Source organism: Pseudobacteriovorax antillogorgiicola (assembly GCF_900177345.1).
In the GTDB taxonomy this organism is placed as follows: domain Bacteria; phylum Bdellovibrionota_B; class Oligoflexia; order Oligoflexales; family Oligoflexaceae; genus Pseudobacteriovorax; species Pseudobacteriovorax antillogorgiicola.
Map to the genome: position 1 here is coordinate 1 of NZ_FWZT01000013.1, position 57,671 is coordinate 57,671.

At 47.3% G+C, this 57,671-nt stretch carries 46 protein-coding genes (1 of these 46 running past the window's edge); 21 read left to right on the forward strand and 25 right to left on the reverse strand.

Annotated features, from left to right (window positions below; translation table 11 throughout):
• Nucleotides 1–250: 250 nt before the first annotated feature.
• The gene (locus tag B9N89_RS16820; RefSeq protein ID WP_132320972.1) at nt 251–1,324 is read right to left on the reverse strand and encodes an ankyrin repeat domain-containing protein; all 1,074 of its coding nucleotides are present in this window, start codon (nt 1,322–1,324) and stop codon (nt 251–253) included.
• A 289-nt stretch (nt 1,325–1,613) separates the two neighbouring features.
• On the opposite strand from B9N89_RS16820, the gene B9N89_RS16825 reads away from it, so the two are divergent.
• The 5 genes from B9N89_RS16825 to B9N89_RS16840 all read left to right on the forward strand — a co-directional run bounded on the left by B9N89_RS16825 (nt 1,614) and on the right by B9N89_RS16840 (nt 5,304).
• Nucleotides 1,614–1,811 carry a hypothetical protein gene (locus B9N89_RS16825; RefSeq protein ID WP_132320974.1) on the forward strand — a complete coding sequence of 66 codons (198 nt, stop codon included), beginning with the start codon at nt 1,614–1,616 and terminating at the stop codon, nt 1,809–1,811.
• A gap of 224 nt (nt 1,812–2,035) precedes the next feature.
• Nucleotides 2,036–2,965 (forward strand): YHYH protein, encoded by a 930-nt coding sequence (locus B9N89_RS16830; protein WP_132320976.1) that lies wholly within the window; start codon nt 2,036–2,038, stop codon nt 2,963–2,965.
• Between the two features lie 14 nt (nt 2,966–2,979).
• The gene (locus B9N89_RS31400; RefSeq protein WP_159455434.1) at nt 2,980–3,525 is read left to right on the forward strand and encodes a toxin-antitoxin system YwqK family antitoxin; all 546 of its coding nucleotides are present in this window, start codon (nt 2,980–2,982) and stop codon (nt 3,523–3,525) included.
• Complete coding sequence (locus tag B9N89_RS31405) at nt 3,509–4,228, forward strand: SCO family protein (RefSeq protein WP_159455435.1); 720 nt, start codon at nt 3,509–3,511, stop codon at nt 4,226–4,228. Before B9N89_RS31400 ends, B9N89_RS31405 begins: the two co-directional genes overlap by 17 nt.
• A 224-nt stretch (nt 4,229–4,452) precedes the next feature.
• The gene (locus B9N89_RS16840; RefSeq protein ID WP_268808797.1) at nt 4,453–5,304 is read left to right on the forward strand and encodes a chemotaxis protein CheW; all 852 of its coding nucleotides are present in this window, start codon (nt 4,453–4,455) and stop codon (nt 5,302–5,304) included.
• Between the two features lie 20 nt (nt 5,305–5,324).
• Here the strand turns inward: B9N89_RS16840 and B9N89_RS16845 are convergent, their stop codons facing one another.
• The 3 genes from B9N89_RS16845 to B9N89_RS16855 are packed head-to-tail and all read right to left on the reverse strand — an operon-like array spanning nt 5,325 to nt 10,102.
• Nucleotides 5,325–6,125: a hypothetical protein gene (locus B9N89_RS16845; protein ID WP_132320982.1), complete on the reverse strand. Its 801-nt coding sequence runs from the start codon at nt 6,123–6,125 to the stop codon at nt 5,325–5,327.
• Entirely contained in the window at nt 6,122–8,944 is a 2,823-nt protein-coding gene (locus B9N89_RS16850) for a zinc-dependent metalloprotease (protein WP_132320984.1), read from the reverse strand. Before B9N89_RS16850 ends, B9N89_RS16845 begins: the two co-directional genes overlap by 4 nt.
• Before the next feature lie 12 nt (nt 8,945–8,956).
• Entirely contained in the window at nt 8,957–10,102 is a 1,146-nt protein-coding gene (locus B9N89_RS16855; protein WP_132320986.1) for a hypothetical protein, read from the reverse strand.
• Nucleotides 10,103–10,466: 364 nt separating this feature from the next.
• On the opposite strand from B9N89_RS16855, the gene B9N89_RS16860 reads away from it, so the two are divergent.
• From B9N89_RS16860 to B9N89_RS16870, 3 genes are all read left to right on the forward strand, one after another.
• Entirely contained in the window at nt 10,467–11,843 is a 1,377-nt protein-coding gene (locus B9N89_RS16860; RefSeq protein WP_132320988.1) for a hypothetical protein, read from the forward strand.
• Nucleotides 11,844–11,933: 90 nt separating this feature from the next.
• Nucleotides 11,934–12,887 carry a class I SAM-dependent methyltransferase gene (locus tag B9N89_RS16865; RefSeq protein WP_132320990.1) on the forward strand — a complete coding sequence of 318 codons (954 nt, stop codon included), beginning with the start codon at nt 11,934–11,936 and terminating at the stop codon, nt 12,885–12,887.
• Entirely contained in the window at nt 12,884–14,368 is a 1,485-nt protein-coding gene (locus tag B9N89_RS16870; RefSeq protein ID WP_132320992.1) for a cryptochrome/photolyase family protein, read from the forward strand. Before B9N89_RS16865 ends, B9N89_RS16870 begins: the two co-directional genes overlap by 4 nt.
• Before the next feature lie 15 nt (nt 14,369–14,383).
• Here B9N89_RS16870 and B9N89_RS16875 read toward each other — a convergent pair whose 3' ends face one another.
• The 6 genes from B9N89_RS16875 to B9N89_RS16900 form a co-directional block, all read right to left on the reverse strand.
• A complete protein-coding gene (locus tag B9N89_RS16875; protein WP_132320994.1) occupies nt 14,384–15,052 on the reverse strand; it encodes a PAP/fibrillin family protein in 669 nt (222 codons plus the stop codon).
• Between the two features lie 119 nt (nt 15,053–15,171).
• On the reverse strand, nt 15,172–16,026 hold the full coding sequence (xdhC, locus tag B9N89_RS16880; RefSeq protein ID WP_132320996.1) for a xanthine dehydrogenase accessory protein XdhC: 855 nt from the start codon (nt 16,024–16,026) through the stop codon (nt 15,172–15,174).
• Nucleotides 16,026–18,389 (reverse strand): xanthine dehydrogenase molybdopterin binding subunit, encoded by a 2,364-nt coding sequence (gene xdhB / locus B9N89_RS16885; protein ID WP_132320998.1) that lies wholly within the window; start codon nt 18,387–18,389, stop codon nt 16,026–16,028. Before xdhB ends, xdhC begins: the two co-directional genes overlap by 1 nt.
• Nucleotides 18,382–19,818: a xanthine dehydrogenase small subunit gene (locus B9N89_RS16890; protein ID WP_159455436.1), complete on the reverse strand. Its 1,437-nt coding sequence runs from the start codon at nt 19,816–19,818 to the stop codon at nt 18,382–18,384. Before B9N89_RS16890 ends, xdhB begins: the two co-directional genes overlap by 8 nt.
• Nucleotides 19,819–20,020: 202 nt before the next feature.
• Nucleotides 20,021–21,793 carry an adenine deaminase gene (gene ade / locus B9N89_RS16895; protein ID WP_132321002.1) on the reverse strand — a complete coding sequence of 591 codons (1,773 nt, stop codon included), beginning with the start codon at nt 21,791–21,793 and terminating at the stop codon, nt 20,021–20,023.
• A 143-nt stretch (nt 21,794–21,936) separates the two neighbouring features.
• On the reverse strand, nt 21,937–24,594 hold the full coding sequence (locus tag B9N89_RS16900; RefSeq protein WP_132321004.1) for a 7TM diverse intracellular signaling domain-containing protein: 2,658 nt from the start codon (nt 24,592–24,594) through the stop codon (nt 21,937–21,939).
• Nucleotides 24,595–24,891: 297 nt separating this feature from the next.
• Between B9N89_RS16900 and B9N89_RS16905 the strand changes: the two genes are divergently transcribed.
• The 3 genes from B9N89_RS16905 (at nt 24,892) to B9N89_RS16915 (ending at nt 28,097) form a co-directional block, all read left to right on the forward strand.
• Nucleotides 24,892–25,629: a glycoside hydrolase family 16 protein gene (locus B9N89_RS16905; RefSeq protein WP_132321006.1), complete on the forward strand. Its 738-nt coding sequence runs from the start codon at nt 24,892–24,894 to the stop codon at nt 25,627–25,629.
• Nucleotides 25,630–26,010: 381 nt separating this feature from the next.
• A complete protein-coding gene (locus B9N89_RS16910) occupies nt 26,011–26,988 on the forward strand; it encodes a hypothetical protein (RefSeq protein WP_132321008.1) in 978 nt (325 codons plus the stop codon).
• Nucleotides 26,988–28,097 carry a CotH kinase family protein gene (locus tag B9N89_RS16915; protein WP_132321010.1) on the forward strand — a complete coding sequence of 370 codons (1,110 nt, stop codon included), beginning with the start codon at nt 26,988–26,990 and terminating at the stop codon, nt 28,095–28,097. Before B9N89_RS16910 ends, B9N89_RS16915 begins: the two co-directional genes overlap by 1 nt.
• 78 nt (nt 28,098–28,175) lie before the next feature.
• On the opposite strand, the gene B9N89_RS16920 is transcribed toward B9N89_RS16915, so the two are convergent.
• Both B9N89_RS16920 and B9N89_RS16925 read right to left on the reverse strand, forming a co-directional pair.
• Nucleotides 28,176–29,690, reverse strand: a complete 1,515-nt coding sequence (locus tag B9N89_RS16920; RefSeq protein WP_132321012.1) for a glycoside hydrolase family protein — start codon at nt 29,688–29,690, stop codon at nt 28,176–28,178.
• Between the two features lie 106 nt (nt 29,691–29,796).
• Entirely contained in the window at nt 29,797–30,732 is a 936-nt protein-coding gene (locus B9N89_RS16925) for a glycosyl hydrolase family 17 protein (RefSeq protein WP_132321014.1), read from the reverse strand.
• Between the two features lie 341 nt (nt 30,733–31,073).
• On the opposite strand from B9N89_RS16925, the gene B9N89_RS16930 reads away from it, so the two are divergent.
• Nucleotides 31,074–32,078 carry a PA14 domain-containing protein gene (locus B9N89_RS16930; RefSeq protein WP_132321016.1) on the forward strand — a complete coding sequence of 335 codons (1,005 nt, stop codon included), beginning with the start codon at nt 31,074–31,076 and terminating at the stop codon, nt 32,076–32,078.
• Between the two features lie 51 nt (nt 32,079–32,129).
• Here B9N89_RS16930 and B9N89_RS16935 read toward each other — a convergent pair whose 3' ends face one another.
• Both B9N89_RS16935 and B9N89_RS16940 read right to left on the reverse strand, forming a co-directional pair.
• On the reverse strand, nt 32,130–34,319 hold the full coding sequence (locus B9N89_RS16935) for a xanthine dehydrogenase family protein molybdopterin-binding subunit (protein ID WP_132321018.1): 2,190 nt from the start codon (nt 34,317–34,319) through the stop codon (nt 32,130–32,132).
• A complete protein-coding gene (locus B9N89_RS16940) occupies nt 34,316–34,792 on the reverse strand; it encodes a (2Fe-2S)-binding protein (protein WP_132321020.1) in 477 nt (158 codons plus the stop codon). The genes B9N89_RS16935 and B9N89_RS16940 overlap by 4 nt, the downstream gene beginning before the upstream one ends.
• A gap of 293 nt (nt 34,793–35,085) precedes the next feature.
• On the opposite strand from B9N89_RS16940, the gene B9N89_RS16945 reads away from it, so the two are divergent.
• A complete protein-coding gene (locus tag B9N89_RS16945; RefSeq protein ID WP_132321022.1) occupies nt 35,086–36,714 on the forward strand; it encodes an XdhC family protein in 1,629 nt (542 codons plus the stop codon).
• Between the two features lie 68 nt (nt 36,715–36,782).
• Here the strand turns inward: B9N89_RS16945 and B9N89_RS16950 are convergent, their stop codons facing one another.
• Nucleotides 36,783–37,127: a hypothetical protein gene (locus B9N89_RS16950; RefSeq protein WP_200820736.1), complete on the reverse strand. Its 345-nt coding sequence runs from the start codon at nt 37,125–37,127 to the stop codon at nt 36,783–36,785.
• A 423-nt stretch (nt 37,128–37,550) separates the two neighbouring features.
• Between B9N89_RS16950 and B9N89_RS16955 the strand changes: the two genes are divergently transcribed.
• Genes B9N89_RS16955 through B9N89_RS16970 form a run of 4 tightly spaced genes read left to right on the forward strand, consistent with a single transcriptional unit; the run spans nt 37,551 to nt 40,214 of the window.
• Entirely contained in the window at nt 37,551–37,775 is a 225-nt protein-coding gene (locus B9N89_RS16955) for a hypothetical protein (protein WP_132321024.1), read from the forward strand.
• Nucleotides 37,776–37,785: 10 nt separating this feature from the next.
• Nucleotides 37,786–39,078 (forward strand): GTP-binding protein, encoded by a 1,293-nt coding sequence (locus B9N89_RS16960; protein ID WP_132321026.1) that lies wholly within the window; start codon nt 37,786–37,788, stop codon nt 39,076–39,078.
• Nucleotides 39,079–39,103: 25 nt separating this feature from the next.
• On the forward strand, nt 39,104–39,349 hold the full coding sequence (locus B9N89_RS16965; protein WP_200820737.1) for a hypothetical protein: 246 nt from the start codon (nt 39,104–39,106) through the stop codon (nt 39,347–39,349).
• 31 nt (nt 39,350–39,380) lie between these two features.
• The gene (locus tag B9N89_RS16970) at nt 39,381–40,214 is read left to right on the forward strand and encodes a metallophosphoesterase family protein (RefSeq protein WP_132321028.1); all 834 of its coding nucleotides are present in this window, start codon (nt 39,381–39,383) and stop codon (nt 40,212–40,214) included.
• Nucleotides 40,215–40,262: 48 nt separating this feature from the next.
• Here the strand turns inward: B9N89_RS16970 and B9N89_RS16975 are convergent, their stop codons facing one another.
• The gene (locus B9N89_RS16975; RefSeq protein ID WP_132321030.1) at nt 40,263–40,778 is read right to left on the reverse strand and encodes a (2Fe-2S)-binding protein; all 516 of its coding nucleotides are present in this window, start codon (nt 40,776–40,778) and stop codon (nt 40,263–40,265) included.
• On the reverse strand, nt 40,775–43,525 hold the full coding sequence (locus tag B9N89_RS16980) for a xanthine dehydrogenase family protein molybdopterin-binding subunit (RefSeq protein WP_132321032.1): 2,751 nt from the start codon (nt 43,523–43,525) through the stop codon (nt 40,775–40,777). Before B9N89_RS16980 ends, B9N89_RS16975 begins: the two co-directional genes overlap by 4 nt.
• Before the next feature lie 295 nt (nt 43,526–43,820).
• Here B9N89_RS16980 and B9N89_RS16985 point away from each other — a divergent pair, with 295 nt between their 5' ends.
• Entirely contained in the window at nt 43,821–45,389 is a 1,569-nt protein-coding gene (locus B9N89_RS16985; protein ID WP_132321034.1) for a hypothetical protein, read from the forward strand.
• Nucleotides 45,390–45,466: 77 nt separating this feature from the next.
• On the opposite strand, the gene B9N89_RS16990 is transcribed toward B9N89_RS16985, so the two are convergent.
• From B9N89_RS16990 to B9N89_RS17000, 3 genes are read right to left on the reverse strand one after another with little or no spacing between them, the layout of a single operon-like run.
• Entirely contained in the window at nt 45,467–47,560 is a 2,094-nt protein-coding gene (locus B9N89_RS16990; protein WP_132321036.1) for a chemotaxis protein CheA, read from the reverse strand.
• A complete protein-coding gene (locus tag B9N89_RS16995) occupies nt 47,547–48,047 on the reverse strand; it encodes a hypothetical protein (RefSeq protein ID WP_132321038.1) in 501 nt (166 codons plus the stop codon). Before B9N89_RS16995 ends, B9N89_RS16990 begins: the two co-directional genes overlap by 14 nt.
• Nucleotides 48,048–48,055: 8 nt before the next feature.
• On the reverse strand, nt 48,056–48,238 hold the full coding sequence (locus B9N89_RS17000; RefSeq protein WP_132321040.1) for a hypothetical protein: 183 nt from the start codon (nt 48,236–48,238) through the stop codon (nt 48,056–48,058).
• Between the two features lie 456 nt (nt 48,239–48,694).
• Here B9N89_RS17000 and B9N89_RS17005 point away from each other — a divergent pair, with 456 nt between their 5' ends.
• Both B9N89_RS17005 and B9N89_RS17010 read left to right on the forward strand, forming a co-directional pair.
• A complete protein-coding gene (locus B9N89_RS17005) occupies nt 48,695–49,747 on the forward strand; it encodes a hypothetical protein (protein WP_132321042.1) in 1,053 nt (350 codons plus the stop codon).
• 110 nt (nt 49,748–49,857) lie between these two features.
• Nucleotides 49,858–51,894, forward strand: a complete 2,037-nt coding sequence (locus tag B9N89_RS17010) for a 7TM diverse intracellular signaling domain-containing protein (protein WP_132321044.1) — start codon at nt 49,858–49,860, stop codon at nt 51,892–51,894.
• A 21-nt stretch (nt 51,895–51,915) separates the two neighbouring features.
• Here the strand turns inward: B9N89_RS17010 and B9N89_RS17015 are convergent, their stop codons facing one another.
• Together B9N89_RS17015 and B9N89_RS17020 are read right to left on the reverse strand one after the other, a co-directional pair.
• On the reverse strand, nt 51,916–53,718 hold the full coding sequence (locus B9N89_RS17015) for a permease (RefSeq protein WP_132321046.1): 1,803 nt from the start codon (nt 53,716–53,718) through the stop codon (nt 51,916–51,918).
• Nucleotides 53,719–53,805: 87 nt separating this feature from the next.
• The gene (locus tag B9N89_RS17020; protein ID WP_132321048.1) at nt 53,806–54,489 is read right to left on the reverse strand and encodes a hypothetical protein; all 684 of its coding nucleotides are present in this window, start codon (nt 54,487–54,489) and stop codon (nt 53,806–53,808) included.
• A gap of 130 nt (nt 54,490–54,619) precedes the next feature.
• Between B9N89_RS17020 and B9N89_RS17025 the strand changes: the two genes are divergently transcribed.
• Nucleotides 54,620–55,138: a GNAT family N-acetyltransferase gene (locus tag B9N89_RS17025; RefSeq protein ID WP_132321050.1), complete on the forward strand. Its 519-nt coding sequence runs from the start codon at nt 54,620–54,622 to the stop codon at nt 55,136–55,138.
• Here the strand turns inward: B9N89_RS17025 and B9N89_RS17030 are convergent.
• From B9N89_RS17030 to B9N89_RS17040, 3 genes are all read right to left on the reverse strand, one after another.
• Nucleotides 55,135–55,494 carry a hypothetical protein gene (locus B9N89_RS17030; protein ID WP_132321052.1) on the reverse strand — a complete coding sequence of 120 codons (360 nt, stop codon included), beginning with the start codon at nt 55,492–55,494 and terminating at the stop codon, nt 55,135–55,137. The genes B9N89_RS17025 and B9N89_RS17030 overlap by 4 nt on opposite strands.
• Nucleotides 55,495–55,572: 78 nt before the next feature.
• Entirely contained in the window at nt 55,573–56,292 is a 720-nt protein-coding gene (pdeM, locus tag B9N89_RS17035; protein ID WP_132321054.1) for a ligase-associated DNA damage response endonuclease PdeM, read from the reverse strand.
• Nucleotides 56,293–56,301: 9 nt separating this feature from the next.
• Nucleotides 56,302–57,671: the 3' portion of a ligase-associated DNA damage response DEXH box helicase gene (locus B9N89_RS17040; protein WP_159455437.1), read on the reverse strand. Its footprint extends 1,054 nt past the window's final position; the window shows 1,370 of its 2,424 coding nt (coding positions 1,055–2,424); its start codon lies off the right edge, out of view; it ends in the stop codon at nt 56,302–56,304.

Here is a 57,671-nt window from a genome sequence, read left to right on the forward strand (position 1 = left end):
GAGCCTATTGCTTGTTATCAGCGGGGGGAGCACCTATAGATGTCATCAAGCAATATATAGAAAATCAGGAAAAGCCTACAGAATGATTGCTCACCCTCGGATCACAATTCGCCTATCCATCCCCCACTAAATCTGGACACCCTTAGCAGGGTTTAGACTCTAGTGGGGGAATTCCGGCGGGAAATGCTAAAAGCTAACCTAGTCACAAGAACTCCAAAAACAAAGGTATAAGGTTGGGTCATCAAGGCAGTTAAGACTCTCGACCAGAGAGATAATTGATAACCTCAGTGTTCGCACGAACTGCTTGCGCGAACTCAGCAGCCGTAAGCAGCTGGCCACCTCGACCTTCGATCATCATATCGGCCCCTGCATTGACCAAGGACTCGATGATCTGTAGCTGACTTTTTTGAATGGCGACAATCAGTGGCGTTCGTCGGCTGGAATCGACGGTATTCGGATTGGCTCCCACTGTCAGAAGGTATTGAACTTCCTCAGCTCGCAGGGTGTTGATCGAAAGGAATAGGACCTCGTTGAGAACCTCTTGATTCACGCGTCCCTCAAGAAGTGCTAGCATCGCTTCATCTCCCAACTCTACACCATAGTCAAGGGCGTTCATTCCCAAATCATCCTCTAGAGTGATGGATGCCCCGCGGTCGATAAGTAACTTTGCAAAGACCCATCGGTTGGCCTTTACTGCTTGAATGAGCAAGCTACCCCGACGATCAGCCTCACTGATAACATCGACGCGACTTGGGTTGAGATCGAGGTATTCTAGAAGCAGTTTGAACTTGCCAGTCGCAACTCCCTCGAAAACGATCACAGGTTTGCTAGGATCGAACGGAGTATCGAACGTCACGAGCCCTTGCTCTCGGGAACCGGTTCTAACTTTTGAAATATCAGATGCCAGAATAACACCCTCCTCAAGCTGGCAATAATACCCAAGATCAGCTCCTGTAACCTTGATAGAGCCATCGAGTTTCATCTGTGCCGATTCAGGTAGGACGAATAGCTGGGGATACTCAAACACATCGATCAAGCAATTGTTCTCTTCGCCTTTCGGGTCCATGACGAAAATAGTCTCGCTCACCTGAAGGAAGAATCCATCTTGGCAAACTTGGTTGTTGATAATTTCTCTTGCGCTACGAAACTCGGTGATGCCGTCCCGGCAAAGTACACGATAGGTATCGAAGCTAATTTTTTCGTAACTTTCAACATCGATGCCCGCTTTCAGCCGTGATTCTGGATTCTCCTCAAGGCAGGCCGTACCGGATAGTGCTACTAAAGATGACAGTGCAGATTTGAGTAGTAATTCTCTTGTAACCATGATCCTTCATCCTTTCAAATATTAGCGTTTATTAAGAGCTAACAGGTTCGCGTAAAGCCAATAATAATCTAGGAAGAAGACTGAACGACATAATTCGCGAATCTCCAACAAATCACCATAACCACCTATAATCAATAACTTTATAATGCATCTGGTGCCACAACGATGGTTTGCTATCACTCGCCGTGGCTACAAATTCAAGCAGTACAATCATGAACAAGTTCAAATATCATAATAGTATGCAATAAATAATTGTTACGCCGGTCTCTATTTGCCGGGAGTGAAAAAGATGATGATAAAGAAAATTAAGCTAAATGAACAAGATATCAGCAAACTAGTGGGGCTGGTGAAGAATATCGAAAGCGAACTGGACGAGCAAGATCTCGACCATATCGATCAGGAACTTTCAGATTCCTGGCAGGAAATCGCCCGAAATCTCCACAGTCAAAAGCTACCTATTCAAGCCAAAGCATCTGTCGAAGGCTAATAGCAACGGATCCAACTTGCCTAAAACCTTAGCAATCTGCTAGCTAGCCGCAGCTCGGCGCTTCGCCCAGCATCGGGACAAAAATTCAGTCGATACTATAAATTATGAACTCTATGCACCTATTATAATTAGCATATCTAGATTCTCTTCAGGACAAGCAAATACCGTCGAAAAGTGTCATATGACCTTCGGGCTTTCATCAACCAAAGTAGGAAGACGGAACAATGAACTTGTGTAAGAATATCTTTCTGTTTGAGGCTATCTTTTTTATCAGTTTGTTTAGCTTCGCTTGCGGAACGAGCCTCGATAGCCTCACTAGCGAAGAAAGCACAACCAGCGGCACAGATACTTCCAGTGAAACAGACACCACCACTAGTAGCAATGAAGCAGGTGACGATACCTCGGAAACAGATACTGAAACCTCCAATTCAGTTACCTGCTATGGTGACGAAGGTTCTATTGATAGCGACGTTCCTGACTGGATAAAGAATAACTTTGCCTGCGCTACCATCTACTTAAGCACAGAAGATGGAACCGATTATGTAGTTATTGAAACGGATAACCTCCCCAACCATGCCTCACCTTACTGGGGTGTCGACAGCCCCTATTATGAAGCAATTCCTGACGGTAACACCCAGCAAAACTTCGACTTTGTTGAGCAAGATATTGTCTTTAAGTTTCGCGTGACCCCCTCAGAACGTAGCAGCCCCGCTTCATCCTTTGCCGGTGTCGTTGGGATCGCCTTAAACGGGGTAGCAATGTACTCTGGGGAATCGAGTACCGGGAGTTTGGATGACGAACTATCCACCTTAGACGCTGGTATGGGCCACTCCACTGGTGGAGGCTATATCTATCACTACCATGGTGAACCAAGAAAGTTCGAAAGCTACGAAACTTCACTTCTGGGCGTTATGGTAGATGGCTACCCCATCTATGGACCCTTAGAAGAAGACGGCTCAAGCCCTGGCACCGGTGATTACCCGGCTCTCGAAGCTGATACCTACGGCCACACCCATGCGACTGAAGACTTTCCCGATGGTATATTTCACTATCATATAACAGCTTGGGATAGTTCGTCCGCCTTGGCTACAGGTGTACCTCTGATGCCAACCTACCTCCATGGCCGAGCCAGTCCAAGCCAGGTGAGTAACTAAAGGAGCTGCTTGCGATGAAGATATTACTGAGCTTCTGCATCGTCTTTCTCTTAGGGGCTTTCGAAGAGCGCCTTGTTAAAACGGACCCAGAATTTTCACAAAAACGAGGCAAGCTATATTATGAGAACCAAGAGTTTACAGGTATCCAATGGGAATATCGGGACGATGGCACACTTCAGGGCAGCACTTCCTATAAATCTGGACTACGTCACGGTAAAGCCTATCGTTGGCACCAAAATGGAATTCTTGCGTCTGATCGAACCTACCTCAATGGTAAGAAACATGGCGTCCACTTTGCATGGCATGCAAATGGTAAGAAGCGATTCTACTACCAATTTCTCAAGGGAGTCTATCAAGGTGATAATTGGGTCTGGCATAGCAATGGCTCGAAAGCCGAATACTTTAAATTCACCGATGGTAGACAGTCAGTTCATAAAAAGTGGCGTCCAGAAGGTAAGATCTTTTGGAATACTGTCATGGCATCAGGCAAGGACTGGGGCCTTAAGGGAGGCCGACTTTGCAATCCTATCCAAGGAGACTCCAATGAACAGGTTCGTTAATAGGTTTTTTCTGATCACATTTTTACTGTCTCTGGCAGCTTGCCATAATTCAAAGCCTCATCGGGAATTAGACTTTGATGAGAGTATTCGAAACCTTCATCAAGAAGAGCACCACCTACATACAAGCCCGAAGCAGGATCTCCCCTTTGTGGTCCACCGAAATCTCGATGTAGTTTGGGATGCAAGCCATGACGATATTATCAGACTGCCATCGTTTTCCTTTACCAATCAAGATAAGGAAACAATCTCTCAAGAGACTCTCAAAGGCCGATATGTGATCGCAAACTTTTTCTATATGCATTGTGCTGGCATGTGTCCTCTCATAATGGGCAACATGAAGAAGATCTACCAAAAAATACAAAACCCTAACGTGGTGCTGCTTTCCCACTCTCTAATGCCTGAAACAGACACCCCAGAAAAGCTCAAGGAGTTCAGCACCGCACTGGGGGCTGATGAGCGCTGGCAATTCGTCACGGGACCTAAGGCTGCAATGTATGAACTGGCTCGGGAAACCTACCACGCAGATACTAGTCGGGGCCAAGAAAGCCTTGGGGACAACTTCCGGCATGGAGAGCATATCTATCTGATCGATCCAGAGGGGCGTATCCGGGGTCTCTACAACGGCAAAAATCCGGCCGCGGTGAAAGCCTTGCTAGCTGACCTATCTAAATTAACATGCTGTACTCCTAACAATCCCATCTGAGGGCCAGTAGGCCAACATGGGGCCATGCGCTCCATGAAATTCTACCTTTTTTAATACCTTCGAAAAGCTCTCTCATTCTATACCTCCAAGTAATTTTATCCAGATATAGAAACTTGATAAAACACCGAAGAACACTTCGTAATCTTGGCTGATATAACTATCGATTTGGACCAATGAATCTCGCAAGCTTAGCAACTCTACCAAACCAGTCTTATCTCTTGACTATGATAGGGGGATCGTTATTTGCTATCGATATGGATTGGGTAGATTCCGTATGTGAATTGCATCGCAGTGACATGAAACCATTAGATAACTCTTACACTGAAGGGGTCATGTTCTATCACTTTAGGCGAATTCCGGTAGTAAAGACAGCCAACATCCTTGACCTTGATTCAGAAACAAGTCGCGATACCGTACCCTGTGTAACGCTCAAGGTACCACATGGATTAATTGGGCTTCCCGTGGATAAGATCGTGAAAATCGAAAAAGACTATTCAGGAGAGATCACTCCGATCTACCGATCGATTCTGTCAAAACCAGATATACCCTTCTTAGGGCTGATTCAAACCATACACGGCAATGCAATCGTCATCGACTTTCAAGCGGCGTTACCTGAAGACATTCTGGTTTCGGTTTTCAACAGTATGTTTTGCGTCAAAGATGTGTTTGCTTCGAACTTCGTCTTCAATCTTGGTGCTGCAGAATACTATGCCGATCAGAAATTGGTGTCTCTACCGCCATTCCATTTCGACCCTGCTCTGTCTGAGGACTGCGAAACCGTAGATATATATCAACAGCTCAAGGATAGTATGGATTTTGTCGCTGGAGTGGTGCCTCATATTAACGAAAAGAGAGGAATTCTATTAGCAGACCTATATGAAGCGACCAAGATTCTGGGTAGTGTTTTCGAGGAGCGAATCTGCATGCGCGACTTTAAAAAGGGTCTAGACTCAAGAAAAGAGCAGTTTGGAGCTATTCTAGACAATCTCGACCGCGACATGTCCATCGGGGATCTGCAACAAATTACCAAAAGAATAAAGTCAATATTAGCACTGGTCAAAATTAGTAGCTTCTAAAACTTCATCCTCAAATGGGTTCAAAACAAAGAGAAATCGAGGGACAAAAACCCGATGGACAATTGTTCGTCAAATAGAACGTAGTCACGTAAACCTGGTACGAGAAGCGCATTTGCCTGACTATAGCCTAGACTGACGCTTCCACGACTATAGCTAAAACCCAACAACATGCTAGCAGAGAAAATTTGATCACTAGTTTGATCCTGGTCAGGATCGCTTGGGTCTTCGATCTCATGATAAAAGACTTCTCGTTGCGCTAAGCTATAGGAGACGAATATTCCGCCACCTATTTGCAGTGTGTTGCTGTGATGAATTCCATAGCCATACCAGGGAAGTGCAGTGCCCTGCCCCTCATCTCCTGTCTTTTCACTATCGTATTGATTCAGTTGATACATCATGCTCAGAGCCCCTTTGAGCTTCATCGGAGACCAGGGTTGATATGCTAAACCTACTCTAACATTGGACTGGGTGTAAACTTGCTGTCGTTGGCTTCGTTCCGAAACGGGAAGGCTTAGGCTCGCTGATGATTCAAAACTCCAGCTTTTCAAGCGGCTTTTTGGGTTAAATGCTAGAGCTAGCTGAGTATCATCCAACACGAGCTCGTCGCCATCGCGATCGATGACGTAATTCTTGCTCAAAGACTGTGACAGAGACCAGCTAACACTTCGCGTTAATTTGCCAAAAACACCACTCGACAAACTCGTCACGGGGTCAGACTCGGGATTGTAGTACTGGCTCAAACCCAGGGACATGCTCACCGCTTCTAGCTGAGTACTAAAGCTGCAAGCGAACATCAGGGCAAAAAATCTAGCAGATTTCATGACCCAGACTCACAAGTCGCGGTGAGACGATCGTAAACAAGCCTCTCGTATAAACGATGAAGCTCACGAGCACCAATCTTGTCTCCTCCATTGACAACTTCAAAAGCCAAGTCATTACCGTTCGCTCCAGCGGTAAATACAGTATCGGCAATTCGAAGAGCCGCGACGTTAGCCTCACCTGCATACTCAGTAACAGCAGCTGGAACGGGAATCTGGTTGACCCCTTCACCAAGAGGATTCGCTGGGCTGAAGCGACTATTAAAGTTAGCCAGAGTATAGCATCGAACTTGCATGCGATCCATTTCTGCCGTCTCTCCAGTGAGTTCAAACCTGCCTGCGGCTGTTAAGGCAAACATCCGGCGAATCAGACCATCATAACCTGAGTACATATCTCCGCCATCCACAAATGCATCTTTCAGCGCCTGCCGAACAAATCCTTGCAGCTGCGTGTCGTTCTCTGCCAGAGAAGCAAGAGAGAAAACCGTAGTCCCACGGTTAGGATCTAAGGGGAACGCGTCCTCCCCCATCAAAAACAATGCTGCATAGATCTTGTCATCTGTAATGCCAATCTGGGTCAAGGCGCCGGTAGCCGGATCGTAGGAGTCGCTAAAAGGTCGATCGCTACTAGCCTGGGCAATGATACTGCCATAAAAACTAGCCACCATTTTCACAGCCTGCAATGCATCAGCTCTCATGCTATTACCAAGGGTGGTACGCTCTTCAGCCTCAAGCCCAAAATTACCTAGGACCTGATCAAGGGTATTAGGCTGCCAAGCTTGATCATAGAAGCGGACCATTTTTTTGAGGTCATACATCGTTGAAAAAATGCGTCGTCCATAAGAACCAGTTTGCCAATAGGCACGGCCATAGCGAAAATTTCTAAGCCAGTAGTTATCGTCATAACTTTCAATCATAGATTCCACAATCTGAGTTGGTGTTGCTCCCCGATCGAAACGATTGCAAAGTGGATTGAACAAGGTATGATGGTCTGTGCAGAACAAATATGGTGCCGGACGATCCTTAGCTGGATCAACTTGCCCACTGCTGTAAGAGTAAACTAATGCTGCACGATCGTAGGGCTCCCAGTCATAAGGCTGATTCAACTCATCCTGAAGGGTAAGATAGTCCATGACCGAGTTGGACGCTCTGGGTTGCGCCAGATTCTGAGCCTGATCGATCCCTGCTCCGACGCTACCGTAGAAATTATGCCTAAGGTTGAGGTTATGACCAAACTCATGGATCGCGACCCGGTAGAGGATGTCATCAATAACCTTCTTTTCGTCCTCAATGGGAGTTTGAATCAAACCTGCAAAGATTTTCTCATCTAAATCATATCGAGTGCTAAGTCGAGGGTTATCAAAATATTCTCTTGTTTTCTTAAATTCATCAAGATCAGTTAAAATCTCCCGAGAGGAATTGAGGCGAGCTTGGAAGCTCTGATCAAAGTTATCCATGCCCCCGAGCTGAATGGCCCGATCCAATGTATCAAAGGAAAACTCCACCTCACGACCCGCAAACCCGGTACCGGGCAATTCATAGGTGAATTCAGGGAGACTATATCGAAAGGCCTCCCCATTTGAGCCTAAAAATGCGGAGCTTTGACTCCAGCTCGCAGGCTCTTCCCCTAAAATTTCAGTCATCTTGCGATAAACCGGAGAGACAGTAGCTCGATTTTCTTGTCGCTCTTGATATTCCTTAACCCTTTGGACATAGAATTTTAGATCGTTTGTCCAGATTACTGAGTTAGCCGAAATAATCTCGCCACTATAGGGGTGAGCAGTGGATGGCCCATATCCCAGAGGTGCTGATAGATCTGGCTGATCGACAAAGTGAATGAAAGAGTAACGGACATCACCGAACTTCACATCCTCAGGGGCATCAGCGATTTCAAAACGAATCTTTAGTCCAGCATCTGCGAAGACTTTATTCGTCCGCGGGAATACACCCACCTCTGAATCCGTATAGATCCATTTATGCTCCTCAGGAAAGTCTTTGGTGAAGTAGAAGGTATGAGTCTTTTCTGGATGCCAACGATTCATGAAGAACTTATTTTGAGGGCGTCTCTGGGAATCATAGCCCAGGAAACTGGTATTAAAATAGCCATATTTGTCCATCAAAGGATCATTTTCACCTGTATATACGTAGGGATCATAACCTTCAGTTCCTGGATCAGGCATAAATGAATACTTATAGTGAATGGTGATTGTGAAATCCTGGTTATAGTATTCGCGATAGCCTATACAGTTTTCGTCAATTAGGTAGTCAACGGCGACAGTAAAGGCGATATGCTCAGGACTGACCTCCTGACTACCTTCCACTGGCTTACGATTCACGACTTGCCAACAGGACTCGTCGAGGGAAAAAGGAAAGCTTGCCCGCTCTCGAACAACTGCGCTCTCCCAGTTCACCTTAAACTGGCTCTTCTCAAACCATGGTATTTCATTGTTTTCGCTCTCTACATTGCTCTTGCGGCCATTGACCTCTTTTCGGTAAATCTCTGTGTGCTGGATCGACCATGAGTTGATCACCCCTTCCGTATTGGGTCCATCAGTGAAGTCAGTCTTGGGAGCTAGAAAGCGCAATTCGTCTTGGGTAAATTCAAAGAACCCCAGACGAGCCTCGCTTTGCATGCCCACGAATCCAAATGTCGAATTCAAGCCATTATTGACAAGGGTCACACGATAGAGCCACGGCTTTTTCGTTAGGAAGGTCGCCTTGTTCCAGCGATTGCCATCAAAATCCTGATACTCTTCAACAGGTCTTTTTTTAACACATGATAAGCATAGGAAGACCATGAAATATATAGTTAAAAGCTTCATTGCGAATACCCCTTACATACCAAAATAATCGAGATTCAAGTTGCCATCCTTACTCACTCCGAAGAAGCCATTAGGAAGTTGAATCTCCACAACATCCTCGCCATCAACGACAGAGCACTCATTATTGGCAATACAATCCGAACCAGCTGCATTGTGAAGGGTTCGATAGAGAGCTTTGGCAAGACCTGTGGGATTGACCTCGTCGTCAGGAGCAAGACCGCGCAGGCTATCTCCAATAGAATATTGGGAATCAGCCCTTAGTTGGAAAGCACCTCGAAAGCCGTCTTGAGCTATAATGATACCCGGCAAGTCAGTTTCCAACCACTGCACCACAAAGTTGAAGTTATCGTAGAAAAAGAAGCCGTTATTATCGAGTAGTGGTGGTCCAAGGAAGTCTTCGGCTTCAGCCCTAGTCGTAGTTTTGGAAACTCCTGCTACAGATTGGCCATAGATGAAGGGAGTTGTCAGAAACGGCCTAAGCTGTCTTGAGCTGGTGAAGTACATGATTTGAAGACTGCTGTCTCCATTGTCCCAAAGCATACCACCCTTCGCGAAATCGAAGGTCAGAAAATTTTCACCTTCTTCCAACCGACATGTAAAGACGGTGAGACAGTCATACGTAGCTGGATCTTCACCTTCAAGTAAGGCTCCGATGCGCTTCATAAACGCTTCCGGCTCTTGATCAGTTGGTAACGCTGACTCGCCCATGACAAAGTCAAGCTCGGCACTTAGGCTAAGACTGCCCTTATACTCAGAGTCAATAATGATCATAGAAGGAATTTTCGGATCGCTTTGCAGCCAGTTGACTCGAATGCCTTCAGGAAAGAACTCCGTCGTTCTTACTGAACCTACAGGTTCGGCAAGAATATCCCGAGCCTGATCGTAGGTCGTCGCCATCGAAATTCCTGCAACCGAGTCACCCCAGATAATCGGTTGCAACTCATTCTGCTGCTTGCGCCTTAGATTTTCTTCGGGCGTTAATCTCTCTAATCGACCCTCTACGATACCACCATCTGGATTAGTGGGATCAAGATCAAGAGGATTAAACGCCTCATGCTCAAAAGCTTTTCTCTCGCCACTCCTTTGCGATAACTCTTGCTGAGATTCACACGAGACCAGAGCTACCGCAAAGAACAAGAGTTTAACATGAACCTTCATAGTTCAACTCCTAGTCAGATATTCAATTGGCCCCGTGGCCAAATTATGCAGTTTCTGTACCTGGCGTAATAATTGAATTAATTGAGAAAGGTGTGGCTAGGATCTTGACGAAGTGTCAGGGTGCTATACAGTTTGGAAAATAACGCCTTAAATCGAGGCTATTGGCAAGGAAAAAGCGCCGAAGTTTTCCTAGGGTCTCCAGCATTTTGCCAAGGATATCAGACAGCATAGAAATCTAATCCATACGAACGAGAACAACTTGGGCTTTTACCCAGTTCTGCGATCAATTGGAATTCCAGAAGCTCCGAAAAGACTAGTATCTATGACGTAGGCAAAGCGTCGAGTCAAGCAATGGGAGGAAACTATGGGATGTGCGCGTCGATTTCGAGTTCTGAAAAACAACGGAACGATCTGTCTCTTTGGAATCCTAGACGAAACCGTCAACCTGAATATCATGGCTGAGCATTGTTCCGCCGAGGCCAACAATCGCATAGATCTCTCAAACCTGGAGTCCTGTTCCTGGAACGCCCTGCTTATTTTAGACCGCTTCTTAGAAAGTCACTGCCCCCAGGGCGTTACATTTGAGCACGTCCCTAGCAAGCTTTTCGATTCCATGAAGCTTCTACCAAACTTTCAGAAGCTCTATACCTTCGATAGTATCAACCTCGACTCTATCGACTCCACCTGTATGCTGACTCAAATTGAGGTAACTCGTCGGGAACTTGAAAGCCTGTCCCAGTCTTGTTCAGGGTATTTTTTGCAGCCAGATGACGACCACCAGTTTCTTGGTAACCAAAGATACTTTTTGGGGATCGAAGGCCCGGCAGATTGTGAAAAAAGCCCGTGGCTCAATTCTCACCGCAATGAATTTCGATTCTGGCACGATTATCTATCCTTCTGTCAATCGACCCTGACACTATCTTTGGATCTATTGGAATCCTTAAAATTCGTACTCGATAAGGATCTCGGGGAAAGCTTGATGCTTTCGCAGCAGTCCTGCATAGCCTTGTCACTTCTAAACTTCGATACCAACTGCACTGACAAGAGTGCCGAGTTCCAGAAAACATTAAAAGATATTAACGAGTATTTTGAGCAGGCATTTCATGCGATTAAAGAAATCAAACGGGAATGCTTCGAAACTATCTGCCAGATTGAAAGACTCGCGTTACGAGAAGATTTTTCACAAGCCAAGCCCTTGTACGAACTTATCGGTGAGTACTTAGAAAAAGTTGCTCGCTTACGCAATGGCTTGGATGACATCGAAAACCTCGGTGTAGAATCTGGTTCACTGGTTTTTCAAATGATGAATCACCTCAATAATATTAAATCTCAGTTTAGCACCATAGAAGATATGGAAAAAGATCAGATGAAAGCCGTGCGGGAAGCTTTGGATGTCATGGACATTCTTTCAGCTAAGTCATGGAAAAAGACCTGGCGTGTGATCAATCGCCAATTTCAGGGCAACAACACCGCCTTATTCAAACTCAATAGCTCCCTCCAGGGGTTCGACTTGCTGCGACAGATCATTGACCACCGATTGAATGAGGTGGACCTGGCAAAAAACCAGCTCCAGTCGGAATCCGATTGGGAAGGCTTCGCCCAGAACCTCTACAAAATGGTTAATAAGAGCGTCGTTACCGATCAGGAAAAGTACTCGCGCGACTTCTACTTAGCCGATGCAAAAGACTCATCAGGCAAGGGAGAGCTGCTTCACGCACCTGGCGATATTGTTCTCTTCTAGCAATCTGACATGCCTAAATTGGAATCGCACAAAGGCCTCCGAATACTGTAGTCTAAAGGGTCTGAAACCCTTTGCTGCTTTGGAGACCTCATGCACGATTCCACATGGACTCAAAAACTAGAATCAGCGATTAATGCTCGCCAGACATTGCTAGAAAGCCCTCATACAGACTGCTATCGCATATACCATGGCTATGATGAAGGCTTTCCCGGAGTGGTCATTGAAGCGTTCAATGGCGTCTTTGTGATCGACTATAAAAAAGACATCGAACCAGACTTATCAACCATAAGCCACTATATTGATGAACGATTTAATCCAAGGATAATCATTAGTAAAGGCCATCAGACTCTCGGAAAAAAACTTAAGGATCGCTTCCAGGTACATAAAGGCAGCCTCGAAGAATCACCTGGCTATTGTCATGAAGAGGGGGTGAAGTTTGATATTCGGGTAGAGACTCCTCACAACCTTGGGCTTTATCTCGATACTCGTGACGCCAGGCGCTGGCTCCGCAATCATAGTAAAAATCGCCGTATACTAAACCTCTTTGCTTTCACAGGCAGTCTAGGGGTATCGGCTGCCTTAGGTGGTGCTAAGGATGTGATTCACCTGGACCGATCCGCAGAGCTTTTGCCTCGCTTGCAGAAAAACTATGCTCTCAACAGCCTTACTTGGGACCAGAGAAGCTTCCTGCGGGGAGACATCTACAAGCACCTTCCCCGAGCCATCCAATCAGGACAGCGATTTGATGGCATCATCCTCGACCCTCCACCAAAAGTTTATGGCTCCCCCTACGCGAAGGAGAGGCCTCGTGGCCAGGACTTCTCTCAGCTGGTGCAGCTTTGCAGCCAACTCTTATCTCCTGACGCTTGGCTGATGTGCTTCTTTCATCGCTTCGATAAGTCTTGGAGTGAGTCTGAAGAGGAGGTCAATGTAGCTTCTGGAATCGATCTCCATGTCGAGGAACGACTCACCAGTGGCATCGACTTTCCCGAATCAAATCCCGAGCGCAAGTTGCGTGTTTCCATCTTGAGGAAGCCATCATGACGAACCCACTTGGCATCATATTGGGCAATCAATTATTTCCTTTGCAGCAGGTAAAAGCCTTGCCCTGCAAAAGGTTTTTTATGGCCGAAAGCGAGGAACTCTACAAATATTTTTCCCCCCATAAACAGAAGGTGGCCCACTGTTTTGCAGCCATGCGCAGTTATCGCAATGAACTGGAACAAGCTGGCTTTGAGGTTTTCTACATCGGTGCGGGTTCAGAACAAAGCCAGATTCCATTCACTTTGGCACTTGAGACTGTTGTTGACGATCTCGGTGCCGACCACGTTCATATGTTCGAGATCGAAGACAAGTTTTTCGAACGGCGCATCTTGGATTGGGCTAAGGACCAAGATATCGCTGTTCAATTTCAGCCGAGCCCGATGTTTATCGCAAACCGTGATGATTTCAAATCTTATCTCAAATCCTCAAAGCGGCCCTTTATGAAAACCTTCTATGAAAGCCAGCGTCGAAAAACTGGTCTGATGATGACTGGCGATGAACCGGAGGGAGGTCAATTTTCCTATGACACTGAGAACAGAAAAAAGCTGCCCTCGTCATATAGCCCGCCGAGGCACTGGCAACGCTCTGAAGGGCCCCATGACGAAGCTGTTATAGATTTTATTAGCAAGAGCCTAGACGCACACCCGGGCACCCTCCACACATTGCTTTGGCCTACCACACGTAAGGAATCTCTCAAGCTTTTAGATCATTTCATAAAGTTGAAACTGGAAGGTTTCGGGCCTTACCAAGATGCCATCGACCCTTCAGACCCTTATCACTATCACTCCTTGATCTCAGTTGCACTCAATACGGGTCTTTTACTTCCTCAAGAAGTATGTGATCGAGTCGCTAAAGCCAAAGCGCCTCTCGCCAGCCGTGAGGGCTTTATACGGCAGGTTCTGGGCTGGCGTGAATTTGTTCGTGGCATCTATCAAAACTATGAGTCAAAACTCTACGAAGGCAATCATTGGAATCACAAACGCAAGTTGGGACCCGCATGGTATTGTGGAGATTTGGGTATTCCACCGGTGGATGATGCTATAAAAAAAGCTCTCGATACCGGCTACTGCCACCACATCGAACGCCTCATGATTCTCGCTAATATCATGAATCTTTGTCAAATAGACCCGAAGGACGTGTACCGCTGGTTCATGGAGATGTTTATCGATTCGAGCGATTGGGTGATGGCGGCCAACGTTTTTGGAATGGGTCTTATGAGCGATGGCGGAATCTTTGCGACCAAGCCATACATCAGTGGCTCCAACTATATCTTAAAAATGAGCCACTACAAGAAGGGGCCTTGGTGCGATATCTGGGATGGTCTCTACTGGCAGTTTATTGATCGCCACCAGGACTATCTTTCAAAGAATGCCCGGATGGGATTTATGGTGAAACAGCTTGGAAGAATTAGCGATGATCGCAAAAAAACAATCTATAGCGCCGCAGACCACTTCTTGAAAGACTTGGATAAAGGGAGCTAAGAAAGCTCCCGATGCTTACTTTTCAATGGCCTGGGTGCGTTCGAGTACAAATAGCCTTGGCCTGGTATCAGAAACGCTATTCCCATAAACAAGCCTTAGTTCATCGTCCACGTAGATATTCATCAGAACACCAGTCACACCAATAGGGCCTGGAATTGAGAAGCTATTGATCAAGCCAGCTTCAAAATCTTCCGCCAAATTAACTAACTGAGTTTTTGCTGGGAAAAAGCCGGGGCTTAGCTCATTGGCGGTAAACTCAATTGCTAGGTAACTTCCTTGGCTCTCATAGGCTCCTCTTAGGAAATTCGTGAATACGCCCTCCGGACCTTGAACCTTTGAGATATTGTAGTAGTAGCCATCTTCACTAACGACTTGATAAACTTGCTGGTAGTCGACGCCAAAACCAAAGCTCTGGTCGCTCCATAGGCTTTTCCAGGCCCCGGCTACTAAAGATGCTCTTTCACCTTCTGTTTGGCTTGGACTTAGCTCCAAAAGCTCGTTGACCAGTGGATCTAGCTGATTGCGGACTTCCAAGCGATTTTCCATATTCGCCGTATTGTCCTTAGAAATAGCGACGATCATTCCCTTAAGAACATCGATTCGCGATGGCTTGTCACCTTTGGACAAGGCTGGTGCAGATACAAGTAGTAACGACAATGATGCAACGATTCCCATGAAGCGCATAAATAATCCTTTCGTATTTTGACAAGACAAAATTGTTGCTCACACGCTCTCACATTCGCCTCGTTAAGTGTTGGACAATATTGTTGCACCAAAGTTATTGGGTTTAGAAGAAGACCCAATCAGTCGGGAGGAGCTGTCCAAAGCTCGGCACCGTCACCGTTTCGCGACCTCCTGTTGTGCTCCGTAGCACGATCAGCCTGAAGGCGATCTTTGCGGTAAATTAACTGGGCAGCAATACTGATGGCAATCTCTGCTGGATCGCGACTACCGATATCTAAACCTAGAGGACAAACCAATTGCTGACATTGTTGCTCAGTTACACCTGCCCCGAGCAGCTCTCGCTTTAAAACAACGGCTTTAGAACGACTCCCAAGCACTCCAACGAAAGGAAATCTATCGTTTTGTGATAGGGCCAACTTGAGAACAGGAAAGTCAAATTTATGCCCCTTCGTCATCGCTAATACAAAGCACTGCTGAGGAAGGTCAGAAAATATTTGTTCATAAGACAGCGATAGGTTCCTGAGCAATAGATTCTCAGCGCGGGGCATCGCATCCAACCATTCTTGACGATCGTCAAAACAGGTGATTTGGCAATTGAGTGGCAGAAGACAGCGTACAACGGCCTGAGCGACATGGCCTGCTCCAAAAATAGCGATCGGCCAGCTTCGGGTTCGATGTGACTCAAAAAAAAGACTCACAATACCGCCGCAGGTCATGCCTAAGTCCTTTTTCAAATTCCAAGTCAGGGCCTGGCTTCCTATAAACTCATCAGCCAGCATGCTCTGAGCGTGGCGTAAGCCATGAGCTTCCAGCTGACCACCCCCAATGGTACCAGCCACCAAACCATTCCGCGTCACCAGCATCTTAGCTCCAACATTTTGCGGGGCGCTCACGCGGACATCGGTTACGGTAACCTCGATGCAATCGACTTGATCTTCAAGGAGCCGCAACAATTTTCTTTGGGTCTCAAGCATCACAATCGAGACTCGCTTTCTTCGAAGGCGGCCGGATAGATTTGACGTAAAACCTCTTCGGCTGTAGCGGGCAGTTTAAAACCTGATACACTGCTACCTGTTTTTTGTTGCAAAGCATTTTTTATAGCCGCCCATGGAGATGCGCATAGGAGAAAGGGTGGTTCACCGACCGCCTTGCTGCCTTTGACTGAACTATGCTTGGTCGGGTTTTCTACGAGTTTAATATGGAATTCACGAGGCGTATCTTGAATGTTAGGAATTTTATAGGTGGTAGGTGAATGACTCAGTAACCGTCCGTCCTGGTCATAAACCAACTCCTCAGAGATCGCCCAACCGCAGCCCTGAATAAAACCTCCCGCGATCTGACCATAATCAATACCTTCTTGAATCGATCTTCCAAGCTCCATCAAAATATCCACACGATCCATTTTCACATCACCAGTCAAGGTATCGACTCGCACTTCTGTGACGGCCATTCCTTGAGTATAGTATAGAAATGGCTGTCCCCGGCCTGCTTGACGATCGTAGTGAATATCTTTGGTTTTATAGTGTCCGTAGGCCCCCAAAGACACACGATTGTGATAGGCACAATCCACTAGGTGTGCAAAGGAAACCCCTTTATTGGATTCTCCTTTGAGGTACACCTGATCATTTTCGAAAATAACATCACTGGCTCTGGGGTGATCAGGTTCATCGTAGTCATGAAGCTCCAAAATGGGATTCGGCCTTTGATCAACGGGATGCGATAGATAATAGGCGGCATAGCCCGTAAGTGGTTTCAAAATATTTTCACAGGCGATAAGCGCAGCATAACCATTGATATCAGAGCCAGATGAAGCCGCCGTGGCCGAGGTATTATGGTTTTTTTCCGTGGACGTTGTCATCACTTTCACCCGATCGTAGCTGACTCCAAAGGCTTCAGCGACGATCACGGCGATTTTCGTGTTAACTCCCTGACCCATTTCAGTAGCACCGGTCGAAACTTGAATCGTTCCGTCGCGATGAACATTGACCAAGGCATTGCCCTGGTTCAAAAACTTCACGGTAAACGAAATCCCGAACTTTACGGGTGTCAAAGCGATACCACGCACCACATCAGGATTGGTTTGATTATGAGTTTCAATGGCAGCGCGACGCTGTTTATAGTCCGATGACTCCATGATCTGATCAAAAAGCTCAGGCAAGAGGTTGTTTTCCACCTTCTGCTCGTAGGGCGTTGTATTGCGAGACTCAATGCCATACAGATTCCTCCGCCGCACATCCGCTGCATCCATCTTAAGAGCAAAAGCGATATCCTCGATAATGCTCTCAATCTGCATCACTCCCTGAGGCCCACCGAAGCCACGAAATGCTGTGTTAGGAGGATAATTTGTTTTGCAAACCGTACCCTTGATCCGGGCGTGTTCAAGGTAGTAGGCATTATCAACGTGAAGCATAGCTCGCTGTAGGATAGGTGCTGAGAGATCAAGATAGGCACCACCATCATTATAAAGCTGGATATCCAGGGCGCGAATCACACCATCATCTTCAAAGGCAACCTTATAATCATTGTGAAAGGCATGGCGCTTACCGGTCCAAGCCATATCCTCATCTTTACTCAGATGAAGGCGGCACACTCGTCCGAGCTTCTTGGCAGCTAGGGCACAGAGCACCGCGAAGTGTGTGGACTGTGACTCCTTACCTCCAAAGGCGCCCCCCATCCGCTTCACCTCACAAACAACCTGGCTATACCCCAGCCCGAGAGCATGAGCCACCGTATGCTGAACTTCTGAAGGGTGCTGGGTGGAGGAATGCACCAAGATATCTCCTCCCTCTTGGGGATAGACTATCACGCTCTGGGATTCAAGATAGAAATGTTCCTGGCCGCCGGTATAGAAGCTGCCTTCAAGGACATTCTTTGCATCCTCGATTTGTTGATCCACATCTCCCCGCTCGATCAGCATCGGGCTGGGGTAGAAGTGTTTTTCAGCCTTTGCCGCGACAATGTCCAAGATCGCCTGGTCTGCTTTAACCTTTACCTCTACTAGGGCAGCAGCCTGCCTCGCTAGATGAGGAGTATCGGCAACCACTATGGCTAAGGGCTCTCCAAGATATTCAATGCGATCATCCACCAGTAAAGGCTGATCATGAAGGATGGGCCCCCATTGGTTGACTTTAAGATCCTTAGCCGTAAAGAATCCATAAACACCTTCAAGGTTCAAGGCAGCGCTGGGGTCTAAGGCCAAAAGCTGGCCCTTAGCGATGGGGCTCACAACCACACCCACAAAACACTCTCCATGAACCGGAGGGATATCTTCTACATATAGTGATTCGCCTGTCACGTGAGTGAGCGCTGAATCATGAAAGGCTTTCGATTTATCCATGAGTCCCAGCTCCTAACTCATTAAAGTATTTCTGTAGCAAATTTACCGATAGAACTCTGCGAAATACATGAGAGCCACGCAAATCGCTGATTGGTTGGATTTCCTTGAGCATACTGACCTTAGCCTCATCAATCGTGGTTTGATTCCAAGGCTTACTCTGCATGGTAGACTCTGTACTTCTGAGCCTCAAGGGGCGGTCGGCCACACCGCCTAGGGCAAGTTTCATGGATGTGATCATCGCACCGTCTCGCTCCATAAGGAAGGCTGCACTAACGGTGGATATATCCAAGTCCTTGCGTTTCGAGACTTTAAACACGCGGAAGCCATCGCCTTTAGGAATTGGTATTTTCACCTGGGTGATGATCTCATCTTCCTCTAGGTCGAAGTCCTTATAGCCCCGGTAGAAATCCTCAAGAGGCACATATCGAAATGCCCCCTGCCGTTCAATTTTAAGCTCCGCGCCGAGGACCATTAGAGGCGGCATGGTATCGCCGATCGGTGAGCCATTTGCAATGTTGCCAACTAAGGTCGCGACATTTTTGATCTGGGGCGACGCAAATATGTGCAGGTAGCGACTTAGCTCTGGAATTGATTTTAGGCTGGCTTGCTCTAACTTTGTGAGTGTAACCCGGGCCCCAACGTGTAAACAACCATCGGATTCCTTAACAGCAGTTAGCTCTTCGATCAGCTGCAAGTCTAGAGCCTTTGAAAAGGTCCAATCTTTCTTGTTGACCCAAACACCAGTATCAGTTCCCGCTCCAAGAATTCGGACCTGAGGCTCGCTAGCCTTAATTGCGAGCGCATCTGACAGTGTTTTCGGCTTATTGTACTCTTGGGCCTGCGTTTTGATTTGCACTGGCTCAGATAGCCTAGCTTTTAAATCATCAGTGATTTGCTGGCTCAGATAGCGATCTGCTAGAGGCTTAATCTTGCTCGCTTCCAATGCTAAACCTGATTCAATGATGCTCTTATAACCGGTGCAACGGCAAAGGTTACCGGTGCAAGCATTGCGAACATCCTGCTCAGACAGGCTTTTTTTAGCCTCGCACAGAGCACTTAAACTAGCTATAAAACCAGGAGTACAGAAGCCACACTGAGCCCCATGGTTTTTGGCAAATATATCCTGAATATGACTCGGTGCTCCACCTTCTATTAGCCCTTCTACTGTGACCAAACTATGACAGTCCAGGTGATAGACTGAGGCGATGCAGGAATTCAAGGTTTTAAAACGTCGTCCTTGGGCTTGGTCTGCTTCAGCACCCCGAGCAAATAGCACGCTGCATGAACCGCAGTCCCCTTCAGCGCAAACCACTTTGGTACCTGTTAGGTGCTTGTGTTGACGAATATAATCGACCAAGCTTAGCAACACAGCATCGCCACGAACTTCGTGGCGATGGCCATTGATATAGAGTAGGATGTAGTCTCTCAAGATCGACTCCCCGAGCAAATACTGAACAAAAAGCGATTCATTTATTGTAGGCGTTGATCGGCCCAAGAGCTAGAACCGATCTCAAACCTGCCTTATCGCCAAACAGGTAAGGCTGAACCGAGACCCAGCCTCGCTGGGTCGATCCATTAATCTATGACAAAACTTTGGTAAATTTAAGGGAAAAACAAGGCCTATCGAGGACTCAAGCCTTAACGACAGGGATCATTTCAAATTGATCGACATCCACGAGCCCCCGGTCAGTGATTTTCAGTGAAGGAATCACTGGCAAGGCTAGGAAAGACAGTTGTAAGAATGGCTCATCGAGCTGGCAACCCATGGCTCGGGCTTTGGCTTTCAGACGCTTCAATGTGTCAGCCACAAGATCTGGTGATTCGTGGGTCATCAAGCCACCGAGAGGTAAGGGCAAAGCTTCCCATTGGCCCTGACCATCCACGACGACAATTCCACCGTCGATAGACTTAATCGCCTCCAAACCCTTGAGCATGGCCTGATCTGAAGCAGCAACTGCGATAATATTGTGGGAGTCATGATTGATACTGGTGACAATGGCACCTTCTTTGAGACCAAAGCCTTGGACAAAGCCAATGGTTTGATTTCCAGTGCCATGGTGGCGTTCAAAAACGGCGATTTTCAGAATGTCTTGATCAAGATTGCTCTGCAGTTCCCCACCTTTGGCGACAACCTTATGCTCCAAGCGCTGAGTCAAGATCTGATTAGGTATGACACCTATGACATGGACTATGCTATCCTCAAGTGACTCGATGCGTAGATCGTCTTTGGTCACCTGTTTCATATTAATATTACGGCCGGTGATAGCAACCTGCTCCCCAGCAGCAACTTTTTCAAGAACAGCCTCATCCACAGGATGTCCGGCCTTAAAAACTTGATTGATTTGCAAGCCAGATGCCCAGCTTTGAGCATCGCGCGGCTGTACAAGGCAGAGGTCAGCGATCAGCCCTGGCGCGACCGCACCCCGATCATCAAGGCCGTAGAGTCGCGCAGCTCCGAAACTTGCAGCACGGAAGATATCTTCCGGCCTCATTCCCCCTCGGAGAGCCATATCAACAATACAATTGATATGCCCTGTTTCCGCGATATCCAAAGGGTTGCGATCATCGCTACATAGCCCTACTGTGGCTGAAGTATAGGCATCGATCAGAGGCAAGAGCGTTTGAGCATCCTTGGCACAAGAGCCTTCACGAATAAGAACCGCAATTCCTTTGCGTAACTTTTCCTGAGCCTCTTCCAATCGCGTTGATTCATGACAGCTGTGAATCCCTGCCACCCCATAGGCGTTGAGATCCTTGCCACTGAGGCTGGGGCAATGACCATCACGCTTTAGCTCCTTGTAGTCAAGGAGCTTCTGCAAGACTTCTTCGTCCCCATGAAGCAGCCCAGGAAAGTTCATCATTTCAGCCAGACCGAGCACCCGAGGGTGGTCGCGGAATTCTTTGATATCCTCGGCATGAAGGGCGAAGCCATTGCTTTCAAACCCAAGCTCCTCACTGGTCGAAGGTACACAGCTCGGCACCATCACGAAAATATCCATCTCTAGGGGCGCCGAAGAATCCAAGGCCCAACGAATCCCATCCTTGCCCTTGACGTTGGCAATCTCATGAGGGTCCCAGATAGCAGTTGTGGTTCCGCAGGGCATGGTCACCTGCTGGAATCGAGCTGGAGTCATAAGGCTTGACTCAATGTGAACGTGGGAATCGATAAACCCTGGGACCAAGTACTGGCCGGTACCGTCGATCACGTGCTGACCTTCGTAGGGCTCGTCAATCCCAACGATAGCTCCCTCAAACATGGCAACATCACCTAGCACGAACTTCCCTGAGTAAACATCCAGATAGTGAGCGTTTTTAATCACGATGTCGGCCTTGATCTCGCCGCGAGCAGCTTTTATTTTGGATCTTAGGGTTGCGATGGAAATGTAGCGAGCTTTACTAGTCATAGGCACCTCATGAAAACCGGGGCGGGAAACTCAAAAAACGATCGCCCTTTTTACGCTATTTTAGATGGCCCTGCAAGCAGAGAGCAAGGGCCGTCTGGCGGTCGTCTGGACTTTCACACTAAAATCAGCGGCCTAGGGCCGGTCTAAGCTTCCATAGCAAGGGCTCGATCGTAGGTTTCGAAGGGCAAAAATATTGTAAAAGTACTGCCTTCACCTAGAGTCGAATTGATTGTTATTGCCCCTCGAAGCTCTGCTACTGCTTCTGCGACTGCGGCCATCCCCACTCCACGACCAGAGATTTCTGTAACCATAGAAGAGGTGGAGAATCCAGGATGAAAGATAAGCTGTCTGATATCATCATCACCTAATTCGCTGGCTTCCTTCTCGCTGATGATGCCAAGACTAAAAGCCTTTTCGCGAATTCGTGTTACATCCATCCCGCGGCCGTCATCACGGAGCATGATACGAAGACCGTCGTCTAGAGACTCGAAGGATAAAGTGATAGAGCCTTGCTCGGCCTTGTGTCCCCGACCGGCTGGATCTTCGATGCCATGATCCACCGCGTTGCGAACCATATGAATCAGACTATGGAAAACCGGGGAGTATTCCATGCCGAATCGAAGGTGACCGCCCACAAGCTCAAACTGAATTTCCTTTTCCAATTGGGATGCAAGGTCTTGGACATTCTTTTGAATCGGGCCAAGAAAAGATCGTACCGGCTTAAACATCAAACGGTCTAATTTCTGCTGAAGATCGAGACTCTGTGGTTCTTTTATGTGACCGCGGACGTAGGCTTTTATGTCGTCAATATCATACTGAGAAATTAGGTTCGTATCGGTGAGGTGACTCATATCGATATCGAGCACCTGGTGGTTCTCTTCGAGGATTCCATATAGCGAGTTTCGGACTGATTGAACATCGACGGGACTGATGGTCGGCTGACTCTCAACATCGTGAACCAAACGGGCTGTAGCGCGAAGCCCAAAGGCCCCCAAGTTCCCTTTAACCGTGTGCAGCAAGGCGCGAGCTCGCCCCTCATCTCCTTGGCGTGCTGCTTCCTCCGCTCCATCCACCTCGTGGTTGAAATCTTCTAGAAACACTTTAAAGGAATCCATATCCCTAAGAATCTCAAGCAACATCTCGTTGTTTCTTACGGTTTCCTCGGCTTCGGTGAGACTTGTCACGTCTGTTATTGTAAAAAGAATCGCAGCAATTTCTTGGTTTTTTTCATCACGGATTTCCGAACCTGTTAAGTCGAGGGTACGATGCTTCACTTGAATGCGTCGCGGGATGAGCGATAAACTCACGTCAGTTGGCATAAATCCTTCCATCACTTGATCCAGGGCAAGATCAAATTGTTGCCGCATGTCACGATCAATAGATAGTAGATTGCTGAGCTTCTGACCTTCGTCGACCCTACAGTCCAAAAGTTGGCTACACGACCTGGTGAATCCTGGCATGATAAGCCCCTTTGGATCTACCAAAATGAATCCAGACTGAACGTGATTAAGAATTCGATTGATTTCCTTGGTCCGCGCATCGACTTTTCGCTCCAAGCCTTCGTTGAGACCACGAACTTCTTTTTCTGCTTGTTCAGCACGATCGTAGGCACGATCGAATCGGGTCGATAAGATGAGGGACTGGAAGAAAATGAATGCAAAGAGTCCAACATGCGACATAGGCACCGTATCGACAATTCTATTAGCATCCAGGATATCGTTTATAATGGCGAGAAAAAAGACCCCAAATCCAGCTAGGAAGAAGGCTGCTCCATCACGCTTATGGCGCCAGGCCCTGACAACAACCGCAACTACCGCTAAACCGAACACCAGTGTCACCACTTGAAAGCCTTTGAGAAGAGCTGGAAAGACATTGCCGTCCGTAACCATAATCAAGGCCATCCAAGCAAACCCTAAGCCAGCGGCTAGCTGAGCAAGCCACCCTTTCATTTCATCAGGATATAGAGATCGAGTCAGTAAGCTCATTGCAGCGATCCCGAGGGCAAAGCCAAGATACTCAATTCTTATCGCAGCTAAGTAGGTGACATCTGGCATCAGCAGCATCAGCAATTCCCCCTGCCCAGCGACCAAGGAGCGGAAGCCGATAGCGAAGCAGAAAATCCCGTAATACAGGGGTGATAGGCGTGTCTTTCGAATCCACCACAGATAAACATGATAGAAAACCATAATGATGATACAGCCAAGAATCAAACTATCTTTGATCACAGCATGAAGTTGATCTTCCAGCATCATCGCAGGAGTTCCTAACACCACAGGACCGCTCCCCCCGCCAAAGAAATAGCTGGCATTGGACATTTGAATCACAATATGATTGCGACCGAGCCTGGGAGTAAATTGGATGTAGCTATTTTTTTTATAAGGTACTTCATAGGAAGGATTACTGGCAACCATACCTTGGCTCGAACGCATCACTCCGTTGACCCAGATTTTTGAAGCAGAGCGAACCCCAGGAAGTTTTAAAGTCAGTGGAGCTGTGGACTTAATATCGAATCTAGCCCAAAATGTCGCTGAGCCGTGCGCATCGAGGGTCACCCCATTGACCGACCTACCATTCCATTCTGCTCTTGGGTTCAAGAAACCGGTGGGCTGAACATCATCACTCGCAATTAGCTCAGGATCGAGTAACTGCCCCCAATAGAAGGCCCACGGCCCATCGAGAGCCTGCGCCCCTTGCTCCCAATCATGGTTCATTAGATCACAGTAACCATACTGACAGTTTTCGGATTTGCCGAGTAAGGCAGACATATGCAACAAAATGAGGGAAAGTAAAAGTAAGCGCATTGCAAGACCTCATGACTAGAGTAACGCTATATTCGGCTTTAGCCTTCGTGACTAAAAACATATTTCAATTCCCTACAAATACTTTTAGTTACAGGTAGTTATACGCACATACTCCAAAGTAATTACAACCTTAGTCTGGCCCTTTCGGATAGTCACGGGCCTAGACTTTGATTTTCTGAAAGGTTCCTCCTGAGCACTGAGCGGCCATAATTTTTAGTGATCGAGAAGATCTCATCATGAATGTAAATTAGCTCCTGCCTAGACATCGTCTAACTATATTTATGAGTGGGAGTTACAATGAGATTTCGATATTTTTTAAGCTTGGCAGCATGCGTCGTATGCTCAAGCACCTTTGCAAAGCCCTATGTCAGTGGCGAAATTGTCAGCCAGGAGAGTTATAAATATGGCCGCTATGAAGCCCGTATGAAAGCTGGATGGGGGAGTGGAACAATTACCGCGTTTTTCCTTATGAAGGACGGCTCATGGTTACCAGGTACAGAATGGCAAGAGCTTGATTTTGAAATTTTTGGCAAAGGTGATGGCACACGGTTCCAAAGCCAGATCATGACCCCTGGTGACCCTAGGACCCAAAACAACGAATATCACAGAAGTGAGACCACCCTGGACGAAAATTATCACGTCTACACCATCGACTGGGCTCCTGATTATCTTGCCTTCTACCTTGATGGGCAACTGATGCGCTATGAAACAGATACAGAAACCTATAACAAGTTCTTCGATGCCAACCGGGTAGAACCGATGCAACTTCGCCTAACTTACTGGGCTGGTGATTCTGCCTGGTCAGGGCGACTAGATACGAGTAGCTTACCAAGTTATGTAGAGGTGGATTGGATTAAACGCTATCGCTGGGACAACGGCGAGTTCGTTCTGGATTGGGTGGATGAGTTTGATTCGTTTGACTACAGCCGCTGGACAAAAGCTGCATGGACCTTTGAATATGCAGTGAATGACTTTACCCCTGAAAGCACCTTTACTCTAGACAGCAAGCTCTTCCTTCGGCTGGCTCCCCGCTAGGACTATGATTGTGGAGCTTTCACCATACTCCACAGGCAATTTCCAAACATCGCAAGGCTACGGATCGCTACTTACTTGGTAGCGATCAAAATATTTTTGGTCTAATTGGATTTGCTTCAACAGATTCTCAGCTACAATGATAACCCTGCATGATACGTAGATATTCTTGAACGTCAATCAGAGTCGCAGCACCTTTGTGGCAGAAGACGTTTAATGCATTGCCTTCATGCGCTAGAGTGGTATACTGCTTCTCTTGCTGCAAAGCGGCAAACCTCACTTTACGGGCACTTAGTCCTAGAACCCCTGGACTGGTGCAATAAACAAGGCATTTAGGAGTCGCACCATGCCCAGTGTTTACTGGAGCATGTGAAGGAAGTTATTATGGAAAGTATCTGCAAATTTCTGATCGTATCGATAGCTCTAAGCTTCCAATATCTCCCACACCTTAAGGCAGCCGAGATTGACGTTGAAGCTGACCTCAGGCTGGGTGCTGACTATCGTCATATCAAGAAAAGTGGCCAGCTATTTTTCGATACTGAACTTAAATTCAAGTCCGAGCGAATCCACGGTGTAAGAGCGGTTATCGAGGCCCAGGCAGAATCTGACGAACGAGAGTTCGAGGCCACCGAAACCTATCTCAATTACAAGGTTAGTGAAACGGACCGAATCTACCTTGGCTACCGAAAATCGCGGCTAGGAATTGAATCCTATACCCCATCTAAAGACCGTTTTTTCTCTAAACGAAGCATACTCAGTGACAAAATTGAAGAGTTGGCCTACGTCTCGCTCCAGCCTCAAATAGCCTGGCGCAAGGAACAAAACGGACAACGACTACGGCTAGCCATTGGGCTACCATCCTCGTTGGATTACAACCTCCAGCTTGGCCTCGTCCAGCAATGGGGTTCATGGGCTCTTGGGGCTTGGTCGATCATTCAAAGAGATCGTCAAAACTACGAAGAAGAGGCAATCAACGGAGCGATGAGCATCAATCTCAATTACACCTCCGAAGCCCATAAGCTCGAATTAGAACTCATCGCAGGTATCGACCCTTTGGCGACGGAACTCAGATCCGTTAGCAGTGATGGTGAGGTTGTCTTCGGCGGGGCTCGCCTCGAATATCAGCGACTGATCAAGGGCACAGCCTGGGCATGGAGCAGTCGCTTGGCTGGTCTCGCAAATGATCGGTTTAATAGCGCTGATCGCACATACTCAATGGGTGCAGGGTTGTCTTGGACTCAAAGTAAGATGCTTTCCTACTATCTCACTGGAGACCTTATCGGGAGCGTTAACCCATTGGATCGTGACGACATATCTTATCTAAACAGTCGTGCGATTTTGGAAGCGAGGGTACGATTCTAATGAAGCATCTCGGATTCATTCTTACCTTATTTATATTTTCGGCTTGCGGCGACGACGACGAGCTGAAAAACTATGGTTTACCAGTCATCAATTTAGTGATCGAAGCTGATGAGCGCTCCAAGATGGAATCAGCTCTCACAGAAAAGATTCAAGCGTCAGCGGCCCTACAGATCGAAGGGCAATGGAAAGAGATAAAAGTATCGTACTCCGGTAAATCAAGCCTATTTCACCCTAAAAGAAGTTATAAGGTACAAATTGCAGATGGAACGGAGTATCAAGGCTTAGATCGATTCAGGCTGAGTGCTCAAGGTAGCGACAAAAGCGGTTTGCGCTCCTTAATTGGCTTCGAGGTTTTTCGCGAGCAGGGCTTGATAGCACCGCGCCAGTTCCCAATTGCGCTCTACTTAAACCAGCGTTTTCAAGGCCTCTATCATGTGATCGAAGAGGTCGATGAAGAGTTCTTTGGAACGCGAGGAGTGACAGCAGAGCAAGTTTATAAGGCGCGCTACGGACGTTTAGGCCATGCCAATTTCGAACTTAAAAACCTCAACGACCTCTCACTAGGGTTCAAAGTTGTGCTGGGGGAAAAGCGTTACGATCCATTAGAAGAGATGATTGCAGTTATTCAAGAACCAACCATTCAGCTCAATGCCATTGATGAAGTACTTGATCGAGTGAACTATTTGAACTATCTGGCTTCGGCCGCGTTTCTGAATCATTGGGATGGTTACAATAATAATTTTTTCGTCTACTGGGACCGCACTAAGCTTCGATTCGCGCCGTGGGACCTTGATCATATTGGAGAGCCATCAAGCTATTATGACCAAGCCTACCGCGGCAAAAATGATTTAAGCAAGGCTCTTCTTAGCTTTTCTGAAGCCGAAGAGCAGTTTCTTCAAATACTCTTGGAGATGACATCTGATCAGCGCAAACAGAAGATAAGAGACCGAATTTTATTCTATGGCGACCAAGTTCGGACTGCCTATGAACAAGATCCTTATCTTAGCAACTATGACTTTGATTCCGAGCTACAGATCTTGCTCGATTCTTTAGACCGGTGGCAAGCAGCGATTCGTCAGGACATCGAATCAAATTCCGCCACGCTTTAAAAGACAATGGACTCTCGGCAGAGCTACCACCTCCTACTTGAGAGCCGCTCCTTTCCCCCGAGTTGGACGTTCGGAAGATCACGCTACATGACTATTTCTATTCATCTGCGTTTCGAAGCTCTCTAGTTCGCCAGTTATATGGGGCGCCCCTATCATTGTGCCTTGCTGCATAATGTAGACATTTCGCTCACCTCGATTACGCACTTGGCGATACCAGCGGGAATTCTTCATCTCGGTAGCTGCTTTGGAGTAATTGTAATCATTAACCGCCTTAATCATGTTCTTGAATTTCAGCAGCCGTGTCTTGCCTAGATTAAACCTCATGTCGAGCAAGACAATTTTTCTTACATCGGTTAACAGATGAAATTTCGGGAATATTTCCCTAGCGTCCGCTAAGCAGGCATCACAGTGAACCCGAAAGATAGATGAGATCTGCTCCTCAGTTAGCTCAACTGTTCCCGCTAGGATAGCTTCTAGGGAAACTCCAAAGCCACGGATCAGTTCTTGGTTTTCTAGTACCTCAAGGTTACAGCCTATTCCGATAGTGGGAATACCTAGAGAATCCTTGTAGACTTTAGTTCGATAGCCCTCGCCAAGCTTGATAAAGCTTTCTAGCCACCCCTGAAACGGATCGGATTCATCCTCTTCGATTGGTGGGCAGGTAACCGTAACCGCAGGATTGGGTTGATGACTGACCGTCATATAAGGTTGAGGAGAACGATTTCTGACAGGGATTCGGTCCTGCATTTTGGACGTGACGGAATCGTTACCAGACTCATTTCTTTGTAGCGATTGAAAACGCGAGAAGTTCGAAGGGAAAACGGTATCGATGAGTGTATCAAGGAAGCTCACCACACGATCGAGAATCTTGTAGACCAAAGCCGCAGAGAATCCCCCAGCTATTGCTAATAAAGGCCGACCGATACCATTAAATGTTTTGTTTAAGTTTGGCGGGCCAATCATGGAAGCACCAAGATGCTCAAAATCTTCAACTGGTGCCAGCATACCAAGTAAGGTTCCTGATACGATTCCCAGAATGATACGTAGCCAGTAGGAATTGCCATAAATCGGATCGAATGTTCCCTTCTCTAAATACCGATTAGCTTTAAATAATGCAGCAAATGACGCTCCAATCCCGGCAGCGAAAATCAAAAATAATTCGTTAAGTAGTAAGTTGACACCACTATTTTCAAAAAGTGAGTAGTTGCTAGGACTACCATTTACGTCGGGGGAAAGACTTATAGCAATGAATCCGGCCAAGCAAATCATGGAGAAACACATGATTTTTCGAATGAGTGGAATCGAACCTAGAACAGAAAGCATGGAGAAGGATTGATGACCTTGAAGAATCTGGATAAATCTGGGTGTTGCAGGTGCTACTAATTCGGAAAGGTAGTTATGCATCTCCGTGAGGAATTTCACCTCCTCGGGGGTCATGACACCACGGCTAAGATGGGCCGCTCCAATCGCCTCCAACTGGGCAACTGAGCTAGCCTCCATCTGCTTTCCAGAAATCATTGCATAGCGTGCCATTAACTGGCAATCCTGTAACATCGCTTCCGCTAGGCAAGAAGATTTTGCTGGTTCGCTCATAAAGAACACCTATCTCTAGTTGGGCATACGATGCCTCAGATAGATCGGTCGATGCGAGGGAATCCATCGCAAAAAATGCGAATCTTACACCAAAATAAGCCTTGTTTTATGAGGCAAGATTCTCAATCACGTCGACAACCGGCTTTGGACTTCTATCTGAGCGAAATAAGCCCCAGTGTGCTCCCACATCACCCTCATCTCCCGCTTTCCATAATTCATCAAACGCACTGAAGAAAAATACTTTGATCTCATCCTTTTCGGGGTGATCGTAGATTAGCTGAAACAAATCTGCTGTGAACCGTGATTGATTTTCTTCAGAAGGGATTGAAAGCTTAATTGCACTACCCTGACTCGCCCATCCAGTTTCACCGATGAGTACAGCTTTGTCAGGAAATCGATTTCGTAAACCCGTCCAAGTGTCTAAAACTCGCTTGGCTGCCTGCTCAATGGGACGCCCCTCCCACATGGGATGAACGTGAAACGTGATTTGATCCACTGCAGCGGCGAGGGCTTCAGTCCAGTTAAAGTAGATGATTGCTGAACTAACCGGAACACCGGTACCCGCCAGCTGCTGCTTTGCATAGTTAATGAATTGTAGCAGCCGGTCTTCACTCAGATCCCCTCGATAAAGTACCTCGCTACCGATGATGGCACTCGCCAAGACTCCAGAGGATGCGTACGACTTGACGAATGTTATCAGGTTTCTCATTTCCTGATAATTTTGCCAGCTCCAAGGCTCATCGTCGTCTTCAGGGACGAGCCATGCACTGACATGAAGGCGCAGGCCAAGCTTCTGGCACAATTTCGCGATGACTTCCGTATTACGTCCCATGCCATAAACTCGAAGCTCAGTGGTTATATTTTTCAGAAGGAGCAGATCTTCTTCAATCTGATCTTCACTAGGACCAGGGCCACCCGGTCTTTGACCATCGCGATAGGGCGAGTAGTTGACAACTGGAACCTTGGCCAGTGAAAGCTCGCTGAGCACAAATACCAGTGAGATTAAAACAGCGATGCAACGACTAAAGGAAAACGATTTCATGGGAGACTCCCGGCTAGAATCTAAAAGATGGCAGCACTCTTAGCGAGTCTTCTTGATCAAGGCAAAGCCTTCGAACCAGATGTGACTTATTTGAAACCAAAGCGAAATCTTACCTAAAGAATAGCTTCGCAAATTCTTACTACAAAAACGTGATCTAGATGCGGCATAATTGATAATTATCCGCAATTATCACTTTAATTACCTATGTTTAAATATTCACTTAAATGTGAGCCCAAAACAACCGAAAGGTATATTAATAGTGAGCTTTTTTGCGTGTGAAAGGGGCCTCCGGGAGCCACTTCTGGGGCCTTGTTCTCGCAAGAAATGATTAGAGGCGGACCATGAAATTGCTCAAAGATCTCCGAAGCCCTGGTGGCTCGGCAGATGGCTATTCAACCTTCGCTATGTTTTTCTTCATCAGTAGCTTCACCGCGCTGAGCCAAGGTCTCATTTTCCACGACTCCCTCAACGGCTTTTTGAAATTTCATCTGGCAAAAATTCAGCGAACAGATCAGGAACAATCCCATCTATCTGGATTTAGCATCTTAAAGAGTTTGATGAAAACATCGTTAGTGATAGAAGGTCAAGCGTTCACAAGCTATGCTGGCAGCAATGGCTATATTGAAGACGGCAAGTTTTATCTCACTCAAGTAACCCCCGCTGTAAATGGCTCAAATTACTTTGATGATATCTTTCTTAGTGTGAAAGATGCGGAGGATGGTAAGAAAGTTATTACTGAGTTTGAGGTGCTCAAAACAGATGGTATCGAACACACTGTCAAAGCTCGCACGATTCTAAACAATCGAAAAACCAGCAGTGATATTGCCCTTGTCATTGCAGAAAAAGAAAGTGTCTTTGGTTCAGAGGACCCTAATCCGAACTCAGGGCTTGCAGGCTATGTTTACCGCTTACCGGAAGGCATCCAACAGCTTCCTAACCTCGACCTATTAACTCCAATAAGTACGATCTATACTGAAAAGATCGATGTGCCTGTGATGCGATATGAGACTGGTTTTCCTGGCGTCCCTGATCTCTTTGAATGGTTTGCAATCTCATATCGCGGCCGAATCATGCTCCCTAAAAGCGGAACCTACGAGTTTAGACTAGCCTCAGACGATGGTTCAAAACTTTTCATTGATAGCGATTTGGTAGTGAACAACGACAGTACTCAAGAAGTGACAGTTGCCGATGGTCAGGCTGATTTTACCAGTGGGATCAAAAATCTGCGACTCGACTATTTCCAAGGCCCACGGTGGGAGGTCGCCCTCCAGCTATACTGGAAAAAGCCTGGGGACGACCACTTTGAAATTGTGCCTGAAAATGCATTGCGACTTTACAAGAAATAATAAAGGGGCCACCTCCGGACCCCTTCTAACATAATTTTTTACAGTATTAGGCTAGGCATTCATGTGCTTTGAGACTGGTAGTTCGGTGATCAAGTCCCCAGTTAATTCACGAATCGCGGCGATGACTGCAGGGACAACCGGAGGAGTGCCTGGCTCGCCAACACCTTCTGGTGGGAAGTTGTTTTCAACGAGGTCGACATTGATCTTCGGCGAGCGATCGATGCGCATCACAGGATAATCATGGTAGTTGTTTTGCACAACAGCTCCATTTTTAACCTGAATATCCCCATACAGAGCTGCCGATAGACCAAATACAGCCGCTCCTTGAAACTGGGAAACCACCGCTTCTGGATGCACCACTTGTCCTACATCAGCCACCATATCAACCTGCTTCACCCGAACGCCAGAGCTGTCTTTTTCCACTTCTACAACGACAGCGACATAACTTTGAAAGCTATAATGGCTCGCGAACCCGAGCTTCGCACCCTTCTTCTTGCGACTCGCCCAGTTTGAAACGTCACGACAACGCTCAATCACCGCTCGGAGTCTGCCCGTGTCCTGATGCCCCAACTTACGAGACTTGCCGATGAGCTGGAGACGGTAGTCAATTGGGTCTTTATCAACCTTACGAGCTAACTCATCAACAAAGCCATTGATCGCCGTCGCATGGAATACATTGCAAACGGCGCGGAGCCACGCAACCCGTACCGGAGCGTCGACCATACCGTGCCTGACAGTTGCAACACCTGCTCGGTAAGGCATATTTGTAGCTCCCATTCCCAGTTCAAACTCGTGAGGCTTCTCAACACCAGCCTGGAACACGGTCATGACCGTTGGAAACACCGTATCATGATTCCACGATAGCAAGTTGCCATCCTTGTCCAAGTCAGCTGACAGCTTTTGCCAAGAAGCTGCGTGATAGAAACCGTGTTTGATTTCATCTTCGCGGCTCCAAACCACCTTCACAGGCTTTTTCAGCTTCTGCGCAAGAGAAACAGCTTCCAGGCCAAAGTCTGGTTGAGATTTGCGGCCGAAGCCACCACCCAAGAAAGTAACGTGAACGGTTACCTTCTCTTCAGGAATTTTTAGGTACCCAGCGGCGCTTGCCCTTAAACGCTGAGGATCTTGAATCGGTGCCCAAATCTCCATACCACCGTCCTTGGTGGGCGCAGCAGTTGCCACGAGAGGTTCCATAGGCGCATGCACAAGGAACGGAGCTGAAAACTCTTGACTTACGGTATAGGCTGGTTTGGCAGAAGGCTTCTTCCCTTCAGTCTGAGCGACTTTAAGCTTCGAGGGCTCTCCAGCTTTTTTGAGTTTCTTCATGTAAGCTTCGGTGTCCAACTTCCCATAAGGACCATCTTGCCACTGAACCTTAACCTTACTCGCTCCCTGCATGGCCGCCCAGCTATTGCTGGCGATGACTGCCACAGCCGCATTGGTGTTGATGGGTTGCGGAATTGCATCGAGAGTAACCACATCCATTACGCCGGTCTGTTTCTTAGCGTCTTTAGCATCGAAAGACTTGATGCTGCCACCAATGGTGGGGCTACGATTAAGAGCTGCGTACACCATTCCGGGGCGTTCCACATCCATACCGTAAGTTGCCTGACCGGTTGACAAAGCCTTACGGTCGACCGATAAGCTTTTCTTGCCGATAAGCTTGTAGTCCTTTGGCTTCTTTAGTTCGACGTCCTTTGGTACAGGTAATTTCGCTGCCACAAGGGCTAGCTCCTGATAGCTCAAGGACTTACCTGAAGACTTGTGATAGACCTTGCCCTCTTTCGCATAACATTCAGAGGCCTTCACTTTCCAAGTTTGAGCCGCTGCGGTTTCAAGCATGGTCCGTGCTGTAGCGCCAAAAGTTCTGAGACGATCCCAGTTGAAACGGATACTGCGGCTACCGTCTGTATTTTGGTCGCCGTATTTCTTATCACCCGTTGCCTGAATGATTTTAACATCATCGAGGTTGACTTCTAGTTCCTCGGCAATCAGCATCGGAATTCCGTTACGAATCCCTTGCCCCATCTCTGACCGGTGACAAACAATCTCGATCGGCCCCTTGCTAGGTACGGACAGAAAAACGTTCGGACTAAACTCTTTATTGGGATCAGCAGCAGCCATCGCCGCCATAATCTTGGTTGCTGTACCTTCTGCCTGAGTCGTCAAGACGAATCCAGCAACTCCAGCGCTAGTTTGTACGAAACCGCGACGGCTCATATTTTTAATGACTAAGCTCATGATTTTGCCTCCTCTTGCACCTGGCCGCTCGCCTTCAGAATACCCTTGCGAATTCGGGGATAGGTTCCACAGCGACAAATGTTGCCAGCCATGGCTGCGTCGATATCGGAATCCTTTGGTTTTTTATTTGTCTCTAGCAAGGCAGCGGCGCTCATCAGCTGCCCAGATTGACAATACCCGCACTGAGGCACGCTAAGTTCCTGCCAAGCCTGCTGCAAGGGGTGATCGCCATCTTTGCTCAATCCCTCGATCGTTGTGATCGATGCCCCTTTTGCGGCCGCAACAGGAGTCGAGCAAGAGCGAATCGCTGATCCGTTTAGATGAATGGTGCAAGCCCCGCACAAGCCTTTACCACATCCAAACTTTGTGCCCTTCATATCGAGCAAGTCACGGATAACCCAAAGCAGAGGCATCTCATCGGGAGCCTCCACCTCGTAGTTCTTGTTGTTAATGAAAAGTTTGTGTCGAGTCATAGTCTTCTATCTCTCAAGTAAAATTTTCGAGACCCTGATAGTAAAAGCTTTTGACGCTTTAGACAAAAAAAATAACGGAACGCTACATTTGATGACACCTGCGAACCCAAGCAATACCAAGGCAGTCAGCGGCTTCGGCAAGATTGCAGTTTGGTTACACCAGCTGTAGACCTCAATTTGTTGCGGCCAACTTGAACTAGCTTTAGAGGATTTTCTAAGCTGCATTGACAATATTTCGCAAGCTGTGGAAAGTTAAGGCCGTCGGAGTGATATAAACTTAGTGAGGTTGCGACGTGATCGAACAACAGGAGCGCTTGAATTTCCTTGAGACTCAACGAGATATGCAGGATGGGATTATAGTTGTCTCGTTATTTTCAACAGCAGGCTCCACTTATCAGAAGGCTGGCGCTCGGTTACTTGTAGCACTCGATGGCACCACATGCGGATTGATTAGTGGTGGTTGCCTGGAACCTGAAATTGCCAAGCAAGGCTTAAACGCCTGGGACTTGGGACAAATTCTCGAATGGGAGGTGGACACCACCGACGACGCAGACCAATTTTTTGGCTACGGGCTGGGATGCAAGGGCGTCCTAACCATGGTGTTCGAGCCAGTACGGTTTAAGGATCAAGCTCACTTCGACCGCATACTAGAGCTTCTCAGGCCACCAAGCGAGGAACGCAAGATCATACACGCCTTCGATCGTAAGGAGGGCATGCTCTTTCGCGCCACTCAGAGAGAGCATCTTTGGGACTGCGAGCCGGGCTTCCCTGAGCATCTGATTGAAGGTGCGGGAAGCGAGCGATTCCTAGTACTGCGAGAAGAGCAGGATCCAGTCCCAACCGTTAGCATTTTCGGCGCCGGAACTGACGCCGTCCCCTTGGCCCGCCTAAGTGCTCAAATGGGCTGGACAACTAAGGTCTACGACCGGAGCTCTGAAAAGATCGCACGTCAAAAGTGGCCAGATCGGGTAGAAACCTACGCGCTCCCCACCAAGGAAGCCCTTGCCCGAGTTTCCAACGGGCCACATCAATTTGTCGTTGCTATGACCCACAACTTTGAATCCGATAGCGCTGTCCTGGATGCCATTGCTTACAAAGATCAGATTCCGTACCTTGGATTGCTTGGCCCAGCACACCGCCGAGAGGCACTGTTTAAGCAGACTTCGGCTAGCAAGTCTGAATTGATGAGTAAACTTGCTGGCCGGCTATTCTCTCCCATAGGCCTCAAAACAGGGGGGCGGCAACCAAGCGAAATCGCCCTCAGCATTGTTTCAGAAATCCAAGCGGTACATCGACGAACAGGACTAGCGAAAAAACGAAGGCATCAAAAGGTTTCAGTGGTGGTTTTGGCGGCTGGAGCCAGTCGTCGTTTGGATGGACCACGCAAGCAGTTGGTCCAATTTGAGAATCAGAGCCTATTGAAAAAGGCTATCACCCAAGCTCATAAAGTTGCCAATGCTGGAGTTTTTGTAGTTTTGGGTGCCCATACCGAAGTGATTGCAAAGGAGACTAGTCCTAACGAAACCCTAGTCTATAACCCTCGCTGGGAAACTGGGATCTCCAGCTCTATCAAAGCGGGTTTTAACGCTGCGATTCCTAACCCAAACAATAGCCCTGAGCACTCGGTGTTATTCTGCTTGGTAGACCAACCACTGATCGATGAAGGGCACCTCACAAACATTATCCGCAGAGCTCAGGAAAACCAGGATTTGGTGGCAGCTAGTGAATACGAAAACACGGTCGGTGTTCCGGCTATCATCGCAGCAGAACTAGCAGGTGAGATTGAAGATATTAAGGGTGACCAAGGTTGCAAGGCACTGATCAAAAGCCAAAGCCAGGTGAGTTTAGTTCCGTCTGCGGAGCTGGCCTTCGATATCGATACACCGCAAGATCTAGAGGCTCTGGCTCGTTTAGAGTTATAGTGGAGATTCACCAGCTCTAGTGCCAGCCGCCCCTTTGCGGGCGCGGCCCTCGCCTGATAGATCAGATCTTAAGAGTGGGTCTCATGAACATGCGATCCATGAACGTGATGCCAATGTCCATCATGATCAAACTCCAAGCGACCATGCTTCACGCGAGTTTTGTGGCCACAGCCGGTACCGTGAATGTGCTTGTGATCTTTGTGAAGCTTAATCTCCGCTTCGTGAACATGACTGCCATGGCTGTGATGATCGTGACCATCATGCTCATAGTCAATATGGTCTCCATGGACCTCAGCGACGTGTCCACAATCGGGACCGTGTTTGTGGGAATGATTTGCGTGAGACTTATGGTGCTCTGCCGCCAAGAGCCCCGTGGAAGTAAGATATAGACCAATAACGATTGATAATCTCATAACGTAATCCCTTCTGGTGGTGATTCTTATTCTTGAATCATCACCTCCAAACCCGCTTGAGGCAAGGAACTTCGGAGCCCCAAAGGCAGCTATTCCCGTACTCTTCAGAACATGTTGCAAAAATTCTCAATAGAAAAAATTGAAAACGCGATCATCTAGAATCTCATTGGCAAATAATGAGTTTTCCCTTGAACTGGTCTGACACAGCTTCTTAATTGCCATCAATTGCATTAATATCATCCGATTAATTTATGTTAATTCGTCTCAAATTGGAGCCCTCGAACGAAATTTCAAACCAGGGTTATCAACTAATTAATTTCCCTCAAAGGCCAGATTTCGAAACAATCTAATTGCAAATATTTGCATTTGAAACTAGATCGTGGCAAGATTCAAGCATCGAACTCGAATACAGAGGTTTAACGAATGACCAACACATCTCTCATTCCAGACAGCTTCCAATCTTGGCGAGAGTGCATCGAAGTCAGATGCCAAGTGCCGTTAACTAAAGAATACTGTGAAAAGCGTATCGTAGAGCTTAAAAATGCTAAAGAGTTCAATACTAAGAAATTCATTGAGTGCTATGGCGCAGAACATCACAGGCGCGTTCTCTCGTGGTTCGAACAAGGTCTGAAAGGACTTAGTTCCTAAGGAGGACACCATGGACACAAAGGAAACATCACATAACACCTTCGAGAAGCTCCCCGTGACCGTTCTATCTGGCTTTTTGGGGTCAGGTAAAACGACACTCATGAAGCACATCTTAAGCAATCAAACTGAACTCAAGGTCGCCCTAATCGTAAACAATATGAGCAGTATAAATATTGATGCAGCGCTCCTTGAGGAGCGAGGACTCAGCTTTCAAAGAGTTGAGGAGCGTCTAGTAGAGCTTTCAAACGGCTGCATTTGCTGCACTCTACGAGATGACTTACTGTCAGAAGTGGAGGCTTTAGCCAAGGCCCAAAAATACGACTACCTGCTGATTGAATCTACAGGGATTTCAGAGCCAATGCCCGTCGCAGAGACCTTTGAGTTTCGTACAGAGGAAGGTCACTCGCTTTCAGATTATGCGGAACTAGATACCATGGTCACAGTAGTTGACGCAGCGAACTTCTTAACCCATTTCAAAAGCGGAGATCGACTAGCAGATCGCGACATGGCACTGGACGACGGTGATACCCGCAACCTGTCAAGTCTTTTGACTGACCAAGTTGAGTTTGCTGATGTCATCATACTCAACAAGATTGATCTTATCGAAGAATCCGAACTAAGCCATCTCGAAGCTATTCTCTCACAGCTTAATCAAAAAGCTAGTATTTGCAGGACGGAGTTCTCACAGGTCGAGCTGGACAAAGTCTTGGGGACAAAGAGGTTTAATTTCGAAGAAGCGCGGCTTGCGCCGGGTTGGCTCAAGGTGCTCCAAGGGGAAGAAGTTTCTGAAAGTGAAGAGTTCGGAATCAGCCACCTAGCCTACGAATCTCGTAAACCGTTCCACCCCGAACGATTTGCAGACTTGCTATCGGACACTGACTTTATGGACAAGCTCTTGCGCGCAAAAGGCTACTTCTGGATTGCGTCTCAGCCGGCGATTAGCATCATTCTATCTCTCGCGGGTACAATCTTGAATTGTGAGCGGGGTGGCATCTGGTGGGCAGCAGTTCCCCCTGAAAAACGCCCCCCTGAATCCAATCAAGAGTTTTACAGCTGGCTTCAAAAGGTCTGGGACGATACGTTTGGCGATCGTCGAACGCGACTAGTTTTCATCGGACAAGACCTTAATAAGGACCACATCCGCAATTGCTTAGACCAAGCGCTGCTAACAGAGAAAGAGATCAATACGCCACAGTCTTGGAAGAGTTTCGAGGATCCCTTCCCTCCCTGGGAGAAAATGCAAGAGTTGACAGATCACTTCGAAATAGCAGCAAAGGCAGAGAAGCAGCAGCAGGCTCAATGAGAGAATCATAGTCGCCTTATACTATATGGGTAATCACGTTATGGAAAATCACCCTAGTTCTTCGATTCGAGCAGGAGCTAGAAGTCAGCTAATTAAGACAGTGTCTCTCGATTGGCTAGGGCAAACTTTGGCCAGCATTTGCTGGATTTGCAGTATGTTCGCCTATGGAATTGATTCAACTGGCGATTGGCTCCAAGTGATGGCTGCCAGTGCTTGGTTTCTTGCCAATGTGGTAACTCTTTTGTCACAAAGGCAACTTCCCCACGAATAAGCTGGTCTTTTTGCAGCACACCGGAGGCCACATGGAACGAAATATCGAGGCCAAGGGCAAACTGGCGATTATGTCCTGCACTCACGGCAACCTGCCTGCTCTTAAAGCCGTTGTGGATGATATATCAAAGCGGGGCATCAAGATGATCGTTCATCTTGGTGATAGTGTAGGATACGGCCCGGAACCAGAAGAAGCAGTAGAGTTCCTCAATGAGCGACAGATCCGCTCCATCCAAGGCTGCTGGGATAAAAACATCGCAGCAGAAGAGTCTGATTGTGGCTGCAACTTTGTGAATGAAGAAGAGGCCATTCGTGGTCGCGAACTATTTAAGTGGACTTTGGACAGGACCTCCCTATCAACTAAACTCTATCTTGGTGACCTACCTACAAGCATACGCCTCAAGGCACCTTGTGGAAATTTGCTCTTTGTTCATGGCAGTCCTCGATCTCCTAACGAATATCTTAGCAAGGACCTCGACCCCGTGGTTCTTTTAGAACGAACTCACACCGCGAATTGCGATTTCCTGATTTGCGGTCACACGCACATTCCTTTTATTCACAAAGTATCAGGCATGGTAACTGTGGAAGAAGGCCACCCCTTCAAGGACGAAACTCGAATTGCCTATGCCCACATCAAGCCAAAGTTCGTGTTGAACGTAGGTAGTGTTGGTGAACCATTGCATGGACCAGAAGCAACCTATATCATCATGGACCTCGGCACGGGTCGTGGTGAGATTATACACATTCCCTATGATGTAGACGATACGATAAGACGCATGAAGAGGGCCGACGTTCCCGCCTATGTGATCGAGCGATTTCAAAACTCTGAAGATATCACACAAAAAGACAGATCTTGCCTATGTTAGGGATGAAACCTTCTCGGCCTTTAAACCGAAAAGTCACCCCTCTGAGACTTAAGTGGTTAGCCCTGGCTCGCTTAAGATAACTTCCTTGATCGCGCGGTGATATCGAACATACCCCGTGCACCGACACACATGCTCTCCCAGAGAGTTCTGAATCTCTTGATCTAATTGAGACTTGGCGATTGGCTTACTTTTCAGCTTATCCATCAGAACCAACGCCCCCATCAGAAACCCCGGTGATGAGTAGCCACACTGGAAGGAGAAGTGTTTTAAGAAAGCTTCTTGTAATTTATGAAGCTTCCCTTCCTTTCCAAGACCCTCGACTGTTGTTAGCTCTTGGCCATTGACTGCACTTAAGGGTGTGATACAAGCCTGCATCTTCATCATCTTGCCGTCTTTAGGTTTTACAGCGACAGTACAGGCTTTACAGCTGCCCACCGCGCAACAGACTTTTGTACCCGATAGACCACAGATCTCTTGCAGGTAGTCGGCCAACATCAGCTGGGGTGAGACTTTGTCTTTATACGTCTTACCATTGATTTTGACGTTAATATCAACTTTGCTCATGATAGGGACTCCTTTACCTGTTGGGCTGTTATGGGTAGATCTCTAAAACGTTTGCCAGTTGCATCGGCAACCGCATTGGCAATCGCTGGTGCAATGGGAATCATCACCACTTCTGCCATTCCTCGTGTAGGCTCGTCTGGTGACTCCGCTTCGATGATGTGTAGCTCGGTTTTGGTCACTGGCATATGTTTATAGCGCGTCAGTTCATAGCGACCAAAATTCCAGCCTCCTTCCCCGGCACCACCTTTTTCTTCCGGAAGCATTTCATAGAGGGCTTGTCCCATACCCATGGCAACGCCACCATCATTTTGACCCTCAACGATATCTTTGTGGATGATCGGTCCGCAATCGATGAACGACTGCACTTCATCAACTGTTACCTGACCCGACTTTCTATCGATGGCTACACCGATGATCGCTGCGCAAGGAGTATAGGTATCTACCCCTTTATTGCGATTAGCGATGGGCGGAAAGTAAACCTTCTTTCTTTTAAGAAGATCGTACTTCCCATTTGCTTGGCGAAACGCAAGAGCATCGAGAGGTAGCTTGCGGACTTCACCGTCCACCTTAAAATCGGCCTCTGCCCAGGCACATCGATAGTAACCATGCACCATGACTCCTGTGTTATAGTTCTTTTTGTAAATGACTTCGGCGAGGGCCTTCATTGACAAGGCTTTTTTAGAACCATACTTAAGAGAGCCGTTCGTCCACTTTGCTTTACGGGCTTCGCTACGATTGTATGGAATATCCCATAGGTGGCTCGCAGCTCTCCAAATGCTGGTTTCAAATAGAAGTTTGCTAGCTTCCATGACACCGTGTCGTTGCTGATAGGCAGAGGCACTGGCTGCTGTCCCCATGGATACAGCGGGCACCCAGTGGGGGTCTTTGGCGAGACGGTCTTGCTCTTCCTGAGATAAAACAAATTTACCTTTAAGTTTGAGCACATCAAAATCTGTCGTTGCTCCAAGGTTTATGGAACTTGCATTCACTCCTAAGTGCGCTGCTGTTGCCAGAGGCATGGTAGTGGCTGCTCCATTGCCCATCTCAGTGCAGTTGGTTTTCATTTCAACTCGACCTTGGCGATCGATTGCGACCTCACAGAGGATGGCGTCGAGATTGGTACCAAAGCTTTTCATCGAAGCAGCAAAGCCAATCCCGTAGATCTGATCTTTATTCGTTCGCTGTTTCTTGATCTTATCGCGATTCTTCCAAAGCGCATGCTTTTGAGCTTTTAGCATCATCTCCTTGGCTCTGAGACGATGGCTTGGAATCGTTCCCTGTGGTGTTCTCATGCCAGTTTCAAACACGTTCCTGAGTCTCAACTCAATGGGGTCCATCTTCAGCTTTTCGGCTGCTTCATCAATTAAGGACTCAAAGGCGAACATGGATTGAGTTGTTCCAAACCCGCGCATCGACCCCGCTGTCACTCCGCGCGTTTTCTTGCCCACAAAGGAGATATCTGAGCGGGGCAGGTAGTAGGCTGAGGTTGCATTTTGTGCGCCTACAGCGGGTACGACAAAACTAAAGTTATTCTTGCCACCACCAGAATATTCCAGAGATGCTTGGATAGCTTGGAACTTGCCGTTTTTATCTACCGCGATGCTCTCGTCGATGCGGCACGAGTGTCGTTTAAGTCCCATCTGAAACTGGTCCTGCCTATGTTGGATCAATCGGATGGGTTTACCGTCCGCAAAAGCAGCTGCAATCGCCAAATAGTTGGGAAAAATGGAATGGTCCCTACCACCAAAACCACCACCGATGTAGCAGGCGTTCATTTCGATCGTTCTCGGAGATATGATGCTACCCTTCCCTGAGAACATCTCCACAGCACCTTCGGCATCGTGGTAGGGGGATTGAGTCGATAATACAAAGCTTAGGGTTTTTGACTTGGCATCCCACCAACAAAGCCCCGACTCAGGTTCCATAAAACAACAGTCTACGGTCTGCGTGGAATACTTACCACCAACAACCTGCCAACCTTCACTCTTGATATCTTTTTGGATCTTGTCCGCAAAGTACATACCTCTCTCATTGGCGTTGCCCTTGGCTTTAGGTTTTTGATAGGGAGGCTGAATCATACCGCTGTCATGAACCGCTGAATAAAGATCTTCGCCGTTGGGTTTTGCATAGCGAACATACCTTGCCTCGGTATAGGTACCCTTCAGTGGCAAGGTCTGCTTTTTGCCCCATTTGATTAGTGACGACTGGTTGATGTAGTTCACTTTTCCCACTAGAAAAGCGTCAGCATCTTCGAACAATAGTAATGCCACCGGTTGACCCAAAAAGTCAGCAGGCTGGCCAAGCTCTGTGAACAGGCTCGGCTGAAAGAAATATGGCACCTTGAGACCAGCCTTCTTGAACTCCTTAGATGTGATCACTTTGGATGGCCGATACTCTTTAGGAATTGAACTAAAATCCACCCCTTCGAAAACCTGATCGTAGCGATCAGCCTTTAGAATGACGACCCGGACCTCTCGTTGCGGCCAGCCGGGAATGTCTTGAGCTCTATAGTCACGACCATAGACCTTTGCACCCATAACCTTTCGGACACCTTCGTAACGGAACTTGGCCTTGCCTGGCCCATCCATCCAATCGCTATGGTGTTCGAGGTGCTGTAGCGGGTTATCGGTATCCTTGCGGGGTGCAGCCCACAGATCTTCAAAGGGAAAGGGGTTGACAACGATGGTGGCCCCACCCACTGCAACCGAGTTCCTTAAAAAGTCTCGCCTCGACTGATTCTCAATCACATCCGACCTCCTTGGAGAGTTTCGCGCCGGGTCAACCGACGGCAGCAAACGATCTTTGACTTTTGGGATTAGCTGGTCCAATTATACGCTATTTATTTGGCGTATTGGAGAAAACTTATCGCAATCGCGAGTAACCCTCACTTTTTTGCGAACTTCTTGCAACTGATATTTGGACTAAGTCATATTAACCACACTACCTTACGTTGTATTAAAACTTTTGTGCAATTTAATTGTTCATACGTTCAATTTCGGGTACCACCTGCCTACCAATAACAATTTGATTCAGGGGAATGACTTGAGTATGCAAACCAAATTCATCCGATGGACATCCAATCTCAGTGTCTTCGCAGTTATGGCCTTTTCCCAAGGCGGACTGGCTGAGGAAAAAACAGTCAATGATCTTAAGGAGAAATACCTAGATAATGTTGACCAAGACCTTGTCAAACAACAAATCCTTCGCTTTACGGACCTAGCCCGCGAGCTTCATGAGAAGAACCAATCGACTGCGTCAGACGCCTGCGACAAACTCGAAACGACATGGTCTGTCATCGAAGAAACAGCCCAATCCCCAGACGCTTTAGTCGAGCCTAAGTCTCCATTTCAGGATGTAGTTACATTTGGAAATGGTTCTGCCTTAAGATTTTGGAAAATATTTTCTGGCTGGACGAAAAAAGACTGGGCCGGCGACGAAGGCCAAGATGACGAATACCTCGGCAACGAGATCAGACCCTATCGTGAAGACTCAATTCGCGACACGATTCGTCTCACACACCGCTTCGGCGTCAATATTAAGCTTAGTTACGTGCCTTTGGAAGGTGCTAAGGAGTTAGGCTTGACGGGACATTACGCTAAGCGTAACGACTGTGTTCTGGGTCGTTTGTCTAGCGCTGTTCCTACCAGCGTAGAAGACCGTTTCACCCCCGCATTATCAGCAAAGTTCTTCTCTGATGGTGCTAAAGAGAGCCAGGTTCTAATCGCTCAGCATGACATTGGCGGTCAAAGCTGGAAAAAAGATGGTGATGGTGAAACGATCATCGACAACAATTTCTATACACACTACCTATCAAACCGCTTGAGCTTCGAAAGAGGTGCCTTGGCTGGCGTGGGAGCATTCTCGCGATTCTTCTACACTGCTCAGTACTTCTCTCGCAACATCTTCGATCTGGATTACATCTTCGACCCCCGAGAACTTCAAGCCAATCATCTTGCAAATACTGATGTAACTGGCCTTGACATTGCTCAACCTAAAGGACCTCGTTTTGTCTGGCTCGTTGCTCCTGATGCTGAGAGACGGGACGCATTCGCAGCTATGGCAAAAGATGATCTTGATTTCCGCCGCCACTTCTTGGCTCAAAACGGCAAATGGAAAAAAGGCGAAACAGCTCTTTTTGTCGTTTACGGATCTGATACTTGGACCTACAACCCTGAGCAAGAAGCCAAAGCCATCGGTAAGTTCGTTGTCAACTCGGACTTCCTCGTTTCCGAGGCTGCGGATGTTCGCTTATTCTTCAAGCATTCCATTCAATTCCAAAAGATTCCAGATGCTGAGGGTGAAGAGAGCCCATACACTCAAGATTACTCTTTTGAAGAGTGGACGGATGAGTTATTTACGGACGACTGTCGTCTAGGCGCTACTGCAAAAGAAGTCTACCCCAAAGATCTCGTGAAGTACTATGGCAAGGGTGAAGCTGCGATCCCCGCGACTGTGGACTTTGATCAGGGAAGCCTTGATGGTACCTTCTTGATTGGCGCAACGATCGATCCGCGATCCGTCCGCTTCAGCCGTGACAAAGAGTGGTGTTTAGCCAAGTTCATTAAAGATAGAGCTAAAGATCCAATCCAGTCGCTATTCGAACGACTCTAATTCCTTGGCGGGACTGGCTCCCGCCCATTCTCACCAATTTCCCCGATAGAACGCCATAATTTGACAATCTGTAGGCCCTAGCCGGCTTCACGAAGAGGCTGAGATAACACCTCACTTATATATTGGATCGCCTGTGGATGAGACAAAGGCTCAAGAGATTCAAGCAGGGTCGATAAGATACTAGCCTTGTACTGAGTTTCAATCGGCACCTCGACGGAGTGCTCCACCTGATAGGCCATTTGAGTGTTGAGTAAAATCCAGTTTGATTTCAACGATGCGTACCGAATGGCGACCATATATTGCAGATCCTCCATATCGTCGATGGAGCTTATGGACTCTTTAAAAGAGTCGATTTCAGTTGCTATATATTCTGCAATTTTCTGGGTGAGGCCCGCTTGATGCAATTCATCTCCCTGAAGAATACCGCGCAGTTTGTCCAGAAGTTGCTCTCCATCTAGGACACCATAAATTTGCTCGCGGCTAATCATATTACCAGAAAGTGGCTGACGTGGCCTCATGGGTATCTCCCTTTGGTTGTCTTGGCTATGCTCTCCTGCAATATCTTCACCATCTTCTAAATATTGGTTAAAGTTTCGTTCTATCTCTGTAAGATCTAATCCAAAAGCGCAGCCGTAGTTTCGGTCTTGGATAAAACCATTGAGGTAACAAGGAAATCTTTCGTCAATAGGAGTGCTATTGATAAGCGCTTGTCTCATATCCAGGATGCGGTCGCATTCGATGGCGCCTTGCATCCCATCGATTGTCACCAAGAGCCACTGACCACCAGCACCTCGGGTAAGACCGGGCAAAAACATTTGAAGGTATTCCACTCCGCTGGACTTATGCATTACCATTCCCATATGGACTTCGCATTGGCTGGCATTGGTGGCAATAGCATCAACGTAGTCTGCCTGAATAAAAAGGTTTTGCCCTCCAACGGAAAAAACAACTACTGGAATCGATTGATATGCTGCTGGAAACTCAAGGTGAAAACTTGTTCCCTGACCTACTTCCGAATCAATTACTACTTGCCCACCAAAGCGCTTGATCTCGTTCATCACGGCGTCCATTCCCACTCCACGACCAGATAGGTCTGACACCTCCTCTTTGGTGCTGAACCCGGCATGAAAGATCAAAAATTGCTTTTCGTACTGAGTCATCTGGAGTGCTTGCTCCGCTGAAATCACTCCCTTTTCAATAGCCTTTTGGGCAATGACATCTGGGTTTAGCCCACGGCCATCATCGCGAAGCTCTACAATAGCCCGATCATCACGGCTATCAAGGACCAAACTCAGATCTGATTTTTCTGATTTTCCTAACTTGCATCGAGCTTCCCTTTCCTCGATCCCATGGTCGAGGCTATTCCGTAGCATGTGAGTGAGAATCTCACTTAAACTTTTCAGTAAATTCCGATCGATCTCAGCATCAAAGCCTTCAACCTGAAAGTTAACGGGCTTATCCAAACTTTTAGCCACGCTTCTAACCAGTCGCTTCAGGCGATGGGCTAAGGGCCGAGCAGAGCTTCGCCGCGCTGAAACTAGGGCTAATAGGGCCTTTTCATTGGTACTCAGGAGACTTTCCACGCCGGGCACTTCAATACTGATCAAAAAGTCAAGCGTTTCCTTTATGGAACTATATAAAACATCGTAATCAGAAGGAGAGATTTCAATTTTCTTATCGGTAGCTCCAGAGTCCGCAGCCTTAGGTTCATCTGAGGGAGGAGTGTCATTTCGTTGTTCCCCTTGCGACCTAAGGATTCCTTCCACCAGTTCAACCATTCTTTGAAACGATGGCCCCATGACACCATCGTCCCAAGAATCCGGACTCAATTGACTCACAAATTGATTTCCACAGTCGCACCAGTCGCTAAGCAGATCAAACGACTCCTCCGATGGCATGGAGTTCTGCTTGGCACAAGCCGAAAAATAGTCTTCTATATGGTGGACGTGATCCGAAAGGGACCTAAACCCAGCTTGCCCCGACGTGCCTTTGATGGTGTGAAGCTTGCGAAGGGTGAAAGCAGTGGTCTCCGTACTCCAGTGCTCAGATTGGCCTAATTCGTTGCGGATCTCTTCAAAGATATCCTGCAATTCCTCTTTCAATGTCTCCACGGTTACCGTGAACATCTCTCCGAATTCAGACTTTGCTTGTTGCCATTCACTTTGGATCACGATGTTCCCCGGTAGTAAATTTCAACTTTGGATTCTGAAGGACCCATGCCCCTTCGTAAGAACTCCCTTGCATCAACAGGACAGCTTGTGACTCTCCAAGTCTAAGCGCTTGCGGATTTTGAATCAGATAGGAGCGACCTGAAGTCGTTACCAAGTGCTGAACTTTTCCCTTGTAGTGTAGAGAAACGATATAAGGATCGAAAATGACTTTAAAGAGATCTCTGAGAGGAATTTCCAGGGAATCCTCTACTTTCAAAATCATTTCTCCCTCTTCAACATGTGAGCTATGGTCACATGGGGCCTCTGCACCCCCTATTTGAAGATCAAAGCGAGCCAGGAGACCTACCCATTCCTGAGGACACGCTGCAAGGCCCTCGTGGCCTAACTCCAAAGCAGCAATCCAATGGGTTAATATTCGTAGCACTTCTGTTTCCTCAGAATTTTGAAGAGCTGCGAGTTGCAAACGGTGATCTTTAAACGTTGTCATGGGTACCCTTAGTCTCGAATCGGCGTAACGTTACCAGGATTTGTTCCGCTAACGCTGCCACCCTCAATATTGAGCCCGTCTAACACGTCGGCAATCCTGTGAAGGAGAATATTCTTAGGTAGACCCAACTCTATGTCCCGAGCAATATTCAGCAAGTCGACTCTCAACTTCAATTTTTCGTCTCGATCCATGTACGAATCTCCCTTACATGTGTGTGCTTTCTCCCTGAAGGAATCGGAGATTGTTTCCAAAAGTTAATGGATTCGAAAGATGCAGAAAGGAAAACTCGCAAAGGCCTCATTAATTCAGTATGTTTAATGACTTATACTATTCCACCGCAGTAATAATACGAACGAGTGAGGGACTAGGTTGGTTTCGACTGATCTGGGCTTTCTTCAAAGAACGTATTGCAAAATCTTACGATGGGCATAGTTATACCGTTTTATGTCATAAGATAGGGTCACATCCATGTGGAACCGATTCAATTTCCGTCGGTAAAAAAGCCAAAAAACCTTTTTAAATCGGCATCCTAAAAAGGCCATAAAGTGCCCTCTGAGGATTCGTAGAACCGAAACCGATATGATACATAAGCAAAATTTATCACTAGAGATCGGCGAGATTAGGAACACCTCGCCTTAGGAAAACAAATGAAGCTCGAAACAATACTACTTATACTCATCGGCAGCCTCAGCATTGGATGCAATGAGGAGAACTTCGAGGGCAGCGTAAACCCTAAAACCGAAAACTCTGCTGTTGAAATCGTTGAAACATCAGCTGATACATCGGGTGAGGGTGCTGTTCAACCTGTGCCTATCACAGGCGCCTATCTATATTGCCAAGAATTTGCCGAGGAACGGACAGAAACTCAATCAGCTGTAGCTTGTCGATTAGAAAGCGATGGCCAGGTGATTGAAAATGCCTCTTCACAAATCACAAACCTTGTGTGGAACCAGAGCTCCCAAGGATCAACAGTAACGGTCAGCGTTGCAGAGGCAAGAGAAGGATGGCTTCGGAACTTCAAGATCGAGGCGAGTGCAGGCTCTATTCAAACCGATATCGACATTTCTCTTAGTTTGACACTTGGCTCGCAAAGCTACGATTTCCAAAGCCAAGTTAGCATTATCTGGGATCCAGATTGTGCTCTAGCTCCATTAGACTTTGAATCTTTAAGCAATAGCCAAATACCTGCCGAAGGCTTGGTAGTAGATAGCCAGTTTACAGAATCACATGGCATTACATTTTCAACCATCAGCGGTAATCCAGTATTCATCGGTCAGTACGGTGGCATGACCCCCATCGCGTACTACGGTGGGCCAGATAACGTCGCTAACTACTTGGCTCCAGACCAAAATACAGGGCAATTTTTTATCACCGACGGTCATAAGCAAGCGGAGCAAACAGATACCTTAGTTGTAAGCTATGGAACTCCTGCTAGCGAGGCTTATCTGGAATTGATCGACATTGATTTCTCAGAAACTTATGTCGTTCAAGCATACGATCAGAATGATCAAATCATCCATGAAGTTCAGGTGGCTTCTGAGTCTGCAAACTTTCGTGATGGAATGCCGAGTGCTTTCAGAATGCAGAGCCCTGACGGCAGCGCTAGCATTCATAAACTGCATGTCTATGGTTTTAATCCTCCCGGAGCAACTGGAATCGGTTTTGGCCTTGATAACTTTTCTCCCCGCTGTATTCCATAGCAACTTCTTTTCTGAACCCAACAGGAAAGCTACTAGGCAAAAGATGCTTATTGGCTTTCCCACCGGAATCCCGAACATGATCTATCGAGAACCATAGCTAGATAGCGTTTGTGATTCGTCACCTCACAAAATTATTGATCCTGGCAGGACTCCTAAGCGGCTGCGAAGGATCGCGACATGCCAAGCCTGTGATACATAATGGTCACCTGGACCTAAGTCATTGGAATTTCGAAGATCAGGGTGCCGTAGAGTTACATGGTCCATGGCGATTCGTCAAAGGTGAACCACTGGACATCAGCGTTGACCCTCCTGAGACCCTATCCAAATTCAAAATGGTTCCCGAAATCTGGCAAGCCCAAGAACCTAATGCACTCTTTGAATCATCTGCCAACTTTGGCTATGGGACTTATATTCTAACGGTCCAGCTGCCTCGCGAGCTGTATAGTCAAACCATTGGCTTGCGCCTTGGAGAAACCTTTATGGCTTCCCGTGTGCGCGCCTGGGACCGCCAAGGGCAAACTGTCTTAGGAGATATCAGACAAGGGAACCCCTCGCCAATACCCAAAAATGAGCAGCCCGTTGCCTATGAACCTTTGGGAAAGATCATCATTCCAACCGACGGCTTCATTATGATTCAATACGAAATCAGCAATCACATCTTTAAGAGAACAGGAGTTTTAGAAGCGCCTGTTATAGATGACTATGAGAGACTCTCAGCAGACTTATTTAGAGACTTCTTTCTAAGGGCATTTATTGTTGGTGTTTGTCTCATTATTGGGATTTTTCACTTTGTACTATATAACCAGCGAAGAGACGACACATCGGCCCTTGGTTTTGGAGTTCTTTGTTGCTTCATGGCAGCCCGAGAGTTTACCACCGCCCGCTTCGTAGAATTTATGGGGTTAGTCAACAGCAAAGAAACATTTGAATTCATGATTCGTATGACCTACCTTTGCCTACCCACCATGGTCATAGCAACTTGGAAGTTCTACGCTGGGCTCAATCTCCTCCGAGGAATCTATATACCCATCACAAATATTTTCTGCTTTGGCTACGGAATTGCGCTAATTATTTTGACCATGACATTCGATCCAATCATATTCACGAACTTACTTTGGCTCTATCTACTCCATCTTGTTGTCGGCTGTATCACAGGTATCTGCTTTCTAGCTTACTACTGTATCAAGGGTGACTCTCTAGTGATCAAGATTACCATTGCATTTGTTATCCTTGTCATTGGAGTGGCGAATGACATTCTCCACCACCGACAGGTCATTGATACCATGTGGATTAGCCCCTATACATTTATTGCATTTATTTTGATCCAAAGCGCGATCATATCTGGCAAATCTGCTGCCGCTTTTCGTAAGGCACAGCACAGCTACAACCAATTAGCAAAGGTGTTTTATCCTCATCAAATCAAAGCCATGGAGGCTGGTCAAAACTTAGAAGACAGCATGCCGGTAGCGAAGTCAGAAGCCTGTGTCATATCATTCGACATTGCAGGTAGCAGCAAAATCAATTCACCAGGCACGAGACAGTTTTTTAGAGATATTTTTTCAAAATGCGGCGAAATCATGATGGAAGGTTATGACGAAGAGACTTTGCAAGCCAACGCCTTTCGGGTTAAAGAGCTAGGTGACGGCTTTCTTTGTACCGTAGGCTTTCCATTTAGTAGTCCCCAAGGGCATATTTTTGAAGGAGCTATTGTTCTTAGCTTGCGTTTCATGAACGCCTTCTGCGAGTGTCTAAATGAATTTAATTATCCGCACCCCATATATTGTGGCATTGGTGTTGTCCACGGACCAGTCCAATCCTTCTTTCCCGACTCATCGCCTATTGAGTATGACCTATTCGGCCACGGCTTGACCTTAGCTACTCGCTATGAAGAGATGCGGAAATTCATTCTTAAAGAAACTGGTAAGAAAGGCAATATCATCATATTGCAAAGGCATGTGTTCGAATCACTACCTCCTGAGATGCAAAACGATTTTGTACGATTCGATCTCACGCACGGAGATGCCTATGTTCGTGATGATCCTGGTGCCATGGTACTTTACTACCGGATTTTAAATCGCGAGCAGATCGTGGCGGCGCAGCCAGTGGCTTCTGCTAATAAGATCGTGGACCAACTCCAAGCGTCTTAAATATGCTGCCATGACGAAAGTTCAATGATGATGGGGAATAAAAACCTCTCTCAAATAAGAACGAGCACCCTGCTTAAATGCTGAAATACCAAAAACCACAGCAAGGATCGCCAAGCTCCCATAGCTTAACCACCCATGCTCATGACTTTCAACTCCTTGGCTCGGCCTTGATATATCTCCCAGGTAAGCATTCACCACATACCCAAGCACCATACTTGCCAAGGCTGCGCAAGCACCCAAAGCTACTGCTGCTCTGCGACCATGAAGCTTCGCAACCACCCCGTAAGTTGTAATATTTGTCGCGGGACCCGTGAGAAGAAAGGCCAGAGCAGCACCTGGGGATACTCCGTTGGCTAAAAATACCGCAACTAAGGGAGTCGCACCAGAAGCACAGACATAGATCGGCAGACCGAGTAACGCAAAGATCAAAACTTCCCAGGGCTGGCCCGCGATATCTTGGTAATGAGTATTTAGCACTGGTCCTATTGCAGATGCTAAAAAGAGCCCAAACAATATCCAAGGCCCCGTGTGATCGACCAGGTCAACAAAGCCTTCTTTCAAGCCCGCCCTCATGTTTTCCTGCCAGCTCTTGGGCTTTGATGACGATGAACTTGTGACCTTGACTTGATCGTCCTTGGTAGGTTTTTGTTCGCGAGCAATCAATGTACCTACAATGATAGCAACGGCAAAGGCCACCACCAAAGCACCCAACAACCGAAGCAGAGTCATCGGCACATCAAGCAAAGGTATTGATATCAATATGGCATCTATTCCTAACTCAGGGGTCGCTATCAGAAAAGCGATAGCTGCCGAGGGAGGAGCTCCCTTTTTTATCAGCGTTTGATAGAGCGGGACCACCCCACAGGAGCAGATGGGAAGTGGCAAGCCGATCAAAATTCCCTTTAATGATTGTTGCCAGGTGCGACCCTGCCCCAACCAGTTCATATAACTGTCTTTCAAGAAAATTGTCGCAAAACCTCCGATAGCATAAGCCAGTAGCAATGCAGGAGCGGTGTCAAGCGCAAGCTCCAAGAAAGCCGGCCATATATCGATGCTCCCATGATCATGACCATGATCGGAATGCCCTCCATTAAAGGCAAAATTTTGCCAATGCCCGAGACTCAATAGAAAAATCACAGCTAGGATATTGCCTGCCCCTTCATACCATGGCTGATGGGCTTGAGACGGGCAGCAATGATCGTGATGGTCGCTATGATGAGACTCGTGACTGTGATCGTGAGACCCAGATGGATGAATCATGACATGGAGAAGAGATCCTGCCACAAGAGATTGAAAGTGCTCCAACCAAAAACTCGTGAACCCCTGTTCCAAGTTTTGCCCTAAACTAAAACCTAGCACGGAACCGCAGGCGATGGTGCCTAGCATCCACAAGGCAGCAGAAACACCAAAATTGGGCCTAACAATCCACCAGATAGCTAGTCCCATGGGAATGCGATGAATCAAAACCCCAGCTGCCAGGTGCACCCCAAAGCCTTGATCTGCATGGGCTAGCCAGGCTCCATCAGTGAGCGCGTGAAGAAATAAGCCCGCCATTGCTGCCAAGGCAGCGGCTCGATGCACTTTTTGATGATGGAATAAGCGCTCAGCCAGAAATGGTAGGACTAGGCCCATCATCATGCTTAATAAAACTAGTGGGCCGGCTCGCTCCATTGCGCCTGGCAAGATCTCACCACAAGCGATCCAACCAACCGCAACAAACAGAAAGCCGTCCAGGAGCCTTAGCCATTTGCGACTTAATGCAAACACTTGAAACACAAGTGGCCCCACAGCAAGGGCGAGGATACTAATGGAAAGCAAAGCCATGGACCCACCAACCTAATTGAAACGATATACCGGAGGTTTCTAGCTCATTCGACTTTAGCGCGGTCTCCCCGACAAATGCAAGTCAAGCTAGATTTGACGTCTCATGTAAGCGCGGCGATGAAGAAAGGACTCAAGATCCGCAAGTTGAACGATCAAGCTCTTGTAGGCCGGGAAGCCTTTCGGATTTAGAGTTTCACCAGAGAGATTCTGCTTAATCGCTAATAAGCGACGCTCATCTCTTTCGATCATAGACTCTAACGACAAGCGCACCCGATGATCGGCGCTTAATTCCAAAGTATCCCGTAAAGACTGCAAATGATGCTCTAGTCTGAAATACGACTCAAGTAGCTGACATTGCTGAGGATAACCGATACTGTGGCAGAGTTGGTCGCGCTCTTCGAGAGACAATATGATCTCCTCTTCTACATCCGCAACCATCACTTCCGAGGCCTCTAAATAATCTGCGATTTCTTGAGTGCCTCGATAGCCATATAGGTGTGTCACCATCCAGCCCAAAAGCTGATCGGGTACATGTTTGTGATCGCGGTTTGGGTTTTCGAAACCCATGCGAGAAGAATGATCGTTGACTGCGACTGGCCCAGGTGTGCGACCTTCTGAATTCTGATCTTCAATGCTCTCTGCCAGCTGGTCAAGGGGTGGAGACAATTCTTGGGTATCGAAGCTCATGGGTTCTGACTCCCCTAAAAAGAAGTGCCTACCAACAAAAATAAAAACCCCCAACACAAACCCTATGACTAACAACTTCCGCATGATGACCTCCAATATGGGTCTAAGAGCAAGTTCTCCACCAAATTTTTCCTTGCTAAAAATAAGTACTTATACCAGTGTGGCTGAATATGATTTGAGAGCGAGTCAAAATTATTGACAATGTGGGATATTCATGGAGATTCAACGAACTTTCCGCCTCAGACCCATCGAGGAGTCCGATAACGACGCCATGGCTGAAATCATAAAACAATGTGCTCATGAGTTCGATCTCATTGGACCTGGCTACGGGCCAACTGATGAGGAGGTTGACCACCTTTTCCAAGCTTACCATGGCCTTGGTCGAGCTTACTGGCTTGCTGAGAGTCCAGATAAGATCCTTGGGGGCGCTGGTATCGCTGGTTTGGAGGGCGAGTCGCAACTGTGGTGCGAACTTAGGAAAATGTATGTCCTACCCGCAGGCCGTGGGTTAGGAATAGGCTTCTCGTTGCTTCAGCAGCTAATGATAGAAGCTTATGACTTCGGCTTTCGTTACTGCTACTTGGAGACTACAGGAGCCCTGGTGCAGGCTAAAGAACTATACCTGAAGGCAGGATTTAAGATCTTGGAAGAGCCCATGGGGCAGACCGGCCACACTCGGTGCGAGATCCCCATGGCCCTAGACATCGGGCTATTTCTTGCTAACCCACCCTAGCCCCTTTTCTTCTTTTCTTGCTTTTGCAATTTTTTAAGGGAGTTAAGCTGTTTTTCAGTTAGGTTGATACCCTTATCTATAATAGTACCAACCACCTGGCGACGTCGCTCGCTGGCTCTTTCTTTAATGAGGTTTCTGGTGGCGGTAAATTTCTCAATAGCCGTCGTTGAAGCCTTCTCTCCTGCGACTTGAGCGCGATCCTTCAAAGACTTAAATTTTAGATTAACCACTTTTTCGCTCATAAATTGTTTCTCCCCTAATTGATCGTTGTGCTTGTGAGCTTTAGCGGGCCAACCGCCGAGCATTTCCTCGGTTCGATCGTCCGTCCGTTCAACGTAAAAATGAGGATACGCCATGCGGGAGAGGCAAAAAATAGATTTAATTATGTATTTTCAGCCCCTTGAATTGGCTACACGGAAGTCGTTTTTTGCCCGTCATGAGGGCTGAACCGAGCCCAAATCCCGCCGCTCCAAAACTTTGCGACGAGTTGCCACGTAAGCTCTCTCATGGTCGAGCGGCTCCACTTTGGCACCAGTGGAAAAAGACGTGAAGGCGGGCAAAACAAGGCTGCTGCCCTGCAAGTAATAGCAAGGCAGAATCAACTGGGTCAAACCCAGATCGACACTTACTACTGGATGAAGGTGACCAGAAATTGTCAGGCCATTCCAGGGATCGTGCTGCTCCCCCAAATCATGAATCAATCGAACATTGGACTTAATCAGCGAACCATAGACCCGATGGACATTCCAAACCATAGGAAATTCGGGTACGTGGCGATCGTGATTGCCCTCGACCACAATAAACTCACACTCCCATGACTTGCGACGCTTCGCAAAATTTCGAATGATATGGGTGCTTAGGCTGGAATTGTGGTGGATGAAATCCCCAGCGACAACCACCCGTTTCGGATTGAATTTTTTGATGTTAGCCTCAAGTCGATCGAGGTCTCGTTCCCCTACTTCACCAGGAATAGGAATCCCATGGTAGCGAAAGCTCTCATCCTTGCCAAGATGCAAATCACTAAGAATCAACCATGATTCGTCAAGCCAGTAGATACATCGATCTGTGCTTAGTTCAAAAGCTTGATCTTCCAGATAGATTCTCATATTGCCATTCGGCAATCGTCGCTCGCGCCGTATGTTGTGGTGGCTCATCTACGCCTCCTACCAAGTACTTTCTAAGATTTCAATCTTTTCCCGAAGACTCTCAGAATCGAATTTTGTTGCTGCTCTCGACGCCCAAACAGGCATGGAAAACGGTGTTAAGCGCTCCACTGTCTTTATCAAAAGCCGGCTTTTTTCTAAGCGCTGCAAGGCTTTCTCAAGACGATGAATCTCGAACTGCTGATGAATCACCTCGTCCTTTGCAAGTTTAAGAAGTCGATTGCCCCGTTCGAAGCGCTCAAAGACCTGATAGATGAGGTTGGAACTGACCTGCACCTGCCGCCCTGATTTTCGTTGTCCAGGATAGTTCTGAAGCACCAATCCAGCAATCCGTGCGATGGTACGAAACTGTTGCTGACTTAACTCTGAGAGATTAACACTTTTTGTGAGGTCATTCAGAACATTGTCACAACTAAACAAGCTAGCTTTGAGAGCTTTGGAAAAATCAAATGGCTGTCGACTGAGAAGCTCGACTCCATACTCGTTAACGGACACCTGAAAGCTCGTATCGTCACCATGGCTAAGCCTTAAAGCGAGTAGTAGACCAATAGCTTGGTTCAAATGAATTCCTTCAAAAGGGAAGATAAAGCAATGATAACCATCCCTGGTTCGGCAGAGTTCAACTAGCACTTCACCGACTTGTGGCAAGGCAGACAAACGTTCTTGAGTTTCAATAATATTTTCTACCAATGGCTCTACCGGACTGGCCCAGATCATATCTCGAAAATTTTCAATCACGTTTCGTAGGTTCCATGCGAGTGGCGCGCTAAGTGCGAGCTGACCACCATACCAACGAGGCGTCTGACTGTGAACTTTTTTAGCAAGGCTCACATAGCACACGCCATTGTAGAGCTTATTAAAGGCGAGACGCCTGCCAGCAAATGTAAAGGTATCGCCTTTTTTCAATCGAGAAAGATAGCGCTCCTCAACGTGACCAAGGCGCTTGCCACCTTGAAACTTCACCTGTACTGTAGCATCCGCCGTAATCGTACCAATGTTCATTCGATGAATGCGGCTTATGCGAAGCTCAGCCTCTCGGTAGCGACCGTCGACTTCCGTGATCTTATGATATCTCTCATAAGCCTTTAACGAATCCCCACCCCTACTTGCAAATATCAGACACCATTCATAGTCCTCTCGGCTAAGGTTTCGAAGACCCCAAGCCGTCCTCACTTCATTAAACAACTGATTAGGTTCAAAACCTGGGCCAATCCCAACTGTCACAATGTGCTGGATCAGAACATCAAGATAGCCTTCGCAAGGTGGAGGGCTTTCAACATCACCCCGGGCCACCCCTTGCTGCAAGCCCTGCACTTCAAAAAGCTCAAAGCCATGGGTGGGGATAAAACGTATAACACTATCACGACCTG

Coding starts and splice junctions, on each gene's coding strand:
- B9N89_RS17020 (WP_132321048.1), bottom strand. CDS start 54,489: ATGCGGAAGTTGTTAGTCATAGGGTTTGTGTTGGGGGTTTTTATTTTT.
- B9N89_RS16950 (WP_200820736.1), bottom strand. CDS start 37,127: ATGAGATTATCAATCGTTATTGGTCTATATCTTACTTCCACGGGGCTC.
- B9N89_RS17030 (WP_132321052.1), bottom strand. CDS start 55,494: ATGGCGTATCCTCATTTTTACGTTGAACGGACGGACGATCGAACCGAG.
- B9N89_RS16955 (WP_132321024.1), top strand. CDS start 37,551: ATGACCAACACATCTCTCATTCCAGACAGCTTCCAATCTTGGCGAGAG.
- B9N89_RS16995 (WP_132321038.1), bottom strand. CDS start 48,047: ATGACAACGTTTAAAGATCACCGTTTGCAACTCGCAGCTCTTCAAAAT.
- B9N89_RS17000 (WP_132321040.1), bottom strand. CDS start 48,238: ATGGATCGAGACGAAAAATTGAAGTTGAGAGTCGACTTGCTGAATATT.
- B9N89_RS16960 (WP_132321026.1), top strand. CDS start 37,786: ATGGACACAAAGGAAACATCACATAACACCTTCGAGAAGCTCCCCGTG.
- B9N89_RS16900 (WP_132321004.1), bottom strand. CDS start 24,594: ATGCGCTTACTTTTACTTTCCCTCATTTTGTTGCATATGTCTGCCTTA.
- B9N89_RS16875 (WP_132320994.1), bottom strand. CDS start 15,052: ATGCGCTTCATGGGAATCGTTGCATCATTGTCGTTACTACTTGTATCT.
- B9N89_RS17025 (WP_132321050.1), top strand. CDS start 54,620: ATGGAGATTCAACGAACTTTCCGCCTCAGACCCATCGAGGAGTCCGAT.
- B9N89_RS16935 (WP_132321018.1), bottom strand. CDS start 34,319: ATGAGCTTAGTCATTAAAAATATGAGCCGTCGCGGTTTCGTACAAACT.
- ade (WP_132321002.1), bottom strand. CDS start 21,793: ATGACTAGTAAAGCTCGCTACATTTCCATCGCAACCCTAAGATCCAAA.
- B9N89_RS31400 (WP_159455434.1), top strand. CDS start 2,980: ATGAAGATATTACTGAGCTTCTGCATCGTCTTTCTCTTAGGGGCTTTC.
- B9N89_RS16930 (WP_132321016.1), top strand. CDS start 31,074: ATGAAATTGCTCAAAGATCTCCGAAGCCCTGGTGGCTCGGCAGATGGC.
- B9N89_RS16840 (WP_268808797.1), top strand. CDS start 4,453: ATGATAGGGGGATCGTTATTTGCTATCGATATGGATTGGGTAGATTCC.
- B9N89_RS16870 (WP_132320992.1), top strand. CDS start 12,884: ATGACGAACCCACTTGGCATCATATTGGGCAATCAATTATTTCCTTTG.
- B9N89_RS16970 (WP_132321028.1), top strand. CDS start 39,381: ATGGAACGAAATATCGAGGCCAAGGGCAAACTGGCGATTATGTCCTGC.
- B9N89_RS16965 (WP_200820737.1), top strand. CDS start 39,104: ATGGGTAATCACGTTATGGAAAATCACCCTAGTTCTTCGATTCGAGCA.
- xdhC (WP_132320996.1), bottom strand. CDS start 16,026: ATGCTTGAGACCCAAAGAAAATTGTTGCGGCTCCTTGAAGATCAAGTC.
- B9N89_RS16825 (WP_132320974.1), top strand. CDS start 1,614: ATGATGATAAAGAAAATTAAGCTAAATGAACAAGATATCAGCAAACTA.
- B9N89_RS17015 (WP_132321046.1), bottom strand. CDS start 53,718: ATGGCTTTGCTTTCCATTAGTATCCTCGCCCTTGCTGTGGGGCCACTT.
- B9N89_RS16905 (WP_132321006.1), top strand. CDS start 24,892: ATGAGATTTCGATATTTTTTAAGCTTGGCAGCATGCGTCGTATGCTCA.
- B9N89_RS16865 (WP_132320990.1), top strand. CDS start 11,934: ATGCACGATTCCACATGGACTCAAAAACTAGAATCAGCGATTAATGCT.
- B9N89_RS16850 (WP_132320984.1), bottom strand. CDS start 8,944: ATGAAGCTTTTAACTATATATTTCATGGTCTTCCTATGCTTATCATGT.
- B9N89_RS16910 (WP_132321008.1), top strand. CDS start 26,011: ATGGAAAGTATCTGCAAATTTCTGATCGTATCGATAGCTCTAAGCTTC.
- B9N89_RS16830 (WP_132320976.1), top strand. CDS start 2,036: ATGAACTTGTGTAAGAATATCTTTCTGTTTGAGGCTATCTTTTTTATC.
- B9N89_RS16855 (WP_132320986.1), bottom strand. CDS start 10,102: ATGAAGGTTCATGTTAAACTCTTGTTCTTTGCGGTAGCTCTGGTCTCG.
- B9N89_RS16845 (WP_132320982.1), bottom strand. CDS start 6,125: ATGAAATCTGCTAGATTTTTTGCCCTGATGTTCGCTTGCAGCTTTAGT.
- B9N89_RS16975 (WP_132321030.1), bottom strand. CDS start 40,778: ATGAGCAAAGTTGATATTAACGTCAAAATCAATGGTAAGACGTATAAA.
- B9N89_RS31405 (WP_159455435.1), top strand. CDS start 3,509: ATGAACAGGTTCGTTAATAGGTTTTTTCTGATCACATTTTTACTGTCT.
- B9N89_RS16920 (WP_132321012.1), bottom strand. CDS start 29,690: ATGAGCGAACCAGCAAAATCTTCTTGCCTAGCGGAAGCGATGTTACAG.
- pdeM (WP_132321054.1), bottom strand. CDS start 56,292: ATGAGCCACCACAACATACGGCGCGAGCGACGATTGCCGAATGGCAAT.
- xdhB (WP_132320998.1), bottom strand. CDS start 18,389: ATGGATAAATCGAAAGCCTTTCATGATTCAGCGCTCACTCACGTGACA.
- B9N89_RS16860 (WP_132320988.1), top strand. CDS start 10,467: ATGGGATGTGCGCGTCGATTTCGAGTTCTGAAAAACAACGGAACGATC.
- B9N89_RS16940 (WP_132321020.1), bottom strand. CDS start 34,792: ATGACTCGACACAAACTTTTCATTAACAACAAGAACTACGAGGTGGAG.
- B9N89_RS16925 (WP_132321014.1), bottom strand. CDS start 30,732: ATGAAATCGTTTTCCTTTAGTCGTTGCATCGCTGTTTTAATCTCACTG.
- B9N89_RS16915 (WP_132321010.1), top strand. CDS start 26,988: ATGAAGCATCTCGGATTCATTCTTACCTTATTTATATTTTCGGCTTGC.
- B9N89_RS17005 (WP_132321042.1), top strand. CDS start 48,695: ATGAAGCTCGAAACAATACTACTTATACTCATCGGCAGCCTCAGCATT.
- B9N89_RS16820 (WP_132320972.1), bottom strand. CDS start 1,324: ATGGTTACAAGAGAATTACTACTCAAATCTGCACTGTCATCTTTAGTA.